The organism is Rossellomorea oryzaecorticis (genome assembly GCF_045897515.1).
Taxonomy (GTDB): domain Bacteria; phylum Bacillota; class Bacilli; order Bacillales; family Bacillaceae_B; genus Rossellomorea; species Rossellomorea enclensis.
In genome coordinates this window covers 1-57377 of sequence record NZ_JBJOSA010000001.1, presented here as the reverse complement: position 1 = coordinate 57377, position 57377 = coordinate 1, and the positions used below count along the sequence as shown (strand labels likewise).

The window sequence follows — 57377 nt, the reverse complement described above, 5'->3', positions numbered from 1 at the left end:
TTTTCAGTGCATCGTAATCGAGCTTCGAAAATTCTTCACGGTAGTTGAAATCTTCCCCCATGGGGTTTGCTTTCCGGTCATGCTGGCGCAGGATGCCAAGGTTCAGCATGTTCGGCCACCAATCTTTATTCGTGGTCCCCCGCGGATCCGTCGTTGTCGTGATCGCCGTGTCCTTGTGGTGGGTAACAGGGCATTGCCCCGAAGCTGCCGAGTGTTCTTTCTGATCTGGCCTGTGATTGTTTTCCATTCCCATTCCCCTTTCTTTTTTGAAAAAATGACAATTCGTACAAGAAGTAGAATAATTATGAAAATTCTTACTTTCTATTATATTGGACAGCACTCCGTATGAAAAGTGTGAAGCTTTCGGACGTGCACTTTATTATATACACGGCTGTTTTAATGAATTCGTATTTTTTTAGTAGGAGAGTCTTTGGTCGTTAGCGAAATGTTTAAGGAGGCAAATTTCTTGTAATCAAATCTGAAAGTGAGCTGAGGTAAGTGAACAATACGACGAAAATGAACATCCGGAAACCGGCACAAGAAATCTTCGAGGCTTTTGTCGATCCTGAAAAAATCGGACACTTCTGGTTTTCTTCGAGTTCAGAAAGATGGGCAGAAGGGAAGATGATTACCCTCAGGTATGAAGAATACAATGCCGAGGGCGAGATAGAGATCAAAGAGATTTTTGAGAATGAAAAAATTGTGTTCGAATGGGCAGGCGGCCGTATGGTCACCATCAACTTCCTTCCTTCAGAGCAAGACAGCACCATCGTGGAAGTCAGTGAAGAGGGTTTTGATGAGCATGAGGAAAACTTCATCGCGCAGCTGGTGGATAACAAAGAAGGATGGGTGTATATGTTGAGCTGCTTGAAGGGATATATGGAGTTTGGGGTTAATCTGAGGGCTGGTTTGGTTAAGTGACCCTGAGGAATGACTGAAATTCGATCGTTTTTTGTAAAAGGGGAGAAGCTTATGAACTTTGAACTGAATGAGGCAATCGAGATTCTGGAGAGGACGCCGAAGACGTTGGAGGGATTGCTTTCAGGTTTGTCGGCAGGGTGGCTTGAATGTGATGAAGGGGAGGGCACCTGGAATGCGGACGGGGTCGTCGGACATTTAATTGAAGGTGAGAAATATAATTGGATACCGAGACTGAAGATGATTCTGAATGAGGGGGAGAGCAGGGTGTTTCCGGTATTTGACCGGTTTTCACATTTGGAAGCGGGCACCCCGAGGAGTCTAGAAGAGAAGCTGGCGGAATTTGCTTCGCTCAGATCAGCAAGTGTGGCTGAGTTAAAACGGCTGATCGCTGAACAGGGTCACTCCCTTGATTCCACAGGGCTTCATCCTGCTTTCGGGAAAGTGAGCGCGAGCGAACTGATTTCGACCTGGGTTGTGCATGATTTGACTCATATCTCCCAGATCGTCAGGGTGTTTTCGAACCGGTATCGGGAGGATGTTGGGCCCTGGATGGATTATTTGGGCGTGTTGAAGTAGAAATTTGTTGGAATTCAGGGAAAGAGAAGTTGGAGGAATGGACATGGGGACAGTCAGGCTGATACAGTACAACGAAAACTATAAGGAGCAGCTGTCGGGGTTTCATCTGCCGAAGGAGCAGCTGGAATTCACGAGTATGCCGTTGGAGAAGATACATAATCCGCATATTTCTGATAACACAGCACATGTGCTGATAGTGGAAGATGAAGAGCCGGTCGGTTATTTTGCATTGGAAGACGGGGAGAAACTGCATAAGTATAGTGAAAATGAGCAGGCAAGGCTTCTGACGTCGTTCTCGATCGATTCAGGCCACCAGGGCAAGGGCCTAGCTAAAAAAGGACTGAGATTGCTTCCGGCATTCGTCAGGGATCATCTTCCGGGAGTCGATGAAGTGGTGCTTGGGGTGAATAAACGGAATACAGCCGCGATCAGTTTGTATTTGAAGACAGGGTTTGAGGATGAAGGGGAAGAATATGTGGGGCCAAAGGGGCCGCAGCACGTGCTGCATTTGAAGGTTTGAGTTGTGCCGAGGCCGCAGGGGCCTCTTTTTTTTATGAAAATAACAATTGGATTATTATGGAATTACCTGTAAGATGGATGGGAGGAATGACGCAAAGGGGGAGATCACTTGAGTGCGAAAAAAACGGCTCAAAGTGTTAACTGGACGGTGTTGGGACTATTGATTTTATGTGGGCTGGTATTTGCCGGAAGTACATTCGGCAGCTTGATGAATGCGACCCCTGACGAACTTGACGGGATGCAATCACGAATCGAAAACCGCTGGAATCAGGATTTGTGGGTATTTGCGGGAATAGTGGGTGCCTGTACACTTTTGCTCATTGTTTTATGGAAGAGGTTGTTTCCGTATAATGTACCGCTTGCCATCATCCTCGGAGGATTCGGATTCGAGCTTCTTTTTCAGGCGACGGTCACGGGATGGGCCGGGCTCGCAGGACTGATCGGACTCGCTGTCGCACTTGTTGTCGGCGTGCTGATGATCCTGGTGTATGCGGTGGGGGAGAAATGGTGGAGAGTGCGGGGGGAATGAACGGGTCGGGGGGACAGGTACCTTGACCCGTTTTTCCGTGAGCTGAGGCTGACGGGATTTTTTATGGCTTTTTTAGAAAAATTTGAGCCAAATCGTTAAACCCACTGTCTAATGTACATAAAAGCTAAACGAAAAGAGGGTGACCCGCCATCAACAAGTTAGTACGAAAAGCTCAAAAGGGTGATGACAAAGCTTTCATCAAACTTTTTCAACTTTATGAGGAAGACCTGTACCGGATGGCCTTCGTGTATGTGAAAAATGAAGTTGACGCGCTGGATGTTGTGCAGGAGACGGCCTATCGGGCTTTCAAGAATATAGAAACTATCAAGAAGCCCAAATATGTGAAGACGTGGCTAATTAGAATCGCCATCACGTGTTCGTTGGATCTGCTCAAAAAGAATAAAAACGTGGTGCCGTTGATACCCGATTATGAGCAGTTCATGGGAGCTGAAGCAGATCCGCTTGCAGCGATCACTCTTAAGGAAATGATTGAAAAGCTGAACGAAGAAGAGAAGAGTACGGTTCTCTTGCGTTTCTATGAAGGATATTCGTTCAAGGAGATTGCAGAGACGCTTTCCGTTCCACTGGGGACAGCCAAATCCATCTTGTACCGGGCAATGGGGAAAATGCGGAAAGAATATGAGGAGGGTGAGAAAGATGAATCCTATCAAGCAGGAGATCAATAAGATTGCGATTCCGTCGCGATTGCACGAACATTCCGTCAGGGGAGTGGAAAGAGCGAAGCGGGAAAGGAAGGGCAGCGGCAGGGGGTGGCTCAAAAAACAGATGCTTGCAGCGATCCTCGCAGCCGCTTTAATCGTCCCAACAACCGCATTTGCCTACCAGACTCTGCTTGCTGATGAACTGTACGGCTCGTTTCAGGAAGTAAAAAAACATTTTCTCGGTGCTACGATGGAAGGATATCTTTTATTCGATGCAAAACTATTACAGGCTCAAGGAGAACTGAGGAAGGAAGATTATAAGGAGTTCAAGGGATTACTGAGTGTGGTGATTAGTGCCAAGGTTGAATACGGGGACAATTACGGGAACATTGATTATTCACAGATACCTCAGCAGCGACTGAAAGAATTGAGATCCGTATATTTTGACATACAGCCCTATTTTGACCAATTGAACGGACAGCGTTCAAGTAAGGAAGTACTCTCCCCGGATGAGTATGAAGAATATATTGACGCATTGATGATGTATGAACAGATCATGGTGCAAACCGGGATTAAGGATCCTGACCAAGTGGAGAAGATTCCTGGTCATCTTCAGGAAGAGTTCGAAAAAGCGAGAAACCTTTTATGGGAAGTAAATGAAAAACAAATGAAATAGCCTGAAGTCCGTCCCTCACTCCGAAATGGTGAGGGACATCTTTGTCAGGTAATCAGGGAATAAATCTTCCCATACACAAAAGGCAGAACTGACGCCACAATCAGTCCGGTCATTGCGGCGGCAGTGACATAAGTGATGAACTTTCTATATGTCAGTTCCTTCCGCTTATAAGCGATCATCAGTACTTTAATCATCGATAAGACTGTAATGGCGATGATCAGGGCTGAAAACGCACTGGCGAGAATGACTTCCATGGGATCATCCCTTTCTATGATTTGTTGTCTAAATTTTACCATATGGGCATAAAAGTTTCTCTGATAAATGAAAAGGGTTTGGAGTTAATTTGCAGAATATTCTAATAGCATGTATGGTAAATGTAAACAACACGAAGCAGCGGCAGGTGTAGATCGTTCAAACTTATCCCAGGGAGGAATGTAAATGAGTACGACGATTGGCAGGATTTTTGACCTGACGGTAATGAAGTCCCCGAACAAGGAAGCCCTTTATGATGTGCGGAAAGATCTTCGCTTTACATACAGGGAATGGAGTGACGAGGTGAACCGGCTGGCGAATGCGCTGATGGCGGAGGGTGTGAAGAAGGGGGACAGGGTGTCGACGTTCATGTTCAATACGGAGGAACTCGGGACCGCATTCTTCGCATGCGCAAAAATCGGTGCGGTGTTCAATCCGATCAATTTCCGGCTGCAGGCAGAAGAGGTGGCGTTCATCCTCACCGATGCTGCTCCGAAAGTCGTCCTGTTTGAAGAGGCAGTCGAGCCTGTCATTGCTTCGATTGAGAACCGGTTCCCGCATACGGCTTTCTGGTTCATTGACAGTGCTGCGCCTGACTATGCCGCAAGCTATCATGAAAAAGTGAAGGCTGCGGAACCGAAAGCCGTCGAAACAGAAGTCGATGAGAACGACCTGTACGCGATCATGTACACAAGCGGGACGACAGGCCGTCCGAAAGGTGTCATGCATAAGCATAGGAGCATGGCGGAGCAGAGCCTTTCCGTCATCGGTGCGACGAAACTGGAGGCAGGCGATGTAGGGCTCGTGACAGCGCCGATGTTCCATTGTGCCGAGCTTCACTGCGCCTTCCTTCCGAGGATTCATGCCGGCGGCAGCAATGTCATCCTCCACCAGTTCCATCCGAAGAAAGTGCTTGAGTTGATTGATTCAGAAAAAATCACCAAGTTCTTCGCCGCGCCGACGATGTGGAATATGATTCTGCAGGAAAATCTGGCAGACTACAATATTGAAAGTCTGAAACTCGGACTCTACGGGGCAGCCCCGATGGCACCGTCACTTGTCCATGCATGCCACGAACGGCTTGGTATCAAGCTTGTACAGGCATATGGGATGACAGAGATGGGGCCGGCAATCACATTTTTACCTGAAGATGACCAGCTCCGGAAAGCAGGGGCAGCCGGGCAGGCATGTCTCAACCATGAAATCAGGGTCGTGAAGCCGAACGAAAACGGACCGAGTGATCCGGATGAACTCGCTGCGCCGGGAGAAAGCGGTGAGATCATCGTTCAGGGGCCGTGTATGATGATGGGTTATTTTAACCGCGAGGAAGCGTCGGAAAAAGCGATGCATGGAGGATGGTACCATTCAGGTGATATCGGGTATCTCGATGAAGACGGCTACCTGTGGATCAAGGACCGCGTAGATGACATGATCATTTCCGGCGGGGAGAACATTTATCCGCGCGAGGTGGAGGATGTGCTGCATGCGCATGAAGGAGTGCTGGACGTCGCGATCGTCGGGATGCCGGACGACCGCTGGGGAGAGAGTGTGACGGCTTTCGTGGTGAAGAAGGATCCGGGCGTGACGGAAGAGGAGCTTGATGAGTGGTGTAAAAATAGCGAAAGTCTGGCTAATTATAAGAGGCCTCGGAAGTATGAATTTGTGGAGGAGCTGCCGAGGAATGCGAGCGGGAAGATCCAGAAGTTTGTGCTGCGGAAGCGGATGGAGGATGTGTTGACGGAGGGACAGGCTCATTAGGGAAGAAAACCGAGAGAGCAATTCTCTTGGTTTTTTTGCTTTAGGGGGCTCTTCCTGTCTGTGTGGTATGTAAATAGAGAAGGGTAGTATCGTTTGATTATATCGGAGTAATTTCGATAATAACGAGACGGGTTTATTAAGAACGCCGCGTAATTGATAAAAAAGCGCAGTGGCTTACAGCCTTTCGATAATAAAATCTCCATTTTCGATAAAATATCTTTCAATCTCGAAAATAAATTTGAGAAAATCGATAATAAAAGCAGGGCATGAGTTAGAGGGACGGCGTAATTTGTTTGATTTAGAAGAGAATGGGTTTAATATTTCCTTAATTGCTTAGAGAGATGGCGATTGTGAGGGGATTTGTTGGTATGAGGAAAGGTTTTTGCTTGTTTTGTGGACTTTTTTTGAATAAAAGTCCATTTCGTGAAAAAGAGTTCTGTCTGAAGGTAAGGGAAGACGTTTTCGAATCGGAGTACCTGTCTTGCTGGTGCGTTTTTAGTAGTTACAATACAAAAAAATTTAAGAGCCCAAGTGTAGATATTTAGGTCTGCGCTGGGCTCTTATTGTTATGTAAGCAGCTTTTTCTTGCGAAGTGGATCTATATAGTTACATTTATTTATCAAAAAACAGTTGTAATTTTCAGAATAGTAAATATAATAAAGTTGAGAGGTGATTCATATGTCAGAAAAAAATATACTAGCTGAAAAATCGTTAACTCCAAGAGGTCTTGAGACGAGGATCAAATTGTTGAAAGCAGCAGAAGAGGTTTTTGGTATCAAAGGTTATTACGAGACTTCGATCGTGAATATTTCTCAGGAGGCGAAAGTGGCACAGGGCACGTTTTATAATTACTTTCCTTCAAAAAAGGATATCTACGATGAACTAATCAGGAATTATAGCCGGGATCTGCGTATCGCCATTAAAGAGGGGATGGCGGGTGCATCTACTTATGAAGAGGCACAGCGAATGGGATTTTACGCCTTCTTTACATGGGTAAAAGAGCATCCCAATCTATACAGCATCGTGCAGCAGGCGGTTGTTGTAGATCGGGAGCTGTACAAATGGTATTACGGAAAGCTTGCCAGTGGATTCCTGAAGAGTCTGTCTCAAGGAATGGAAGCAGGGGAGTTTAAGGCCCTCGATCAAGAAACGGTCGCCTACTGCTTGATGTCGATTGGTCAGTTCCTGGGGATGAGATGGGTGTATTGGGAGAAGAAGAGCGTACCTGAGGAAGCGTTTGAAGCGGCGATGACACTCATTTTTCAAGGGTTGAAAAAGTAGAGGAGGTATGGTGAATGAAGGGCATTGACTACTGGATACATAAATGGGCAAGTACACATCCAGAGCGGGTTGCTGTCATAACCGATAAGGAAACGGTCACGTACAAACAGCTGGAACAGATGATTTCACATGCTGCCGGAAAGCTGAAGGATCAATTGAATGGGAAAAAAGGAGAGAGGATCGCGATCCTTTCTCAAAACAACCTGGAGTATCTGATTCTACTTTTTGCTGCTGCAAGGGTGGAATGCGTGGCGGTTCCACTGAATATCCGCCTAAGTGCAAGGGAGCTTATCTTCCAGCTGAATGACAGCGGGGCTTCTCTTTTATACACGGAGGAAACAAGTGTTGAGTTCGCTAAGGGTCTGCAAAACGAGACATCAATCAAAGAGGTCAAAGTTCTTGACTCATTGCGGGAGACTGCCGGTCATCAAGAATGTCAGTGTCCCGAAAACCAGGATACAAGTGCTCCATATATTATTTGTTATACCTCGGGTACGACCGGAAAGCCGAAGGGCGCGGTTCTGACTCAGGAAAATATGTTTTGGAATGCGGTGAACAATATGATTGCAATCGATCTGACGTCAGAGGATGTGGCGATTGTACTCTTGCCCCTGTTTCATATCGGGGGAATCGGATTGTTCGCCTTCCCTACACTATTCTGCGGAGGAACTATTGTTGTACCAGGTAAATTTGAACCCCATAAAGCAATTTCTATGATGGAACAGCACAGCGTCACGATTGTCATGGGGGTTCCTGCCATTCATCAGGCTCTTGTCAACAGCCCATCCTTTGAAAAGGCTGATCTGCAATCGGTCCGCTGGTTCTATAATGGAGGCGCTCCATGCCCGCAAGAACTGATTGAACTGTTTTACAGGAAGGGCTTCCTGTTTGGCCAGGGGTTTGGTATGACGGAAACGTCCCCTACGCTCTTTATGCTTTCAAAAGAAGATGCTCCAAGAAAGATCGGTTCGATCGGAAAGCCGGTGCTGTTCTGTGAGTATAAAATTGTGGACTCATCAGGTCATGTTTGTCCTGAGGGAGAGGTGGGGGAGATCTTTGTAAAAGGCCCGATGGTGATGAAAGAGTATTGGAACCGGCCAGAAGCAACGAGTGAGGCAATCGGGGACGGGTGGTTGAAAACGGGTGATCTGGCCAAAGTGGACAATGAAGGATTTCTATATATCGCCGGAAGGAAGAAGGAGATGATCATCTCTGGAGGTGAAAATGTTTATCCCCTTGAGGTCGAGCAGGTGATCAGCCAATTGCGGGAAGTGGCAGAAGTTGCCGTTGTCGGCCGGCTTGATTCACTATGGGGGGAAGTTCCCGAAGCTTTTGTTGTGAAAAGAAATGGAAGCGCTTTAACGGAAGTCGATATATTGGAACACTGCAGGAATTCCCTGGCAAAATACAAGATTCCAAAAGCGATCACCTTCCTGGAAGAACTGCCTCGCAACGCGACAGGCAAGATACAAAAAACACAACTGATAAGGAGTTGATGAAGACATGACCACATTTGCCATCGGACAGAAAGCGTCATGCAGCAAAACCATGACGGAGACTGATTTAGTCGTTTTTGCCGGGTTAAGTGGAGATTTCAACCCGATCCATATCGACCGGGAGTATGCAAAAGAGACCCGATTCAAGCAGCGGATCGCCCACGGGATGCTGACATCCAGCCTGCTCTCCCAGTTATTGGGGGTACATCTCCCCGGGAAAGGCTCGATCTATGTGGAGCAGAATATTCGTTTCAAAGCTCCGGTTTTCATCGGGGATACGGTCACAGCCAAAGCGACCATCCAGGAAATTGATGAAGAAAGAAGGATCCTGACGCTACTGACGGAGTGCTTTAATCAGGATAAAAAGCTTGTACTGACAGGCACGGCGAAAATGATGGTGCCGGAAGAAGGGAGATTGATTTAAATATGGGAATCGGAGTGGAAGCAACAGGGGTGTATTTTTCCCCAACAGTAGAAACAGCACATGAACTGGCAGGTAAAACCGGGATTCCTGAGTCGGTCATCATTGAGAAGTTCGGGTTGTATGAAAAACATGTATCGGACGAAACGATGCATGCCTCGGACCTCGCGATTGCAGCGGGTAGAGAAATACTGAAACAACATGACCCGCTGTCCATTGATGTAGTTATTTATTTCGGAAGTCCTCACAAAGATTATTACGTATGGTCCAGTGCACCGAAGATCCAGCACGAATTGGGAACGAAAAATGCCTATGCCTTTGAAATGATGAATGTGAGCTCCTGTTTCCCGATTGCATTAAAGGTAGCCAAGGATATGATCAGGTCAGACTCATCGATTGACCGGATTCTGCTTGTCGGGGGATGCAAGGAATCACAGATCGTTGATTATGCCAATCCACGGTCACGATTCATGTTCAATTTTGCTGATGGAGGAGCAGCGGCCCTGGTTTCAAGAGAGGCAGCCAACAGTGAAATCCTTGAAAGCCACATTGTAACGGACGGATCCTTTCACGACGATGTGATGGTCCCGGCAGGAGGATCCATTCATTTTGCGGGCTCCGAGAACGTTGAACAAGGGATGCATTATATTGATGTGAAAGATCCCGCCTCCATGAAAGAAAGACTAGATCCCGTATCCATCCCCAACTTTGAACTCGTCATAAGAAAAGCACTTGAAAAAAGCGGCTATACACCTCACCAAGTCAAACTATTATTGCCTCTGCACACAAAACGCTCCATGTTGAACGAACTACTCGACTCCTTGGGAATTCCAGAACAAAACGCTATGTACTTAGACCACCACGGCCACATGTCATCTCTTGATCCATGTATCGGACTTCATTTTGCACAGGAAAGAAGACTCTTAAATCCGGGTGATATTGCGGTCACTGTCAGTGCCGGTACTGGATATACCTGGGCTGCTACGGTTTTGCGGTGGGAAGGTTGAGGATGAATACTTCACACTACAGGAATGGGAATGTCATCATCGCATCCGGACTACTAAACAAACTTCAATTCTTTAAAAGAAATTAAACATTCAGGGGGATTACAATGAATAGTGGAAAACTTCAATTGAAAACGTTAGCCATTTTGTTGATTAGTTTCGTTGTTATTTTGACTGCAGGATGTTCGGGGGAACAGGCAAGCTCGGATGAAGACACAATCAAGATCGGGGTGCTGGCTTCTTTGACTGGGGCTCTTGAGGCTTATGGGAAACAAACGGTCGATGGATTTGAATTAGGTCTAGAGTATGCGACAGATGGTACGAATGAAATTGCAGGAAAGAAGATTGAATTCATCGTAGAGGATACGGAAACCAAGCCGGACGTTGCGGTAAAAAAGGCAACAAAGCTTCTGGAAGAGGATGAAGTGGATTTCCTTGTTGGTTCATCGAGCTCAGGGGACACGTTAGCGGTCCTTCCCCTTGCAGAGGAATATGAAAAGATCATGGTCGTCGAACCGGCAGTAGCCGATAGTATAACAGGTGAAAACTGGAACAAATTTATATTCAGGACGGGAAGGAACTCCTCTCAGGATGCTGTAGCGGGTGCGGCTGCGATTGCTGAGAAGGATGTGACAATCGCCACGCTTGCACAGGATAATGCATATGGACGTGAAGGAGTGGCGGCGTTTAAAGAAAAAGCCGAGGAGCTTGGGGCTACGCTCGTCAATGAGCAGTATGCTGATCCGAACTCAACGGATTTCACTGCGAACATCCAAACGATTATTAATGAAAAGCCGGACTATCTGTTCATTGTTTGGGCAGGTTCGAATGCCCCATGGAAGCAGCTGAAGGACATGAAAGTAGAGGATCAGGGCATCAAGATCTCTACGGCAGCCCAGGACATTGCTTCTTTGAAAACAATGGACTCCCTTGTGGGGATGAGCGGTTTCTCTATTTATTATCACACCCTTCCGGATAATGAAGTAAACGACTGGCTGGTAGAGGAACATAAAAAGAAATTTGACGGCCGGATCCCTGATTTATTTACGGCAGGCGGGATGACCTCGGCAATTTCCATCGTGGAAGCCCTTAAGAAAACTGAGGGGGATAACGATGTCGACACCTTGATTTCGACGATGGAAGGAATGGAATTTGACACGCCTAAAGGAACGATGAAATTCCGTCCGGAAGACCATCAAGCGCTTCAATCCCTTTATGCAATTTCGTTAGAGGAACAGAATGGAGTCGATCATCCGGTCCCTGTGTTGATCAGAGAGTTAAAGATGGACGAAACAGAACCGCCGGTCCGAAATAAACAATGATTTTTCACCTTCAGGAAGCGCTTCATGCTTCCTGAAGGCTTTTACCTTAGGAGGTGCCGAAAATGCCAGCAATTTTGACAACCAACCAGCTATGTGTGTCGTTCGGTGAACACCAAGTGATTAACGATGTTAATTTATGCATTGAACGAGGGAAGCTTGTTTCTATTATCGGACCCAATGGGGCAGGGAAAACGACGTTATTTAATCTCATAAGCGGTCAAATTAAGCCTACCAGAGGGGACATTTCATTTAACGGGGAGACAGTGACGAAATTGCCCGTTCCGATGAGGGTGAGAAGAGGGATTGGTCGTTCCTTTCAGCTGACCAATATCTTTCCTGAACTCACGGTTCTTGAAAACATCCGGCTTAGCCTACAAGCGGCCGGTAAAGACTATTATTCTATTTTTCCAAAGCTTTCTTTACGAAGAAGACAGCTAACGGCAGCGGATGAACTGGCGGAGAAATGCATGCTGTCCGATAAAAAGGAGGTTTTTGCCCAGCATTTGGCCCATGGTGATAAGAGAAAGCTGGAAATTGCGATGCTTCTTGCATTGAAGACCGAGCTGCTCCTTCTTGATGAGCCGACTGCTGGGATCTCTGTTGATGATATCCCGGCAATTCTCGAAGTGATAGAACGGATTAAAAGTGAGGGGCGCCATACGATTGTGTTAATCGAGCACAAAATGGAAATGGTCCTTCATCTCTCCGATGAACTGATCGTTTTGTTTAATGGGGAACTGCTGGCAAAGGGGGACCCGAAAGAAATCATTAAAGACGAACGGGTCCAAACGGCATATTTAGGAGGGATGCACAGTGAGTCTATTAAAAGTGGATAACCTTGAAACCTATTTGGGGCAATATCATATTCTTCATGGTGTTTCGTTTGAGGTGAAGAGGGGTAGCATCACCGTATTATTAGGGCGGAACGGAGCGGGGAAGACGACGACACTGCGTTCCATCATGGGGTTCAATTCTGCAAGCAAAGGAACGATCCAGTATGGAGATGAACCCATTCATGGTATCTCTCCTCATCTGATTTCGAGAAAAGGGATAGGCTATGTACCAGAAAATCAGGGTATCTTTAAAACGTTGACCGTCCAGGAAACTTTCAGCCTGGCAAAAATGAAAGGTGATTCCCAGGCGGAGGAAAAAGTAGAGTGGATGCTGGACCTATTTCCGGATCTTAAAAAATACTGGACGAAAAAAAGCGGCGTTCTGTCTGGCGGACAGAAACAAATGCTTGCGATTTCAAGAGCTTATATCAACGGAAATGGTCTTCTATTAATAGACGAACCCAGTAAAGGGCTGTCGCCGATCATGGTGGAGAAGCTGATGGAATCGATTCTAAAAATGAAAGAGAAAACAACGATTCTGCTTGTCGAACAGAACTTCATGATGGCAAGCCGTATCGGGGATGATTTTTATATTATGGATGATGGAAAGATTGTTCTGAACGGAGAGATGGCTTCCTTAGTTCAGGACCGGGAAACCTGTCAAAAATACTTAGGCATTGCGTAATCGATAGAGGGAGGTGAGTTTAGTTGGAAGTGATGGTTAATCTGCTTGTGAATGGGGTATCAACAGGACTTTTAATTTTTTTATTGGCAGCAGGACTTACCCTTATTTTTGGACTGATGGATGTCTTGAACTTTGCCCACGGAGGTTTGTTTGTCTGGGGAGCATTTATGGGAGCATGGATTTTTAATGAGACAGGGAATTTCTTATTGTCGACTATAGGAGCGATTGCTGCAGGGATGTTGATCGGGTGGCTATTGGAACGTTTCCTCATTCGTCCCGTGTATGGGAATCATGTCCGGCAATTATTGATTACATTGGGCGGAATGCTCGTCTTGACAGAAAGCATCAAGGTGTTCTGGGGACCGAATCCAATCAGGGTGAATCTGCCGGAGTGGTTGCAGGGAAGTTACCAATTCGGAGACATCATCTTGATTAAATACCGGTTATTCGTCATCCTTGTCGGGATTATTCTCTATATTGGGTTGTGGCAGCTTCTCAGTCGGACGAAGATCGGATTGATGATCCGGGCGGGTGTACTGGATAAAGAAATGGTGCAGGCACTTGGGATCAATGTGAAGGCGATGTTCACTTTTGTTTTCCTGCTTGGGTCTGCATTGGCAGCATTGGGGGGATCACTCTTGGCTCCCTATTCAGGGATTGTTTTTGCCGAGATGGGGATGCAGTACGCTATCCTAGCGTTCATTGTGGTCATCATTGGAGGTATGGGAAGCCTGCAGGGCTCCATGTATGCATCGTTAATCGTTGGTGTAGCAGGAGCATTCATGGCCTACTATGTTCCTGATCTTTCCCTTGCTCTGAATATGCTGCTGCTGGCACTTGTCCTACTGGTGAAACCAACCGGACTGATGGGGGAAAAGGAGGGGGCGATCTAATGGGTGTGACCAATCGGATTTCACTTTATATGGGAGGTGCTGTATTTCTCAGCCTTCTGTTGTTCCCATTTATCAACGATTCACGGAGCATGCTTATCCTTTTCACCCAGATTTTTATTTTCGCCATCTTTGCCATGAGCTTTGACCTTTTGCTCGGTTATACCGGGATTGTTTCCTTTGGACATTGTATGTTTTTTGGTATCGGGGCTTATAGCGTTGCGATTCTATTTAACAGACAAGAACCCACGCTGCTTAACTTCTTATTAGGGATATTGATAGGGGTGGTGCTCTCGGCTGTTGTCAGCTATATCATCGGACTATTAAGCCTGAGGTTGAAAAGCCATTTCTATGCCATGCTAACGTTGGCCGTATCCCAACTGTTTTTGGTACTGGCAGAGAAATGGAGGGCACTCACCCTTGGCGGTGACGGATTTACCTTCACTGTCCCTGATGTGTTCAAGGACCGGATGTCTTTTTACTTCATTGCTCTATGCTCAGTGATGGTCATTTTCATCCTGCTTAAGCTTTTCACCGAATCATCGACGGGAAAAGTATTGAAGGCCATTTCCCAGAATGAGTATCGTGCGGAAGCCTTGGGTTTCAAGACTTTGCACTATAAATTGATGGCGAGTGTTGCAGCGGGGATGGTGGCAGCGTTCAGCGGAGCGTTATATGCGATCTCGCTGCGATTCATCAATACAAACGTCTTCTCCATCGAAGTCACACTCGACGCACTTTTGATGACGATGATCGGAGGAGTCGGAACCTTAGTAGGTGCAATTGCGGGAGCAGGAATCATCGAGTTCTTGCGTCACTACCTGTCGGAGTTAGCGATGCAGTATCCGATTTTTGAACGATGGACAATTATTTTAGGGTTTTTATATGTTGTTGTACTCCTGGCTTTTCCGAGTGGGTTGGCAGGGGTGTTCAAGAGAGTTAGAAATCGCCGTTTGCCGAAGAAAGAGGCAAGGGATGTGGAAGGGAAACGGGTTGCTTGAAGATGGGTCCTCGGCTTTGTAAGCCGGGGCCTTTTTATGGTTTTATTGCATTTCTCGATAGGTTATGAAATGAAAAACGTTCACAAAATGTTCACTTATGAAGGCAGTCCCGCTATCGCTATAATGACAAGGTGCTAAAGAGAAGGGATGTTGAACATGACAAATACTATGTACACAGAGACAAGGCTGCCGAGGAACGGAAAAGAAGGGATCCTTTTTTTGTTGATCATATCCATTATTTCAGTGAACACGATTGCCCCGATCATCGTCGGATTGGAACGCGGGTTCAGCATGGACGTATACACGGATACCTTGAAGATCATTCCGATCATGTGGGTGGTCGTAATTTTTTGTGTCACCCTGATTGCAGGACCGATTGTCGGGAAGCTGATGCCTAAATTTGTGGAGAAGGCGGATGGATTCAATGCCAGGGTTTTATTTGAAACGCTATTTACTGTTACGGTTTTATCCATCCTGTTGTCCATCATCGGGAATTGGATCGGAACGAAACAAATCAGCATGGCCCCGATTGAGAATTTCCTTCATATCTGGCCGCGGAATTTCGGGATTGCTTTGTGGATTGAGCTACTGGTTGCGCAGCCGATTGCGAGGTGTGTGATGAAGCAGATGCATATGAGTCAGGAGCGTAAGGGGGGAGTTTGAATGTATAAGAGTTTAAGAGGGGAATAAAAGAAGTTTTTCTTGTTTTCCAAAATTATCTAGTTTATTATTATAGTAACTTTAATCGGAAGGGGTGAGGTGTATGTCTGTTAATTCAATAAGTTCGTCCGCCTTCCCCGTTGTGAAAAGATCATAATGGATGGGCCGGACGCAGGGCTTCCATCTTAAGAACGTTACACCAGCATCTTTAAAATTGACAGGAGAGCCGGAGATTTTTGATTTGGCTCTCCTTTTTTATGTAGAAAAAGCCCCGTGCTTATTGAGTTTTTTCAATAATCATAAGAGGGGAAGTCGGTAACATGATGAAATTAAGTACGATGAAAAAAGTGATGAACAGATTGTACAGTGAAGAGGGTGATTCATTCATTGAGCAAATTCTTGACCCGTGGGGGTTTGACGAAGACTCTGTGGCGATTGTGAGGGCGAGTGCGAATGTTGTTTTAACATTCACTTTAGACGGAAAGCAGTATTTTCTAAGATTCAATGATTCTTCAGAAAGGGACTATCTGTCGATTGAAGCAGAACTTGCCATCGTTAGGTATCTCGGGGAGAAGTCGCTGAATGTGGCTAAACCGGTACCATCAATAAAGGGAAATGATATCGAAGTGGCGGAAACTGATATAGGGACGTTTTATGCTGTCGTATTCGAAGCGATGGAAGGTGACCATCTTGATTTGGAAGAGATGACAGAACGGCAGGTATATCTGTGGGGGAAGGCCCTCGGAAATCTTCATGAACATCTTAAACAGCTGCCTGAAGGATTCAGGGTGAATCGCCCAAGCTGGAAAGAACGTTTGATAGCAGTAAAAGATATCCTTCCGAAGCAAGAACTGTCCGCGCATAGAGAGTGTGACAGGCTGCTTGAATGGGCAGACGGGTTGAGCTTATCAAAAGAACATTACGGGCTCATCCATTATGATTTTGAGCTGGACAATGTGATGTTTGATCATGAAACAATCGGAATGCTTGATTTTGATGACTCATCGGTACATTGGTATGCCGCGGATATTGTGTATGCATTAAGGGATGCAGGGGATTTTGATGGGGAAAATCCGGTGACCAAAATATTTATAGAAGGTTATGAGAGTGAAACGGATCTCGATCTGGATATACTTAAGTCGGCATCTGGTTTCGAGAGGATGCACAATTTGATTTCCCTTGCCAGGTTGATCAGGGCTGTTGATATTGAGGAAGGCGGCGGTCATCCTGGATGGTTGGAGGATTTACGGGTGAAGCTCGTTGGGGTGATGGAAAAATACAGCTCAAATATTGAGAAGTTAGATTGATAGGACAAGAGTCGTAAAAGAAGCTGGGTATGATCACCGAACATTCGGTATCATTGCCCAGCTTTTTTTTACCCCCGCATCACATGCAAACAAAACTCCAAATCCGCTTGTATATGCTCCTTCATCAACCTCTCAGCTTCATCCCCATTATGAGCGACAATCGCATCATAAATCTCCTGATGTTCATCAATCAGGAATGGCCGGTTATGATAAACAACGGTTTTCCTGAATAAATAGATGATTGACTGCATGCGTTCGATGGTGTCGACCATGACGGGATTGTTGGTGGCGTTGACGATGATGTCGTGGAATTGTTTGTTGGCTTCCATGATTTCTTCGTTTGTGCCGTTCCTGCCGATGTCGATGCATTCTTTCAGCTGGTTAAGGTCTGCTTCGTTCATATAGGTAGCGGCCGACCGGGCTGCGAATCCTTCGAGGAGGATTCGGACCTGGAAGTAGTGGCGGAGGTCCATGTCGGTCGGATTGACGACTCGCTTTTGTTTCACAAGCCCTTCCTGTTCAAGTTTCCGCATGGATTCGCGGATCGGTGTCCGGCTCACTCCGAGTTGTTCCGCAAGTTTTTCCTCGATCAGCTTTGTGCCCCGTTCGAGTTCTCCATTCAAGATTTGGTCACGTATATATTCATAAGATTGTAAATAAGCATGCTGCTGTGTTTTCTTTTTCAACTAAATCGACTCCAATGAAAGACTTCCTGTTTGTCTTTTTTACATATTCGGCTATTAAAAAATAATGCCCTTCCTAAAAGTATAGAACGAGTTGGGACGATTTGAAAGTTCTAACGGAAAATAATTTTGTATACATTTCATATATTTTTGTATGCAAAATATAAATTATTGTGTACAATTGGTGACAACAAATGAAAACGCTTTATTTCATCAGGAGGGAATAAATATGAGACTTGGATTTATTGGTCTTGGCATCATGGGAAAACCGATGTCACTGAATCTGGTTAAGAGTGGCTACGATGTAACCGTGTTTGATATTAATGAGTCAGCAGTGGAAGAGTTAGTGGGCTCAGGAGCACGGGGAGCCGGTTCTGCAAAAGAAGTAGGGGAGATGAGTGACATCATTTTCACGATGCTTCCTAAGGGTGAGCATGTGGAAAGTGTTGTCCTTGGTGAAAGCGGTGTCATATACGGTGCGAATGATGGAGCAATCGTCGTCGATATGAGCTCGATCTCTCCCGTTCAATCGAAAGGGATTGCCGAAGCACTTGAAGCCAGGGGGATGGAAATGCTCGATGCCCCGGTGAGCGGCGGGGAGCCGAAGGCGATCGACGGGACGCTTGCCATCATGGTCGGAGGAAAAGAAGATATCTATGAAAAGGTGAAACCTTACTTTGACGTGATGGGTCAGGATATCACTCTTGTTGGGGACAATGGGTGCGGTACGACAGCGAAGCTCGCCAACCAGATCCTGGTGAATGTGCATATTGCCGCGATGTCAGAGGCACTGACGTTAGCATCGAAAGCAGGGATCGACATCAAGAAGATGTATGAAGCAATCCGAGGAGGACTGGCCGGAAGTGCGGTGCTTGATGCGAAGGTTCCGTTGATTCTGGAGCGGAACTTCGTTGCCGGCGGACGCATTGACATCAACGCGAAGGATTTGACCAATGTAATGGATACAGCCCACTCAATCGGAGTGCCGCTTCCGCTTTCCAGCCAGGTGCTCGAGATGTATCACTCTTTGATGGCTGACGGAAAAGCAGCCGATGATCACGGCGGACTCATCCAACACTACGAGAAGCTTGCGAATTTTGAAGTAAAGGGTGTCAGCCAGTGATGAAAACAAGGAATGTCGATGAAATCCTATCATCCTATCAGCCTGTTGATGAAGGAACAGTAAATGAGCTATGGGAAAAAGTCAGGCCTGGATTCAAGCATAAAATCATCGTCCTTGATGACGATCCGACTGGTGTCCAGACTGTCCACGACGTTTCGGTATACACCGATTGGGAGGAAGACACCATTGAACTTGGGTTCCTGGAAGAGGGGCAGATGTTCTTCATCCTGACAAATTCGAGAGCTTTCACGGCAAAAGAAACCGAGCAGGTTCACCGGGATATTGCGGAACGAACAGAGCTCATCTCAAAGAAATTGGGTATTCCATATTTGATAATCAGCCGAGGGGATTCGACGCTGAGAGGACATTATCCGCTTGAGACGGATGTTCTGAGACGGTCGATGGAAGCTGAAAGCGGCGGGCGTGTGGACGGGGAGGTCATACTTCCGTTTTTCAAAGAAGGCGGCCGCTTGACGGTCGAGAACACTCACTTCGTTCAACAGGAAACCGAACTTGTACCTGCCGGGGTAACCGAATTCGCAAAGGACCGGACATTCGGCTACAAGTCGAGTCACTTAGGGGAATGGGTCGAAGAAAAGACAAAAGGTGTTTTTCCAAAAGAAGGCGTCACGTACATTTCTCTGGAATCCATCCGAAGCCTGGATATTGATGGGATTAAAGCACAATTACTCGGGGTGAATGACTTCGGCAAGGTCGTTGTCAATGCTGTTGAAGAATCGGATGTCAGGGTATTTGCGACGGCACTGATCCTCGCCATCGAAGAAGGAAAACGTTTCATCTTGCGGACGGCTGCTGCTTTTACCAAGGTGATCGGGGATATTTCTTCTCGGCCGTTGTTAACGAGGGCAGAGCTGATCAATGAGGAGAGGGAGAACGGCGGTCTGGTCATTGTCGGTTCCCATGTCAAAAAGACGACCGATCAATTGAACGCCCTGAAGGAATTGTCCTCTCTGCACTTCATTGAGTTCGACGCTCATCTCGTCCTGGATAAAAAAGCGTTCAGGAAGGAAATCGCGCGGGTGCGGAATGAAGCGGAAACAAAGGTAGCCGGTGGAATCAGTACGGTCATCTATACGAAGAGAAAGCGGCTTGATCTCGGCGACGGGATGGAAGAGCAGGAGCTACAGCTGTCCGTCGAGATTTCAAATGCTGTGACGAGCATCGTCCGTGACTTCTCTGTAAGACCGAACTACCTGATTGCTAAAGGAGGAATTACCTCCAGCGATGTCGGAACAAACGGGTTGTGTGTGAAACGAGCGACCGTCGCGGGTCAAATCGCACCGGGGATCCCGGTCTGGGAGACAGGCGAAGAGAGTACGTTCCCATTCATCCCGTACGTCATTTTTCCGGGGAATGTCGGAGCAGTCACCACGTTAAGAGATGTTGTCTCGACACTTGAAAGCAAGTAACTGCTTTAGGGTTCAAAGCAGGGCCGTCTTTTTCTGAGGGGAATCCAGGCGGCCCGGCTTATCATAAATGGAGCTTCATAAAAACAAAGGGGGTAATCAGAATATGGTTACAGGAAATATGTTGATTGTGATTTTCTTACTGTCGTTAGCTGCACTTTTTTTCTTGATTTTAAAATTGAAGGTTGAACCATTTTTATCACTGATCGGTGTTGCTTTTGCAACGGCCGTCGTGATCGGCATGCCGCTGAATGAAGTGGCAGCCACCGTGACCCAGGGGTTCGGGAATACATTGACCGGCGTCGGGATCCTGATCGGACTCGGTGTCATCTTTGGACAGTTCCTCGGCGCGTCCGGTGCGATTGAAAAAATCGCTGCCGCAGTATTAAAAGCATTTGGGGTAAAAAAATCACCGGCCGGTCTTGCCTTGACGGGTACGGCTGTTTCAATACCGGTATTCTTCGATGCCGCATTCGTCATCTTAAGCGGATTGATCAAAAGTTTATCAAAGAAAACAGGAATCTCAGTGATTTCTTTTGTAACGGCATTAGGTGTAGGATTGATCGTCTCCCACAACATGATCGCGCCGACTCCAGGCCCGCTTGTTGTGGCGGAAAACACGGGCTCAGATCTTGGATTATTCATCCTTTATGGAATTCTTGTAGCCATTCCGGCAACACTTGCCGGAGGATATTTCTACGGATTATTCATCGGGAAGCGCATGAACCATTCGGGCGCCGTTGAGGAAGTTGCTGTGAGTCTTGAAGATGCACCGAAAAAAGAAATCAGCACTGGCCTGAGTTTCTTCATGCTGGCATTGCCAATTGCACTCATCCTGCTCAACACTATATCGCAGCTGTTATTCCCGGACACCGGACTTTCAAGTGTATTAGGCTTCATCGGTGATAAGAACATTGCCCTGTTCATAAGTGTCATCGCCGCGATCATCATGCTCAGACCATATATCTCTGTTCCAAACAGCAGATTGTATTCTGAAGCGATCAACTCAGCGGGGATCATCATCCTTGTAACTGGTGCCGGTGGAGCGTTCGGTGCCGTCATCAATAAAAGCGGAATTGGTGATCATCTCATCGCGACGATGCAAAGCTGGAGCATCCCGGTTCTATTGCTTGCCTTCATTTTCTCGCAAATCCTGCGTGCGTCACTCGGTTCGGCAACCGTTGCCCTTGTGACGACATCCAGCATCATGGGGCCGATGGCGGTGGAACTTGGTGTCTCACCAATCTTACTCGGGCTTGCCATCTGTGCCGGCGGAATCGGTCTTTCCCTTCCGAATGACTCAGGCTTCTGGGTTGTGAACAGATTCGGTAAACTGACTGTACCGCAGACGCTCAAAGCGTGGACACTCGGCGGATTCATTGCCGGATTAACGGCGATTACGACGGTTTTGATTTTGAGTTTATTCTCGGGGATTCTTCCGGGGTTGTAAAATATATAAAAGATCCCTTTCTCAGGCAGTGTGCTGGGGGAGGGGTTTTTAAAATTAGGGGAGTAGATAAGCAATATCTGAAAAGCTCTCCAATCCTTTGAAGGTTTTACACCAAATTCTCCCCAAGTTGATATAATCAAGTTTAGATAGTTTTGACTATAAAGGTTTTGGGGAGAGAAATATATGAATGAAGCATCGCAGATTTATTGGGATGAATTTTGGAAGTCACAAGATCAAGACAAACCTATAAGAGTAAGTGCATGGCAATTCGGGGCTGACCCGGATCATTTAGCTCAATTGGTCATAGATGGTGTGAAATCAGCCACATGTTCGGGACTGGTTTTTTATGAAATGGAAAAAGAGCCGCTGCCAACCGATGAAGATTACAGCATTATCTTAAACAGTAAAGATGAACCTTTAGCGATCATTAAAACAGTGGATGTGAAAATTTTGCCGATGAATGAGGTTCCGGAGGATTTTGCCATTGCAGAGGGTGAAGGGGACAGAACCTATCAATATTGGAAAGAGGCTCATGAAAGATTCTTCACTAGAGAGCTGAATGATGCGGGGATGGAATTCTCGGAAGATATGATGTTGGTCTGTGAGCGTTTCGAGTTAGTGAATGTCAGAAAGAAAGAGTAGGATACCATGTAAACCCTGCTATTAAAGTAGACTGCTAATGGCTTAGAAGGATATCTTCTAAGCTTTTTTCGCTGCGTGTTTATCCTCTCCGACTGATTTTAAAAAGGGTTTTCGACATTCATGTCGAATAGATATAGAGTAAACCAAATTTTCCAAGGGGGATGACAAATGGCTGCAACGACAGGTATTTTGGAATGGACGCTGCTATCTGAATGTCCGGTACCGGATGATGTGACGGCTCTTCTTGTCAATGGGGAAGAAGCGGTTGCTGCGTATAAGACGTTCAGGGACAGTGCCATTTTTACAAATAAGAGATTGATTGTCAGGGATTCTCAGGGACTTACCGGAAAGAAGGTGGAGGTGTATTCCCTGCCGTATTCTTCTATTCTGATGTGGTCGACGGAGAATGCCGGGAGCTTCCTTGATGTGAATGCGGAGGTCGAGCTTTGGACGAAGGCAGGGCATATCAAGGTGAAGCTCAAGAAGGGGATCGATGTCAGGAAGTTTGATAAGTTGATAGCAGAGGCGCTCTTGTAGGGGACATCTTTTTTTATGAAAAGAAAAGATGACAGGAGTGTTCTTATGGTAAAACGTTTTTTTCTCGGCATAAAAATCATATTGATAGCCGCTGGCTTTTTTCTTGCTGCGACCGAGCATCTTAGTGAGTCGTGGCTGATCATCGGACTTTTCTGGTTGATCACCGGTGTTGAAACGGCAATCCGTTCTTATCGGGAAAAAGGTAAGATCCCGGTGGGTTTCGGCGTCGTGTTCGCAGTTGCCACAGTTGTCTTGTTGACACTGGGGGTCATTCGTTTTTGGTCGTGACTTTTGAAGGCCCGTCCCTTGTTACGGTAGTGGTTTACCGTGGTGAGGGACGGGCTTTTGACGTATTTTGAAAGGGGTTTTCCGATGGACTGGGATAAGGTTGTGATGGTTCCCTATCAGCCGGAGTATGCTGAAAGGACCGTAAAAATGTGGCGCGACAGCAAGTATAAAGCGATCGGGCAGAAAGAGATTCATAGTTTTGACAACCATGTACACTTTCTGAATCATATACTGCCTGAGGGATTTCAGGTTGAACTGGTGCTTGTGGATGATAAGGTGGTTGGAATGATGGCCTGCAATGAGTCTGAAATAAATCAGCTTTACATTCATACGGGTTATCAACGGATCGGGATTGGAGAAAAGCTTCTCAATCGAGCGAAAGAAAAATCGGCGGGAGTGTTGAGGCTGTATACATTTGAAATCAATAATAAAGCCCGGCGGTTCTATGAGAAGCAGGGATTTAAGATGATAGGCAGAGGACATGAAAATGAAGAGAATCTGCCGGATATTCTTTATGAATGGAAAAAAGAATGAGCTGTGATTATATGCGGGAGGCCCATCCTCTTTGCGGTGCCGACAGGAGGGATGAACCGGAAGTTCGCTCCTGAAAATGGGTCAAGGTACCTGTCCCCCCGATCCACCCCGGACCCATTAAATGGGCCGCGGTACCTGTCCCCGCGGCTCATTTTCCCGGACCGCCCATGACCTGGATGAAGTCTTTGAGGAAGGCTTCGTAGTCGAGTTCGAGGAAGATGTTGATGTTTTTTTCGGCGTTTTTGGAGCTGACTCTGAAGTCGGCGCTGGAGGTGCCCATTCCGCTGACTCCGGTGAAGACTTCGACTTCCCTGCGGATGGTTTTGCCCATTGAAGGGTTGACCATGAGGGAGAGGGTGACGGCGTCGTGAAGGGGAGCGCCGCCGATACCAGGGATGAGTTTTTTGTACGCTTCAATATAGTATTCCATGACATCGTCGAGGATCTGGACGAGCGGGTGATCGGTCATGTCGAGTATCGTATTTACGTGTTCCATCGTGATGATTGCTTTGTTTGTGACGTTAAGCGGTGCAATGTAGAGGTTGTCAAAGTTCTGCATGACCAGGTTTGAAGCGGTCGGATCACCGTAGAAATTGGCCTCGGCTAAAGGAGTCACGTTCCCTGGTACTAAAAAAGCGCCTCCCATAATATAAAATTCGCTGACATCTTTGGTCAGATTTTCCCCTAAAAGGAAGAGGGCAGCAAGAGACGTATTCCTGCCGACATCAACAATTGTCAAGCCAGGGTTATTTTTGATGATCGTGTACAGTTCCGAGAAATTGGTCAGTTCTACTTGAAGGTCTTCGGGCGGACGGATGGGGCCGAGTCCTTCTTTGCCGTGGATTTCCGGATAGTATGTCGGCGGTTTTCCTGTTGACGGGGCGTTGGTGCCGCCAATGATGGGGACATCTTCCCTTCCGGCAAGCTTCAACAAGTAGGCGATATTGTCCGTAGCCTGCTCCTTGGTGACATTGCCGTAGCTTGAAACGATGGCAAGCACTTTGATTTCAGGATTGAGCAGGGCATACATGATCGCAACTGAATCATCGATGCCGGGATCGGCAAACAAAATGATCTTTTTCATGATACATTCTCCTCGCGTTGGAATTTAGAACGATTACTCTAAGGTATCGGCTGCGCGAGGGGATTATGCCTTTATCGGGGCTTCTGAATCATAAAAAAGCCAGTCCCTTTAAGAGGGTCGGAAGGACAGGTACTATGTCCTGCTTGCCCCGCGAGCATGAGAAAGCCCGTCCCTCACTGCGGTGATGCTTTACCGGGGTGCGGGACGGGCCTTTGTTAGTTGGACTTTAGATACTCTTCGTTCTTCCAATCCGTCACAAACATATGCCCCGGGGAGTGCGTGATCATATAAGGGATTCCCGCCTGCAGTGCGGCAGCCTGCGGGGTGACGCCGCATGCCCAGAACATCGGGGTCTCGCCTTCCTTGATTCCGACAAAGTCACCGAAGTCGGGCTTGGTCACATCCCCGATGCCAATCTCGCGAGGGTCGCCGATATGAAGCGGGGAGCCGTGCATTTCAGGGAACAGGGACGTGATGTCCGCTGCTTTTTGAACAAGAGAATCGGGAACCGGCCTCATTGAGACAACGGTCGGGCCTTCGAACACCCCCGCTTTTTCGGTTGGGATTGACGTCTTATACATGGCCACATTTTTATTTTCTTCAATATGCCGAAGGGGGATGCCGCCTTTGATCAGCTGGCTTTCGAACGTGAAGCTGCAGCCGATCAGGAAACTGACGAAATCCTTTTTCCAGCAGTCGTCGATCCGCTGCTTCTTATCTGTTAATCTGCCATTCTCATAGACGTGATAGAGGGGGATGTCGGTTCGGATATCCGATCCCTTGGCATAGTTGGATTCGAATCGGCCGTCCTCGAGCACTTCGATGATCGGACAGGATTTCGGGTTCCTCATGGTGAAGAGAAGGAAATCGAAGGCGTATTCTTTTGGAAGGACGACCAGGTTTGCCTGGACATAATCCTGCGAGACGCCTGATGTGTGGGTAGTATGGGTACCGTTTCTGATTCTGGCTCTTAATACTGACGGGTGCATGGGTGATGGCTCCTTCCATTTTGTATGAATTGTCTGATTATTGGTATTGTAACATGTTTGGCGGCAGGGCATTTATTTTAAAAGTGGGGATGGAATAATATGTTAGTATGGAGAGAGTCATAGATTTGAGGAGTGGAGAGATTCATGGAGAAGGGGAAACTCATCACGAAGGATCAGCTGAAGAAGGATCTGGAGGCATTGGGTGTAAAAAAAGGAATGACGGTCATGGTGCATTCTTCATTGAAGTCGGTCGGGAGGGTGATCGGGGGTCCGGTTTCTGTCATCATGGCCCTCGAGGAAGCCGTCGGTGCGGGAGGGAACATCGTGATGCCCACCCAGACCGAGCAGCTGTGCGACCCCTCTGAATATGAGGGGGATTTAAGCGAGGAAGAGATGCGGGTCATCCGGGACCATCTGCCGGTGTATCATCCCGACTTGACGCCGACCTGCTATATGGGCTTCATCCCGGAAACGTTCAGGAAGCAGGACGGTGTATTCAGGAGCGCCCACCCCCATACTTCGTTTGCGGCATGGGGGAAGGATGCAGCATACATAACGGAAAACCATGGGGTGGACTTTGCGCTGGGTGAGAAGTCACCGCTTGGGAAAGTGTATGAACTTGACGGCAGGATCTTGCTGCTCGGTGCGCCGGCGGATTCGAATTCGTCTCTGCATCTTGCCGAATACAGGCAGGAGAACAGTTTTGTGAAGGAAAAGATATGGGATGTAAAAGTGAAGCAAGGTGAGGAAGAAGTGTGGACAACCTATCGGGACATCAACAATGACTCGGATGATTTCAATCGGATTTTTGATGATTACAGGCGGGATACGAGTGGAGTGATGGAAGGGAAGGTCGGGGAGGCAAAAAGTTATTTGATGCCGATGAGAGAAATGGTGGAGTATGCGGTTGGGTGGATGAACGGGAACAGGGAGTGAGCGGTTGAGCGGGCTGTTATGGCAGGCGGCTCTTTTTTTATAGAGGAAAAAAAGAACGGGAAGAGAATACTACTACTAAATGGATAATGAATGAGGAGGACATGAATATGACCAATGAAGCAGCACCGAAAAGTGATTTGCCGAAGTTGAGCAAGCCTGCGGAACGGGGACTTCACAATGCCGGGTTTTACCGGTTGGAGCAGTTTACCGGAGTGACAGAGGAGGAGATCCTGAAGCTTCACGGGGTAGGGCCAAAAGCGGTGAGGATGTTGAAGGAAGTTCTTGGAGAGAAGGGACTTTCTTTTGCGGGGGATAAGAGAGATGATACAGGCGGGAAAGCCGGAGGAGGAGTCGAGAATCTGGATGCCGGGACCGTGATGAGGGAGCTTGAAGCGCTCGGTAAGGAACGGATAAAGAAGATGTACATATCGAACGGGGCGAAGGAGCCGGTGTTCGGCGTGGCGACGGGAGCGATGAAGCCGCTGGCGAAGAAAATCAAGGTGAATCAGGAGCTGGCGGAGCAGTTGTATGCAACGGGGAACTATGATGCGATGTACTTTGCGGGCATCATCGCCGATCCGAAGGCGATGACCGAGGCGGATTTTGACCGCTGGATGGACGGGGCTTATTTTTACATGCTGTCTGATAATGTGGTGTCGGTGACGCTTGCAGAGGCGGATATTGCACAGGAAGTCGCCGATAAATGGATTGCTAGCGGGGAAGAACTGAGGATGTCGGCAGGCTGGAGCTGCTACTGCTGGCTGCTCGGGAACCGGAAAGACGAAGAGTTTTCAACGGAAAAGCTTGAAGGAATGCTTGAAACGGTGAAAGAGACCATCCATGATGCGCCGGAACGTGCGAAATCCGCAATGAATAATTTCGTGTATACGGTCGCGGTTTCCTATGTGGCGCTTCATGAGAAGGCGGTTGAGATTGCAGAGGAAATGGGGCCGGTTGAGATGAAGCGGGATGGGAAGAAGCCGAGTATCCTGAATGCTTTTGAGGAGATTCAGAAGCAGGTTGACCGGGGGAGGATTGGGTTTAAGCGGAAGTATGTGAGGTGTTGATGATATGAAATTTTGGAGTATGTTCACGTTTACCTTTATCGTATGCGTTTCCCTCCTTTCACTGCTCGGCTTCCTCTTTGATATCGTTTGGCTGAAGACGTCGTTCATCTTAGATGGAGAGAATGGGTTCACCGGGATCCAGGGATCGATTACGACGGTGATGGTGTCCCTGGCCGCGGGGGTTGTGCTTGCGCGGATGGCGGTTTTGAAGGAAGGAAATTGATTGAACCGGGGGAGAGCCCCTGGTTCTTTTTTTGACTGGAAATCGATATATTTTCCCCGGCTTTATAGTTGAAATAGACAAATTAATTTTTTGAGTACGTGGTGGGGCAGTTTTTATTATGCGAGGCGGACGATTGAGACGTGAAGGGGTATAAATGCAGGCCGCTATTCAGGTTTATGGGACACTGTTTTAAAAATACGAGCCAGATTCCAGATTTACGGGCCACATTCCAAGTTTATGAGCCACTTAGAATGATTCTAATTAGAACCCGTCTGGATTCCCGGTCCGCTAAACCCTGTCCTACCTCGAACCGGGTCACGGTACCTGTCCCCGCGACCCATTCCCGTGGTAAGATATGGGTAACTTTTATTTGAGGCTGGGGTGTGTTTGGTGTGAGGATTTTGCTTGTGGAGGATGATCGGACGATAGCGGCGGGGCTTGAGTATTCGCTGCGGCAGGAAGGCTTTGAAACGGTTCTTTGTTATGATGCCGGGACGGCGAAGTCAGTGATACGGGACCGCCTGGATGGGATTGATCTGTGTTTATTTGATTTGTCACTTCCGGATGGGAGCGGGTATGAGCTGTGTGAGCTGGTGAAGAAGCAGGGGGATAAGCCTGTGATCTTTTTGACGGCGCTGGATGATGAAGTGAATGTGGTGATGGGGCTTGATATGGGGGCGGACGATTATATTACGAAGCCGTTCCGTATCCGTGAGCTCTTGTCGAGGATCCGTTCGGTGCTCAGGCGTTATCAGAAGCAGCCGGCCCAGACGAATGTGTGGTTGGAAATCGGAGACATCCGCATACATACGCTTGAGGGAAAGGTCTATAAGCATGGAGAGGAAGTCGTGCTGACCGCCCTTGAATACAGGCTGCTGCTCATCTTTGCCAATCATGTCGGCCAGGTGCTGACGAGGGCGCAGCTTTTGGACCGGATCTGGGATGTCGCCGGGGATTTTGTGAATGACAATACGCTGACCGTGTATATCAAGCGCCTTCGTGAGAAGCTTGAAGACGATCCACAGCGGCCGGAGATCATCAAGACGATCCGCGGCATGGGCTATAAGGCGGGTGATTGAGATGTGGAGGAACCGGGAGATCAAGCTGTTTTTCATCGTCATCGGGATTGTCACCATGGCCGGAACCGCGGCTGCAGGATTTCTGCTGTCCATCCAGGCGGCAGGCATGGTGTTCATGACGTCCCTGCTGCTCGCTCTCTGCAGTGTGTTTTTCACAAGGTGGCGTTACCGGGAGATTGAGAAGCTGTCGGGATATCTCAGAAAGATCAGCAGCGGGGATGTCAGTCTCGATCTTCGCGACAATCATGAAGGCGAGCTGAGCATTTTGAAAAATGACATCTACAAGGTGACGCTGATGTTATCCGAGAGCCGTTCTCAGCTGGAGCGTGACAAGCTGACATTGACGGATGCCCTGTCGGATATCTCGCACCAGCTGAAGACACCGCTGACGTCGATGACGGTGATGGCGGACCTCCTGAGCGACAGTTCGCTTGAGGAATCGAAGCGCGCGGAGTTCACCGGGAATATCCGCGTGCAGCTTGAACGGATCGAGTGGCTCGTCTCGTCGCTCCTGAAATTATCGAAGATCGATGCGGGGACCATTGCGTTTAAAAAAGACCGGGTCCCTCTGCGCGACTTGATCGACAGGGCCGTCCAGCCGGTGCTGATCCCGATGGATATCAAGGAGCAGACCCTCATCGTGAACGGAGCGGAAGATGCAGCATTTACCGGTGACCTGCGCTGGACGGCAGAAGCACTGATCAATATCCTGAAAAATTGTGTGGAACATACAGGGGACGGCGGGACGATTTCCATTTCATATGAGGAAAACCCCCTTTTCACGGAAATATCGATTGCCGACGACGGGCCGGGGATATCGAAAGAAGACCTGCCTTACATATTCAGAAGGTTTTATAAAGGAAAGAATGCGGGGGATGACAGCGTCGGGATCGGCCTGGCGATGGCGCACAGCATCATCACCGGTCAGCACGGGGATCTCGAGGTCAGGAGTGAAAAAGGGGACGGCACAGCGTTCTCCATCAAATTTTATAAAAGGAACGGGCAAAGTGAATAGATTGTCACTTTCCGAGTCACTTTACAGTCATATTAGGCAGATATACTGAGGGCATCACCTGAAATGTTGGAGGAGAATTATGAGTATCGTACAAATTGAAAATCTGTCTAAAATCTACGGAAAAGGGGAAACGGCGGTCAAGGCACTGGATGACGTGTCGTTTTCCGTGAATAAGGGCGAGTTCGTGGCCATCATCGGTCCATCGGGGTCTGGGAAATCGACGCTTCTTCATTTACTCGGTGGCGTCGACCGGCCGACGAGCGGGAAGGTCATGATCGACAACACGGATATCTATCAGCTGGATGAAACGCAGCTCGCGATCTTCAGGAGGCGTCAGATCGGTCTGATCTATCAGTTCTATAACCTGATCCCGATCTTGACGGTAGAGGAAAACATCACGCTGCCGATGCTGCTGGATCAGCATAAGGTAGACAGCGGTCAGCTTGAATCGATCGTGTCGACACTGGGGCTTGATCAACGTCTAGATCACCTGCCGAACCAGCTGTCGGGCGGACAGCAGCAGCGCGTCTCGATCGGACGGGCGCTGATCAGCAATCCTGCGATCATACTGGCGGATGAGCCGACCGGAAACCTCGACAGCAAGAACAGCAAGGAGATCATCGAACTGTTGAAGATGTTCAACAAGACGTACAACCAGACGCTGATCGTCATCACGCATGATGAGCGGATCGCTCTGCAGGCGGACCGGGTGATCGAAATTGCAGATGGAAGGGTCGCAAAGGATGAGGTGATCCGTCCATGAACATCATCAATAAACTGACCCTGCGATCCCTTAAGGAAAATAAAAAAAGGACGCTCGTGACCATCATCGGTGTCATCATTTCCGTCTCGATGATCATGGCCGTTTCGACGCTCGGGGTTTCATTCCTCGACATCATGAAACGGCAGTCGATCGCGGATAACGGAGAATGGCATGTTCAGTACAGCAACGTCAATGCCGGTCAGATCGATGCGATTACAGGTGACGGGGCAACAGAGAAGCTGATACTGTCAAGCAATGGCGGTTATGCAAAACTTGAAGGGGCCAAGGTTGATGAAAGGCCCTATCTTTTTTTGAAAAAATATAATGAAGAGGGCTTGAAGGAGTTCCCGATTGAATTGGTGGAAGGAAAGCTTCCTTCTTCGAAAAACGAAGTGGCCATCTCCGAGCAGGTCGCGAAAGATGCGGGTGTACAGTTTGAGATTGGAGAGGAAATCACCCTGGATATCGGGAAACGTGAAATCGAGGGGGAAGAAATCGAACTCGGCCAGAATGATCCTCTGCAGCGCGGTGAGAACGGCGTCACGGAAGAGCTCAAGGTTGACTCGACTGAAACATTCACCGTGACTGGTGTCATCAAGCGCCCGTCCTGGGAACCGTCATGGTCTCCCGGCTACACGATGATCGGTTATATCGATAAGGGTTCCATGAAGGATTCCGAACAGGTGAATGCAGTAGTCATCCTTGATAAAGTGAAGGCTTCGTTATTCGATCATGCCAAGCAATTGGCAGAGGAGAACGACATCGAGAAGGTGGGTTTCAATAACGAATTGCTCCGCTACTACGGTGTGACGGATGATGACAATCTGCGTTTTACGCTGTTTTCCCTGCTCGGCATCATCATGGGTGTCATCATTGTCGGTTCGGTTTCCCTCATTTATAACGCATTTGCCATCAGTGTCTCAGAGCGCGCCAGACATCTCGGCATGCTGTCGAGTGTCGGGGCGACGAAGAAACAGAAGAGGGACTCTGTCTTTTTCGAGGGTGCTGTCATCGGCGCCGTCAGCATCCCGGCCGGTCTTCTGGCCGGAATCGGGGGCATCTCGGCAACCTTTTGGTTCATCAATTCGTATCTTGACGGGGCAATGGGGATATCAGAGAAACTTCAGACCGTCGTCACGCCATCTTCTGTTCTGCTTTCCTGTCTGATTTCGGTCGTGACCATCTTCATTTCGACCTATATGCCTGCCCGGAAGGCATCGAAGATCTCAGCCATCGATGCGATCAGGCAGACCCAGGACGTCAAGTTGTCCGGGAAGACGGTCAAAACGTCCAAACTCGTCCGCAAGGTGTTCGGACTGGAAGCTGAGATCGGCCTGAAAAATCTGAAACGAAATAAAAAGAGATATTATGCGACGGTCATTTCCCTTGTCGTCAGCATCGTCCTTTTCTTATCGGTGTCTTTTTTTACGGATAACCTGAAGAAATCAGTGATGATGTCGCAGGATGGGGTCGATTACGACATCCAGGTTTACGGGAAAGGCGGGGATTCCGCTGAGCTTGAGGACCTTGCCCGTGTGGAGGGTGTGACGGATCAAAGTCTGCATAAAACCATGCAGCTTTCATCATTGATCGATAAAAAACAATTCCCTGAAGAATTGGAGAATATGATCGAACAGGAAAACATACCGCTGGAAAACGGACGATATCAATATTATGTGAATTTCTACGGGCTGGATGAACAGAGCTTCAAGGAGTATGCGGCGAAGGCGGGAGCCGATCTTGAGGCGTTCTCTGATCCAGAACAACGGGCGGCGATCGTCATCGGTGAGATTTCCTACCGTGATCCGGCAACTGGTAAATTCGTCGAAACCTCATCCATCAAGGCGGTCCGGGGGGATGAACTCGAGTTGACCTTCACGGATTTTGATACAAATAAAAGCGAGCCGTTCGGGAAGGTGACCATAGGGGCACTGACCGATCAGGTACCGATGGGAATCGGGACGGCCATGGCCGGAGGATTGGATATCATCGTGCCGATGGATACACTGGAGGCGATGGCGGGGAGCCTGATGGAAAGCGGGGTTCAGAGCCAGCTTTTCCTGGAAAGCTCCGATCCGATGAAGACCCAAAAAGCCCTTGAAGAAGCGGCACCGTCGAATCTGTACATTTATAACGTCTATGAAAGGCGCCAGCAGGAAGAGCAGATGATCCTGTTCCTGTCCGTCTTCACATACGGGTTCATTACCTTGATTTCACTCGTTTCGATCGCGAACATCTTCAACACGATCTCAACCGGCATCTCACTCCGGAAACGTGAATTCGCGATGCTGAAATCGATGGGGATGACTCCTAAAGGATTCAACAAAATGATCAACTACGAAAGCATCTTTTACGGCGTCAACGCCCTCTTGTTCGGGCTCCCGATCAGCATCGGGGTCATGTACCTCATCCACAGAGCGGTCGGAGGGACCTTCGAATACGGATTCGAACTGCCTTGGTTCGACCTCCTCTTCGTCATCATCGCCATCTTCATCATCGTCAGCTCGGCCATGCTGTATTCGATCGGGAAGATCAAGAATGAGAACATCATTGAGGGCTTGAAGCAGGAGAATATGTAGGAACACGATAATCAGGACCGGTCCCGAGCCTAGCGGGGGCCGGTTTTTTCGTGGGTTGGTGATGTTTTGGGGAATTGGGGCGGCTGGGTTCCGGTACGCTATGAAAAAAGCGGGGGCAAGATCCAGTCAGGTTTCTTTAACGGTGCTTCTATTCCTCTGCATATAAAGCATACAGGTTCGAGCGGTTGCCCTTGCTTCCGGTTAGGCCCTCCAATCCCGGTAGCGGGAGGCAATTCGGAGATCAGATAAGAGTACGTCCAGATCTAAGTTGTTTTTTACCCCGGTAGAATTCATACATTTTTGAAAGGTTCCCCTCGATTCCGCCCACGCCCATCCAATTTTTATAGGGAAGAGGTGCTTCGAAGCGGGTAACAAGTGATTCCAGAGGGACGTGCTTGTTGATAGCATCAGTCACAGTATCTTTTAAAAATGTGACATATCCTTCTAGTTCATTCAACAGTTCTTTATTTCCGACCTTCCCATGACCGGGGACATAGGTGAAGATGTTCAACTCTCTTACTCTTTCTAATATGTGAAGAAAATCTTCGGGTTCAATGATTGGAACATGCAGATTTTCCGTGAGGAGATCCCCCATGAAAGCAATCTTGTCTTCCGGTAAATACATGAAGGTGTCGCTGGGTGTGTGTCCCCCTCCCAGGCAGTGCAATTCCACTTTTCTTTTCGAACCTTTTAGGAGCAGTTTCTCTTCGAAAAGGACGGATGGAAGGACCATTTCTAGAAGGGGTATGTCGTTCAGGACCTTATTCATTTCGTTGTACTGGTTCTCAAGGCTGGCTTTGAGGATCGGATCCCGGGTGAGTTTAATTTGTTGTTTTACATTTTGCAGATACTCTTTTGTATCTTCTATTTCTTTTTCTACGTCTCCCAGTTTGTTTTTTTCTTTGGACAGCTCTTTTGTTTCAACGGTGGAGATGATGGAAGCATCGCGGAATGCTTGATTGCCGAAGACGTGGTCGCCGTGGTAATGGCTGTTGATCAGGTGCTTTACCTTTTTACCAGTAAGGAGCTCTGCCTGCTTGCGTAATTCTTGTCCGGCAGAGGGAGTGGAGAATGAGTCAAAGATGAGTACTTCATCCCCGAGATCCACGATCCCAGCATTGCTCCAGGCGCCTTTTCCGGGTATGGCGATCGCGGCATAGACCCCGTCAGTTAATGAATACAGTTTGAAGAAGTCAGTCTTTTTAATGAAGGTTGGCATGATGGATCCCTCTTTTTCGTCGGATTGGTATTTATTAGTATTTAACATGAGGATGGTGAATTCCTGCTTGGGGTTGCAAGGGGGACAGGTACCGCGGATCATCTTCGTCTGATTTTTGATGGAGGAAGGATTCGGCCAGCCAGTTTAGAATGATTCTCATAAGATCATATATTTCGATTTAGGATCGTATATTTAAAAATAGGATCATAAAATTGGAATGAGGATCATATATTTCCATTCGGGATCATAAATCTCTGAAATGGATCATATATCTTGTCTGGAAGGTTTCATTGGATGAAATTAAAGGGGAGATTGTGGCTTTTGAAGGATTTTTGCACAAAATTTGAAAAAACCTTCTGAAACGAAGCTGAAATAAGTGGATTTTCTAATAAAATCGAGCAGGACCAAGCTTCGTCAGCATGGTCCTGCTCTTTAGTTTGCTTGTTTTTTCGTCTTGCCGGTCTGCCTGTTCCCCATGAGATACCAGATCATTGCCGGAATGAGGATCAGGGAGATGATTCCGCCCCCGATGGAAAGGGCCGGGTAGCTGGAGAACGCGACGATGATGCCTGAGAGCACACCGCCGGAAGCTCCGGCGAGGGCGATGAAGACGTCGATGCTGCCCTGGGTTTTGGCCCGGGTGGCGGTATCCGTCGAGTCGACAAGGATGGCCGTGCCGCTGATCAGACCGAAGTTCCAGCCGAGTCCGAGTAGCGCGAGTGCAATGGCGAGAATCACAATCGAGTCGGCCGGCGCCGCTGCAGCCAGGATCCCGGCTGCAAGAAGAGTAAGCGCGGCCGCTGCAACCATCGGCATCCGGCCGATTTTATCGACAAGCACACCGGTGATGAGCGACGGCAGGTACATCGCACCGATATGGATTCCGATGATTAGGCCGATGGCCGTCAGCCCGTGGCCATGATGCCCCATATGGACGGGGGTCATCGTCATGATGGCGACCATGACGATCTGTGTCAGGATCATCACGGCGCCGCCGAGGACAACCCCCCGATTGTTTTTTGAAGAAGACGTGACTGATTCCTTGACCCTGACTGTTTCTTGAGCCTTTGAAAGTGCCATTGCCAATACATAGGGGTCCGGACGCATAAAAATGAAGATGACGATGCCGGCAAGGGAGTAGGCGGCAAAAGCCAGGATAAATGGTCCTCCCAGTGGGGGTATCCCGATGGAGACAGCGAATCGACCCATCACATCAACGAGGTTGGGTCCGGCGACCGCACCGAATGTCGTTGCCACCATGGCAAAGCTGACTGCCGTAGCCCGCTGTGCCGGTTTTGCCAGGTCGGTCCCGGCATAGCGCGTCTGGAGGTTTGTGGCAGTCCCGGCTCCGTATATTAAAAGCGAAATAAAAAGCAGGATCACGGAATGGGTGACAGCCGCAGCGACGGCCCCGGCAGCACCGATCCCGCCGATCAGGAAGCCGATGGAAAGACCCGTCCGTCTTCCGTAACGCTGGGAGAGCCTTCCGACAAACATGGCCGCGCCTGCTGAACCCAGCGTGAAGAGGGCGACGGGGACGCCGGAAAAGCTGTCAGTCCCGAGCATATCCTGGGCGAGAAGCGCGCCCACTGTAATGCCGGCAGCGAGCCCCGCCCCTCCAAAGACCTGGGCGATCATGATGATGATCAACGTTTTTTTATAAATAGCCTGCTGGTGTTCAGGGGAATCCAGGCAGTCTTTTATCGCGAGTTCATTATGTGCATTCATGGTATCCTTCCAATCTGTACGTGGGAATGTATGTTCACTTTATCATTCTACTAGTCTCTTGATTATCTTATAAACGTTTAGTTGATTATATACCTTAATGGGTATGTATGAAAAGCGTTCAGTATGAAAAGTCTCCCTTATTATTTTTGAGGCAATGAGGAAAGGGCTTTTTTTATAGTGGGAATGAATGGTAAAATAAAGGCTTATATTGGATGTATCGGAGTTAAATAGAAAAAGAGAGGAAAAGGGATTATGTTTAATTTGGACTTTACAGGGGATGCCGTATCAGTGGCGCTGGATGTACTGGCATGGCTGGTGATCGGATTGCTGGCTGTCAGGCTGTACCGGAAACAGCAGGCGAAACCGCGGGTGTGGAAGGTTGTCGTTGCCATATTGGCAGGAGTATTCGCGTTCTCGATTGACTGGGAGATGGAAGGGACGATGATGAGGTTCCCTGTGCTGCCGCTAGGCGTGTGGATACTGTATGCGGTTTTGAACCGGGTGGAGGACCGGTGGGACAATTACAGGCGATTTGCCTGGCTGGGGTTTGCCGGGAATTTTATTTTCCTGGCAGCATCGTTGCTTTCATTCCTGCTGTATTCGGCGGTGTATCCAGAGGGGGATCTCTCGACGCATATCGCGGATACGGATGAGGCTTCGATTATCGCCACTCATCCTTCTGGGGCCGGGGATGCGGCCCTGGATCGCGGGAAGTTCGCGGATCAACTGGCTTCTGCTGAACAAGAAAGAGTGGATAGCGATGGCTGGTACGAGGAAATGTTCCAGGAATCAGACGGCGAGAGGAATCGGAATGAGCGTTTTCCTTATCAGATGACCGGTGTTTCTTCGAAGTGGGGAAGCGGAATGAAGCCGATCATCTATGTGGAGGAAGACGGGAAGGGGATCCTGGTCTCCACCTCTCGGAATCAATATTATTATAGATTGGATGATTCGGTATTGAAGGGAGGAGCAGCCAGATGACGATGAAAATGAAAGCCATTCTATCAGGGGCTGTACTCTTTCTGGTGGCCGGATCTCTAGCAGTTTACTGGTTTTATTTTTCAGAGCCGGATGCACTGCCTGGTGAAAAACAGATGGTAAAAGCAATCAACGGGCTGCTGCCTGAAGCGCAGGCCGGGGAGATCCAGGAAGTGATCAAGATTGACGGTAAACACGCAGCGGCCCCTTTCATCTCAAAAGAGGGGATATATGGAGTAAGTACCTGGGTGTGGGACCGTCATAAATGGAAGCTTGGGACCGTGCGCACGAAAGGGGAACCGAAGATTTGGAAGGTTGACCCCGAAGATCCGTCAACGTACCGGATCGTATGGAATATCAATCCGTCAGAAAAGAACGTCGATACGCTGAAATTTTATTATAAAAGGGACCGGAACTATTCCGTTTCAGGCACACGTCATGAATACACCCCGAGCATCCGGATGAAAAAGGAAGTTTCGTTTGGTGAGAACCCATACGGAGTCCTAAAGCTGCCGGATGATTGGGTCGCAGTGATGGAAGAGATGGCCGATGGGGCATCTGACAACGGCGTTTTCCCCTTGGAAGGAATCATGCGCCAGGTGGCTTCCGGCATCGGGTGGCTCCCGCTGGATGAAAACGGAAAGGAAACCTTCCCTGAAAGTGCAGTGAATGGATCGAGCTATCATACTGGGCTAGTGGAAGAAGAGCATATGATGATTGTGAATTTGGATGAAGTTGTTGAATAAATAGATTGTGGGTCGCGGGGACAGGTACCGCGGCTCTTTTTTGGACCGCTACGGTATTCTGCCGGGGCGGCTTTTTTTTGAGTAGTTTGGCGAATAAACTTATTAAAAATATATACTTGATTCCGATATATAATTATGTTAAATTTTTCCTATGAATAGAACCAGTTTAATTAAAGGTCATTTGGAAATGTGTGTGTTGTCGATATTGTCGACAAAAAAGAGCTATGGGTATGAAATCATGAAGGAGCTGGAGAATCACCGCCTGCAGTTGAAGGGTGTGGGGAGCATTTATCCCATCCTTACGAAATTGAAGGAGTCAGAGCTTGTTGAAGACAGCCGGGAGCTGACGGAAAGCGGGAAAATGAGAGTTTATTATGAAATCAATGACAGGGGAAGGAAGGTGCTTCGCCAGAAGATAGACGAATGGATGGAGCTGCAGAAAGATATTCGTTCATTGCTGGAGAGCGGTTCAGAAGGAGAGGGGGCAGAGTGAAGATGGATTGGATGACGGAGGAGGAGAAACAATTCGTTAATGAAGTATTGGCTGCGTTGAAGGAGTATGGAGTCCGTTCGAAGGAGCGGGAAAAGGTGAAATTTCAGATTGTGGAACATATACAAGAATCACATGAGCATGGAACCGACGCCTTGAAAGAGCTCGGGGGTCCTGAAGCTTTTGTAAAAGATTATGTGGAGATCAACGAAATTGATGTTCACTCCCGCATTAAGAAGACTCATCTAACAAAAAAAGAATCGGGCCGTTCCATTTTGCCAGCCCTTCTCGCATCACTAGCTGTTTATTTTATGTCGCAAATTCTTTTCTCTTTATTTTTAACGGAAGCATTCAATCCACTAAAATTGAACGATTTCGAGTACAATCTCCTCTACCGTATTTCAGGTAATTCGTGGTGGAACAGTCTTCTTGTACTGGTGAGTCTTGGGATTGCCGTGCTTGCGGGGGTGCTTATTCAAACGATGAATAAGCGAAAGATGGGTGCGTGATATGAAAATAAAGAAGCGCATGCTTATGGTTATGGGGTGCTCTCTGATCTGGAGTTTGCTGGTGACAGGCTGGCCGGTTTCCGCTCAAGGAGATGTGGAGACTGAACTGGATCATTATATTGATGGGTATGTGGATGAGTACCGGGTTCCGGGGGCATCGGTCATCCTCTTGAAGGACGGGGATGTTTTTTATTCGAAATCGTGGGGTGTGACGGGTGAAGAGGAAGGGAAGGTGACCGCTGACACGCCGTTTACGATTGGTTCAATCAGTAAATCATTGACGGGCCTTGGTGTGATGAAGCTGGTCGATGAGGATCTGATTGAATTGGATGATCCGGTCCGGAAACACCTCCCCTGGTTTACACTGAGTGATGAAGAGGCGGCGGGGCGAATAACAGTCAAGCAGCTGCTAACCCAGACGAGCGGGGTGGGTACGTACACCGGGCTTATTATGTCAGATCAGGAAGCAAACGATCTAAGTGCAATCCGCGAGAATGTAAAGAGCCTTGCAGATGTTGAATTGAGTGCACCTGTCGGGCAAAAACACCTCTACAGCAATTCGAATTTTATGATTCTGGGTGCCCTCATCGAAGAGGTGACAGGTGTTGGTTTTTCCGAGTATATGGATCAAAGCGTGCTGAAGCCGCTAGGGATGGAGCATGCTGCTGGTAACCGTGAGGCTGCTTATAAGAACGGATACGCTCGAGGCTATCAGTCATGGTTCGGGATGCCGGTGAAAAGTAGCGTTGCTTATGACAATGGCGGTGCTCCTTATGGATACATGACGGCAAGCGCGAATGATATGGTGAAGTTTCTTTCGTTTTTGAACGGGGAAGATACGGATGGGCTTTTAAGTGAAGAAAGCAAGTCGCTTTATCTTACACCTCATGTCCAAACGGGGGAAGACCGTTATTATGGGCTGGGAATCCGCGTGTCAAATCCGGGCTCGCCTGAAGAAATGATCTGGCACTCCGGCTCGACCCCCGATTCGCATTCGGAGTTTTTTACGATGCCTGAAACCGGGTGGGGCGGTGTGCTTCTCACCAATAAAAATAATGTCTTGGAAGAAGAAGGCCTCTATTATTTGAAGATGGGAATCATTGATATTCTTAACGGGAATGAACCTGGTGAGATTCCGGGGAATACACCTGTGATTCAGTTGATCCTTCTTCTGGTAGCGGTTTTGCTTGCGGGGATGCTGGTGTTTTTTATAAGGAAGCCGGTTTTGAAAAGGGGAAGAGGTTTCGTAACGGGTAGTGTGTTAATTGCTTTATCGTTTGGCCTCATTCCGGCGCTGAGTTATGTTTCGCAGTCGCCGTGGCATGCAGTGTGGATGTTTTCCCCTGACCTGGCTTTTTTGGTGATGGTCATTGCCGGGTTGTTGGGGTTGAATGGGATTTGGGTGTTTGCCGGTGCTTTTAGAAAAATGGAACGTACCGAACATTTTATGTGATTGTTAAGGGAGGCTGTTTCTGAATTTTGGAGGGGACGGTTCTTTTCTTGAGTGGGTCGCGGGGACAGGTACCACGGCCCGTTTTTTGTGCCGTTTGGCGGGTGTAGTGCGGAAACAGGCTTCGGCTTTGCTGCGGGAATTCAAGAAGGCCGGTAAATTAGAATGATTCTTAAAAGAGGATATAATTCGAAAATGGATCATTAATTTTCAGAATGGATCATAAAAATGGAAAATGGATCATATAATTTCAGTTTGGATCATAAATCTCTGGAATGGATCATAAATGACTGCGGACGGTCCTGCTTGAATCATTGTAGACCTGGAATCGATTGGAACCTTGATTATTCCCTCAAGGTTGAAAGAAATTCTATAAAAAATGAGTCATTTTGACTCTATATTTCTATGAAAATAAAGGGACAGGGCCATCATACGTCACCATTGCCCTGCCCCTGTTAATTCTTTTATAAAGTTTTCAACCATTCCGCCAAATCCGCAACCATCTCATCCGTAAAAACATGATTGACCCCAGCATAAATCCTAAACTCCACATTGGTTCGTTCCCCTGTCTCCGTGAGATATCTGTAATAGTCTTTCTGTCCTTCAATCGAAACAAATTCATCGGAGTCGCCATGGATGAGGAGGACGGGGGATGGGCTGTTCATTCTTTTGACGGGATCGTATTCGGTTAATTCCTTCTCGATCGCATCTGGTATCTCGCCCCGTCCATCTGCCTCCCTGAATACCTTCTCAGATAGAAGAAAGGAGCCAGAACCGTTGATGTTAGCGAGACCGGAAAGCTTGTGTTCACGGGCGAAGATGCCGGTGGCTATGAAGCCGCCCATGGAACTGCCTGCAACGACGATATCCTCTTTTCGGATACCCAGCTCAGTGACAAATGAATCAAACTCTTCAATTGACTCAACGATTGTTTTCCAAAAATAGTGCTGTGTTGTTTTTTGGACGAAATGATAGGCGAGCGGTTCCCGAGTATCGTGGTAGATGATTTCAGGGACGATGACACGATATCCTGTTTTGGCTATTTCGTTTGCTGCATCATGGTAACCTGCAGCGGAACCGCCCCAGCCGTGGTAGAGGATGAGAGTTTTCTGGCGGATCTCCGGGCTGGCCGGGGTGGTGGAATGGTATTTAAATTTGCCTGTTTGGTGTGTTTGCATGATAGACCTTCCTTTGGGGCATGCCCAGGATTCTTTTCCCTATGATTGCGGCTTCAGCATTTTTCTGATCATTCGAATCTGACCTCTATGATTAATTTCATCTTCAAATACATGAAACCAGATGAAGTAATTATTGGAAGGGTGATTATCCCATGATCTATTTTCATATAACCAATCATCGTTAAGGTTAGCCAGTTCTATCAAGGTTCTGCTTCTCACTTCTTCCAGTTTGTCTGTATAAAATTCTAGAGGATGTCCTTTGATATGCGCTCTCCCTTTATCTCCTAGACTGTATGGGGGACCCCATTCTTCCATTTCTCGTTCATTCGGTCTCCTGCCATCAAAAATCTCTATTTGAAATCCTTTTTCCACAGCTGCCATATGCAGTAAAAGGGCACCGATACTGTTACCGTCCTTGCTCGATAAATAATCCAAATCGGAAGCCGATAAACCATCTACAGCTTCTATCGTTGTTTTCCTTGCATAATTCATTTGTGAGACAAGATGACCAATTTGGGGGCTGAATCCCTTTATTTTTTCGATTTTAAATTCCATCTAACTTGCACCTCGTTTATTCATTTAAAAGTTTGTCTTCGCTGCTTAATAAGTTCCTATAATGATAGACTCAATAGTTAATAATTAATAAAACTGTCCCCCAACATAAATAAAACCGGAATCAATGCCAGCAAGAGAACCCCGATCACGACCGTGGAGAGGAAGATTTCTTTTCTGGATATACATTTTTCTCTATGTAATCTGTATAAGATGACCGTATTGACCGGGATGTTCAGCAGGAGGGCTGTGCCGACTCCAGGGGCGTATGTTTTCGTTAGGATGGATGCCAGCAGATGCGGGAAAACGGCATTGACGATCATGGAACCGAGGAATCCGGTGAAGGCCCATTTCATCCATTTTGATTCTGGGAAGCTTACATATAAAAAAGATGCCAGATAGGCAAGTGCGGTGATGATAATGACCGCAAAATGAAATTCATTAGGGGTCACGGGTTTCTGGATGGCCATTCCCATTTGCGACCACTGTGGGAGCCACAGGGCTTCTTCAAGATTATGAAGGCTGATGGCCAGGCAGAAGAAAAGGGCGTAATGGGTTTTTATGGTGATGACCTCCTTTGGGCTGGGTCTCCGTTCAGATGGAGCTGGATGTAGTATATTTTACCATATAGAAGATTTAGAGGGTTATAGGGTTTATCCAAAATATAGTAAACTATACTAAAACATGAAGGGTGGAACCTTTTTTGATAGCAAAAAAGCGGTTGATACCGGGCTTCTTTGCGGCTGTGTGCCTCTTGGGTATTTCAGTTTATTGGATTTACCGTGCTCCGATTGTCGAGGGGGATTTTGATGAGTTGAGGGTTTCGACGCAGGGGCAGGAAGTTAAAGTCATAGTCGATAAGGAACAGATCCGTGAGATAATGGAACAAATCAATACGAGCAGCCGCAGCTGGCATCCGCAGAACGGGTTCCGCTATGATTATCTGCCTCATGGGATGCTGACTTTCAAGAAGGGGTCTGAGAAGGTAGAGCTGGGAGTGGTGCTGCCGAAAGGGAATGTGGTGACGAAGTATTGGGAGGTTGAGACGGGGTTTGGATTTGGCGGGGGACCCCGGTGACTGGGTATTGTCCCGGGTCCCAACAATCACGGTTCCCTCATGAACCATTGGGATACGTTTAAAAAAAGGGAAACAACAAATAATAAGTTCTGTATTTTACATAATCAAATAAATCTGATTCGACAAAGGATGATAGCGATGAAAGCGGTGCGAGTAACTGGATATGGGGATGTCGATAAGCTGGAATTGGTGGATATCCCGGTCCCGGAACCTGAAGCAAATGAAGTACTTGTGAAAGTGAAGGCCTGCGCAATCAATAATACAGAAATCTGGATGAGGGAAGGGGCTTACGGGAGCGGCACAAAATCGGGATGGCGGCCGGAAGGTGTACAATTCCCGCGGATTCCCGGCTCGGATATTACGGGGCAGGTTGTGAAGGTTGGAAGTGCTGTCCCCCAATCGATGGCGGGCAGGGATGTGGTGCTTTTTCCTTTTACATCGAGCGGGGAAAGTGGATTGGAACATATTTCGGAGGATATGTCATTCATCGGATCTGAGTATGACGGCGGGTATGCTGAATATGTCGTGTGGCCGGCTGAACTCTGCTTTGATATGCCTCTTCCAGGCTATCAGGAAAGCGCCGTTTTTTCGGTGAGCGGGCTGACAGCGTGGCATATGGTGAACCAGCTTCAGGTTCAAGCCGGAGAAACGGTGGTGGTCACCGGGGCGAACGGCGGGGTGGGCTCGTTGAATGTGCAGATTGCATCAAAGGTGTTTGGAGCCAAGGTCATTGCGGTCATTGGTGACTTGGCCGGGGAAGAAAAGCTGAAGGAATTAGGCGCAGCCCATGTCGTATCCTATCACTCCGAACACCTGGCAGAAGACATTCTTAATGTGAATGGGGGTCCGGTCGACTCCGTGCTGGATGTCGTGGGGGATGCTTTATTCGACACGTCTCTTCAGGTTTTGAAAAAAGGCGGGAAGTTCTGTATCTCAGGATATGCCGGGGGCCAGCAGACGAATCTGGATTTTCGGACATTGTATTTAAAACACATCACCATGTACGGTTCGGTGCTGGGGACAAGGGCAGAGTTCAAAGAGATGCTGGGAGCCATTTCTGAAGGAAGACTAGTGCCTGTCATCGATAAAACCTTTCCATTGGTACAGGCGAAAGAAGCACAGGTGTATTTTAAGGAAAAAGGGAAGCTGGGGAAGATTGTATTGCTGCCTTGAGCGGGTCAGGGGGACAGGTACCGTGGCTCATTTTTGTGTGATCTTTGATTTGATGGAGAGGAGAATATTCGGGATTCTAGTTTAGAATGATTCTTGTAAGATCATATAATTTGAATTAGGCTCATATTTTTGAAATTAGGATCATATATTTCCAATTGGGCTCATAAAATCAGATTTAGGATCATATTTGATGCCTGAGCCTTCTCTCTACTGAAATAGCGGGCTGGAATCCGGTTGAAAACTGGATTTCTACAAAACACTGCAGAGAATTTTTTAAAAATAAGTCATTTTGACTCACTTTTCTTTGAAAACAAGGGGGCATGGCCATGATTCGCGATGATGGCCATGTCCCTGATTTAATTATTTCACTTGATCTTCAAACAAATGCGCCTTCACGTTACTCATACTCCAACCCGTTCATCTCACACCATTCAATCATGATGTCCTTGTAGCATTCTCTTTTAAAAGAGTACCAGTCTTCGATCACTCCGAGTGAAATGGCCTGGTCCTTGAATCGGCGGAAGGCGCCGCGGCCGATGATGGCGTTGGAGAGCTGCTGTTTTACCTTTTTATCTTTGTGGTGATAGCAGAAACTTTCCATCATGCGGTATTCATTGATTTCATCTTCATCTGGAAGTTCGAGGTACTGTTCGGGATGGTTGAGTATTTCCACAGCAAATTCATATTCGGTCTGTTCCCAGCCTTCGAACTCGTCGATTGGCTCTTCGTCTTCTGCTGCCACAAAAACACGATCCGACAAGCTGAGGACTTCGCCGGTGGCCAGGTTCAGGTAGGAACTCACCCCATCAAAAGGAACTTCCAGGCCATCAACTAAGGATGAGAGTTTTACTTTTTTGGCCATATTGCAGCCTCCTTATCAAATGAACTTTCACTGTTATTTTAACCGTTAACGCTCTGCCTTCACTTCAGACTTCTCCTCATCCACTCCGCAATCTCCCTTTCATCCTCCCTGGGAATCTGTTCGAGCTGACGGATCACCCGTTCACGGCGCTCGGGCGGATGGTTTTGGCTTAGTTTTGCTTTGCCTTCGATTTTCGTGATATGCAGCTTGAATGCCTGGATGCCTTTGCTCAGTCCGGCGAGATATCCGGCATCTACGTTTTCCAGGCTGTACGGGCTGTCGGGAGCTTCGTATGCTGCGACCAGCTCTTCTAAAGATTTCATGCTCTCATCGGTATCATGGACGAGCTCCATTTTTCCGTACACATGGACGGTTACGTAGTTCCAGGTGGGCACGGTTTGATCCGTCTCATACCAGGACGGGGAGATGTAGCAGTGCGGACCGTGGAAAATGGCGAGCACAGTTTGGGATTCGATGTCCTTCCACTGCGGGTTCGGTCTGGCGAAATGGCCGTGTAAACAGGTTTTATCCTCATTAAGCTGCAGCGGCAGATGGGTGGCGATGGGCATGCCGTCGCCCTGGGAGATCAGGGTGGCAAAGCCGTTTTCGCTGATAATGCTATGGGCGGTCGTTTCGTCTGTGATTTTAAAATATGGCGGGATATACATAGCGGCACTCCTTTTTAAGTCTATGAAGGATAGATTCTGTAAAAAGAGACGAATCCCTCTTTATTTTGCCATGCGGCGGCTTAATCCGGAACAAGGGATTTCCCGCAGGACGTCGAACTTTACATGTAATGGAACAGAAAAGGTGACGGTGAAATGAAATTTCTATGCGTGGGCTATTTTAATCGGGAAAAGATGGATGCAAGGCCGGAGGAAGAGATCAATGCCGTCATGGGAGAGTGCGAGCCGCATCTTCAGGAGTTGTACGAAACTGGGCAGGTCCTGATGGATGCAGGTACGGGTCTTGAAGCGAAACATATAAGGCGGGGTGGCGGGAAAGTGATCGTGAGTGATGGGGAAGAAACCGGGGAGATGATCGGAAGCGTGTTCCTCATTTAAGCAGAGAATCTGGATGCCGCAGTCGGTGCGGCGAGGCTGCATCCGGCTGTGCAGGTGGAGGGCGGGGAAGAGTTTGGCTGGCGTATTGAAGTCAGGCCCGTCCACTATTTCAAAGAGTAAAAAAAGACCGGCCGGCGCCGGTCTTTTTCCTTCTTATTTCGAAGCGTTCATCGCTTCCCATTCTTCTTTGCTCGGGCCGTACACGCCGGGAACTTTCAGGTCTGCCTGGCGCATGAGGACGGTCAGCTGCCCGCGGTGGTGGGCCTGGTGCTGGATCAGCAGGCGCAGGACGGCCTGGACGGGCATGTCCATACCGAATAGGTTGACCATTTCGTTCATTTTTTCATCAGAAACCTGTTCGGAGACGGCTTCAGCCAGACGGTCGCTTACGAGTTTGTAAGTTTCGCTGATTTCGGATGCAGAAGCAGGGGCTTCTTTTTGAAGATCCGGGGCCTCGAAGCGGATGCTGACTTGAGACGGAAAGTAGAATGCGGCTCCGGTTATGTGCCACGCGACACTCCCGATGCTGTACAGGCCGGGTGCGACCTCTTGTTTCAATGACTCATCCGTGAGGGCGTCGAGCACTTTCTGGGTGACTGCCGCTTCCTGTTTCCATTCCTGCAGAAAATCGTTTACCGTTGTGAACATTGTGAATCCCTCCCATTTCCTTTAGAAGACTTTCGGTCTCATTTTATCATGGCCCGTGACCATTTTGCTTCTTTGAAGTCTCAATTTACATAAACTTGAGAATAATTTCACACGTTGTTCGTTGTATCATATGAAAAAGCTTTTTCAAAAACAAAAGGAGCGGAAAAGATGAAAAGTACGCCGGCAAATTTTATCCCGAGGCTGAAAAAAAGGAAAGAAGATGCGCTTGTGTATGTGATTGATACGTATATGCCGCTTGTCAAAACGATTGCGGCGAAGATTCTGAACAGTATGCACGACCAGGATATCGATGAATGCGTCAACGATGTGTTCCTGACTGTCTGGGAGAATGCCCGTCAGTTTCAGGGAGAAGCAGCTGATTTTAAAAAGTGGATTGGCATGATCGCGAAGTATAAGGCCATCGACCGGTACCGTCATGCAAAAAAGCGCAGGGAGCGTGAGAAGTCCGATGTCCTGTTAAAAGAGAAAGCGGGTGCCGCAGCAACGGAAGAATCGGTCATGATGAGTGAAGGTAGAAATGAATTATTGGCTGCTATCAATCGATTGAAGGACGATGACCGGGACATTTTCATGATGAAATATTACTTGGAGCTCTCCAATCGTGAAATTGCGGATCACCTGGGACTCTCGAAAGCAGCGGTCGATAACCGTTTGTACCGGGGGAAGAAGATCCTGGCGACTAATTTGAAATTGAAGGAGCTATTGATATGAGCATGAAGGAATGGATGGAACTCGATGTGGAGCAGCTGGAGTTATCGGACGTGACGGATGCGGAGAAAGAACGGGTGAAACAGCATGTTTTGAAAAAAAGGAAAAAGGCACCGGTATGGCGGCCGGCTGCAGCTGCAGCGGTCATCTTGATCGGGGCGTCTGCTGCGGCGGGCTTTGCGGTGCCGTCAATTGCTTCGCAGATCCCGTTTATGGATGATGTCATCGCGTATTTTCAAAACGAAGACCATGGCGCCTTTGATGAATTCTCCACCGATATCGGTCTTGCCGAGACGGACAATGGAACGACGGTCATGATCGATGATGCGGTCTATGACGGTACGAATATCACGGTGTCGTTCGCGATTGAAACGGATCGGGATCTGGGTGAATCGGTGCAGATGAGCGGGGCGGACTGGTTCGAGGTCGCAGGCTCTAACGGCAGTGCCGGCACCGGCGAAATCACGAAGATCAGTGACACACGCTACGTCGGCCTATCCACGTTCACCCCTCACTTCAAAGACGGCGAAACTCCGGATAAGGTGGACATTTCATGGTCACCTCAAGGGTTCAGCGGAGTTGAAAAGGATGCTGTGATCAAGGGGGATTGGTCGTTCGATTTTTCATTGGAGCGACTGGAAGGGAAGCAGCAGCTCGTAAATGAAACGGTGAAGAATGAAGAGGTGACGTTCACCCTGAAATCGGTGGAGTTCACGGATGTGTCGACGATCATTTCCTACAGTCAGCTCGTGAAAGAGAATTTCCTTGAAAAATGGCCGAGTGTGACGCCGGTGTTCAGGGTGACGGATGATCTCGGGGATGTCTATGCAGACGGTACGAGCGGACCGGGTGTCTCAATGGATGACGGCAAAACGTTTGAAGGGACGACGGACTTCGGTGCGATTCGGGATGGGGCCGGACAGCTCATAATCCAGCCGGTGATCATCGCGAGCCTGACCTCCGGGAAAGGACATGAGAAAATCGAGCTTGATCCGATTGTAATTGAGCTGGGGGAATAGATTTTTTAATGGAAGCGAAAACCGGATCCGGTCGGGGATTCCGGTTTTTTTTAGCTTGGCGCACGCCACCGCCGCTTGTTCCGGAAAGTTCAATCCGTTCCCCTGTGGAATGCAATGAGGTATAATTAAATAAGAAGAAATGCGGAGGGAGGTTATCGAGTGAGGAATGTGTCGATCTGGATTTTACTTGTTTGTCTTGCCGGTCTGCAGCAGATCCATGTACTAAAATACGAGGATGCTGCCATGAATGAAGCCGATTTAAAAGTTGATACTTCGCACCTTTCAAATATCGAGATGATTTTTTCTCCAACCTCTTCGTCCCCTCACCACGATGACAGTGCGGCTCCTCTTACCTTCCATTCAGCCCGGAAAATAAAGTCATATGCACCCGCTGATCAGACATGTTATTCCGCAGCGGACATCTCTCCAGACACACATGGGTTCATAGAAGTCATGATGTATCAGTCCAACTATCTCTCCTGATCTATACATATATTCGACCGTAAACAGATACTTTAATATGAGTACATAGAAACAGGGGGAAGCGACATTGAGTGATGAATCAATCGAACAACAGATAAAAGCTGAATTGCAGCATCCTAAATTAACGAAATTGAAAGTTTTGAAACGGGGAGTCTTCATCCTGCTGGGAGCCATCATGATGGCGCTTGGAATCGAAGTGTTCCTCGTACCGAATTTGATCATGGACGGCGGGATCGTTGGAATCTCGATCATTCTTTATAACCTGACCGGTATCGGCATCGGATTATTTATCTTCTTACTGAACATCCCGTTTTTCTTCATTGGTTACAAGCAAATCGGAAAAACGTTCGCGATATCCACATTATTCGGAATTACGATTTTATCGCTTGCGACGAGTTATCTGCATCATGTCGCCGCGTTTACGCAGGATGTGCTGCTGGCGACGGTCTTCGGCGGGATCGTGCTCGGCGCCGGGGTGGGATTGGTCATCCGGTACGGAGGTGCGCTTGACGGCAGTGAGATCCTGGCCATTCTTTTAAATAAAAAATTCCCTTTCTCAGTCGGGGAATTCATCATGCTTTTCAACGTGTTCATCTTTGCATGGGGCGGTTTCGTCCTCGGATGGGACCGGGCGATGTATTCGGTCCTCGCGTACGTGATCGCCTTCAAGACGATCGATATCGTCATCGACGGCTTCGACGAATCGAAATCCGCCTGGATCATCAGTGACAAACACGAGGACATCGGGGACGCGATCATGGCCCGCCTCGGGCGCGGGGTCACCTACCTGAAAGGGGAAGGCGCCTACTCAGGTGATGACAAAAAAGTGATCTTCACCATCGTGACCAGGCTGGAAGAAGCCAAGCTGAAGTCGATCGTCGAAGAACTGGATCCTTCGGCGTTCCTTGCCGTAGCGGATATCAACGAAGTCCGCGGCGGGCGGTTTAAGAAGAGGGATATACATTAATAGCGGCTTTAATTTAACGGGTCGATCTGGTGGAGGGCTCCTTGCTTGTGGAAGCAGGGGGGCCTTTTTGTGTGTTGGGGCGCTTGGGGTGTCCGGTTGGATTGAGTGTGAGCCGGGGGGACAGGTACGGTGGCCCATATCATGGGTGGAGTGAGCCGGAGGACAGGTCCCGTGACCATATTATGGGCAGATTTTCGATTTGATAATAAAATCTTATTTTTGATAATAAATGGACCGTTTTTGATAATATATTTGGATTTTTGATAATAAAACCATCGTTTTTGATAATATATCTATTTCCGGCGGGTTTGCAGCTCTAAAGGGTGCCGTTTTTTAAATGGAAAAGGTGGGAGGGATCCACTAAATTACATAGATTGGCTTGAAAACACTGGATTTGGACATTATTTAAGCCGTTTTTGAGAGTTTTTTATAAAAAAAGCTTTTGACAAATCATGGTTTTGCCAGGGAGAAGGCTGGTATGCTGAAACGGCGGAAAACAGACAGGGAGCCGCGTTAGGCTGGACCGCGGGGACAGGAACTGCTTAGTGGGTCAAGGTACCTATCCCCCTGACCCGCCCCCGATCCGCCACACAGCAACCGCCCGGGCCGAACCTCGGCCACGCCTCCACACCCCCGATGTGAAAGCGTTTGATAGCATGTTGACATATCAATTGAAAATGATTATCATTAACGTTGATATTATACGATGATAGGAGTTATATATAAATATGAAAAAATTAGTTGGTTTTGCGAGTATGGTAGTTTTATCGGGAAGTCTTCTGGCTGGCTGCGGGGATGAGGCATCCAGTACGAAGAAGGAAGATACAAAGGCTTCAGAGCAGACGCAGCAGGCGGCTACGCTTGACAGTGAAGTGGCTGCATACAAAGACTTCGCGACGGAGCAGCTCGATCAGTTCGTCCTCGAGACAGAGGCGTTCGTTGAAGCGGTGAAAGCCGGGGATGTTGAGAAGGCGAAGGAATTGTATGCTCCGGCGCGTATGTATTTCGAGCGTTCCGAACCGATCGCCGAGAGCTTCGGGGATCTGGATCCGCGCATCGATGCGCGCCTTGCTGATATCCAGGATGAAGGGAAAGGCGAAGAAGAGTGGTCCGGATACCACAAGCTTGAGTATGCGCTTTGGGAAGAAGGCACGACTGAAGGGTATGAAGAAACGGCAGACCAGCTGTTGAAAGATGTGAAGGAACTTCGTGCGAAAGTGGAGACGGTGGAAGTGACGCCTGACCTGATGATCACGGGAGCGGTCGACCTTCTGAACGAGGTATCGACCTCCAAGATTTCAGGGGAAGAGGAAATCTACTCTCATACGGACTTATATGATTTCAAAGCAAACGTAGAGGGTGCAGAAAAGATTTTTGCTATTTTCAAAGATGAACTCGAGAAGAAAGACAAGGATCTTGTCAGCACATTGGAAAAGAATTTCGCCACGCTTGATGAGCTTCTTGCAAAATATGAAGATGGTAACGGCGGATATGTATCGTATGAAAAATTGACTTCAGAAGATACGAAGGCCTTATCCCGTGCGGTTGATAATTTAGGGGAGCCTCTAAGTCAAATTGCCATTGTAGTGGAGTGATCTGAATGAGCAGCGAAGAGAAATCAATGTTACAGACTCAAATATCAAGGCGAGATATTTTAAAAATAGCGGGCGTCGGCGGAGCCGGGGTGCTCCTCGGAGCATCGGGGCTCACCGGTGTCCTAACGGCATTCGGTGCCAATCCGTTTGTTGATGATGACGAATCCGTTGACAACAAGGTCAATTTTTACGGAAAGCATCAGTCGGGCATCCTGACGAAGAATCCGAAGCATGTGTACTTCGCATCGCTGAATTGCACGGCGGGATCAAAAGCCGAATTGAAGGAACTGTTCAGATTATGGACGACCTACAGCGTCAGCCTGATGAACGGGCAGCTGGTCGGACCGAATTCGGCCAATGCGCTGCTGCCGCCTCCTGATACAGGGGAAGCGGCCGGGCTCGACCCGGCACATTTGACGCTGACGTTCGGGGTGGGACCGAGCCTTTTTGAAAAAAAAGAACTTGGCCTCGCCCACAAGAAACCGGCTGAGCTCAAGGATCTGCCGCACATCCCGAAGGATCAGCTGGACCCTCGCTATGTCGGAGGGGACATCTGTGTCCAGGCGTGTGCGGATGATCCGCAGGTCGCGTTCCACGCGGTCCGCAACCTGATCAGGGCTGCCCGAGGGAAAGTGACGCTGAAATGGTCGCAGACCGGATTCAATTCCTACAAGCAAAAAGGGAAGAAGGTGGAAACGCCGCGGAACCTTTTTGCCTTTAAGGACGGGACAGGCAATCCGGACACGGATGATGCGAAAGAAATGGATAAGGTGGTATGGGTGCAGCCCGGCCAGTCGAAAAGCTGGCTGACGGGCGGGACGTATCTTGCCGTCAGAAGGATCCAGATGCATGTGGAAACGTGGGACCGTACGTCACTCAGCGGACAGGAAGCAACGTTCGGAAGGCATCGTGACACTGGTGCCCCGCTTGGGAAGAAAGGCGAGTTTGATGAAGTGGATCTTGAACTCAAGGAGAACGGCAAACCGGTCGTCCCGGAAAATTCCCACGTGGCACTCGCGCGTAAGGTGAAGGACAGGATCCTGCGCCGCTCCTTCTCGTATTCGGATGGAATCAACCCGGATACAGGGGCGTTTGATACCGGGCTCTTGTTCATGTCATTCCAGCAGAACCCGAGTCAGTTCATCAACATCCAGAAAAGCATGGGACGTGCAGATAAATTGAATGAATACATCACCCACCGAGGCAGTGCCCTTTTCGCTTGTTTCCCGGGCGTGAAAAAAGGAAGCTTCCTTGGTGCTGAGTTGTTTAACTAGGAGATGGGCGCATTGAAGAAAGTGACAATACTGATCAGCCTGATCGTGCTGATGATGCTTTCGCCTTTGCAGTTTGCATCGGCGGAGGAAAACTACAGTGATTTATATATTTCTGTCGGCGACGCCATCATGAAGGTCAAGGCAGATGACTGGGACAGCGCTGAAAAGCTTGTCGCACAGTTGAGCAGTGACTGGGAAAAGGCGGATGTTCCCGAAAACGAGACATCGAAGAAGGTCGGAGACTCCATTTCCACTCTCGATGACCTTGTGAAGGAACGTGAAAAAGAACCTGTACTGGACGCGTTATCAGACGTTTCCCACAGTCTGGTCGCCCTCGAGAAGGAACAGAACCCTGTCGATCAGGAGGAACAGCGCGGCCAGGTCAAGGCAGCCCTGACTCCGATCCTTGACGAGATGGGACAGTCAATCGAGGCGAAGGACGCTGACCGTGCGTATGAGAGCTACCAATCATTCCTGTCTGCCTGGACGAAGAATGAAAAGATCGTCCGCTCACAGAGCATCCCTTTTTACGGGAAAATCGAAACGCAGATGGGTTTCCTGCGGATCGCCCTGACACAGGATGAGAAGGATTTTTCAAAAATCGAAGGAATCTACGGTGAGCTGAATTCGGCAGTCGAGGATTTTGCAGCAGGAAAGAACCTTAAGTCGGATAACCAGAACTATTCCCTTGATACGCTTGTGAGCCTGCTCGAGAAAGCGAATCAGTCGATCGATGATGGGAATCCGGAGGGGGCAGTGCCTCACCTAGAGAAATTCCTGAGTGTCTGGCCTTCTGTCGAAGGGGATGTCAGGACGAAAAACGGCAGCCTCTATACGGAGCTTGAAAACAATATCCCGGTCCTTGCCGGAAAGCTTTCTTCTGAAAACGCAGATGTAGACGCGATTCAGAGTGATCTGACAAACTATCAAAAATCGATTGTCCTCCTGCAGGACAAAACGAATTACAGCGTCTGGGATGCAGCGCTGATCATGCTTCGCGAGGGACTGGAAGCACTTCTTGTCGTGACCGCCCTCCTCGCCTTTTTACGAAAAGCGAATGCCGCTTCACAGCAGAAGTGGATCTGGGCCGGCGTCATTGCCGGTGTAGGGATGAGCGTTGTGGCAGCCTTCATTTTGAGCACGGTCTTTTCGACGGCTACTGCAGGCGCCAACCGCGAAATCTTTGAAGGCATCACCGGAATCGCGGCCGTATTGATGATGGTCGGAGTCGGTATGTGGCTTCACCAGAAATCAACGATGAAAGCCTGGAACCAGTACATCCAGAAGCAGATGGGGACAGCCCTTTCGACAGGAAGCGTCCTGTCGCTCGCGTTAGTCAGCTTCCTGTCAATCTTCAGGGAAGGTGCCGAAACGATCATCTTCTATATGGGGATCGCACCGTCCATCAGCACTGGGAAAATGCTTGCCGGCATCTTGATCGCCGTCGGAATCTTGGCGGTCTGTGCATTCGTACTCATCCGCTACAGCACGAAGATCCCGGTGCGCCCGTTCTTCAAGATCGCCACATTCCTGATTTATTTCGTGGCATTCAAAATACTCGGCGTCAGTATCCACGCGCTGCAATTGACCGACAAGATCCAGTCGACTCAATTGAACAGCCTGCCAATCGTGGACTGGGCCGGATTCTATCCTACGCTTGAAACGATGATCCCGCAGATCGTCCTTCTATTGGTCTTTGCCGTTACAGCGGTGAAGATCGAGAAGGGGGACCGGAAAGAGGAGAACCGGGCGGCTTAATTCGGCTGCACGGTTCGGCCTGCTCGTTTCGGGTCCGATTCGGTCTCATCCGGCTCTGCGGTTTTAATCGGACCGGCCAGCGGGCCTGCCTGCCCGTTCGCCTGGTCGATCGCGGGTCGGAAGTGGGTCGGGGGGACAGGTACCCTGACCCATTTTGACGGAATGAATGATATGGGGCCCGGTCCCTGGTACGCTTTTTTGAAGTGTGCCGGGGGCCGGGTTTTTGTTTTGTCTTTTTGGGATTTGAAGGCGGGGGGTTGTGGCCGGGGCGGGTGTGCCAGCGTTGGCTGATGCGGCCGGTGCAGACGCAGCTAGATTAGAATGATTCTCGAAGGATCATATATTTCGAATCAGGATCATATTTTTCTGAAATGGATCATAAATTCCGAGTTAGGCGCGTATTTTTTGTCGAATGGATCATAAATCCTGAAAATGGATCATAAATGCTGACGCCCCCCGATATTCCATCATACAGACAGCTATCTATACAGAAGAATCGCTTCAAATTACCCGGATCCAGTTAAAATAACAATCTTTTCAACTCACTTTGGCCAAAACGGCACTATAACCAGTGCCCCGCGCACCAATTTCCCCTTGCTGTAAATTCCCAACCATCTTATAATAAAAGAGAATCTTAAACAAAAAAGGAGGGAAACTCATGCAATCGTTCACTGTAGACATCAGGGCCAGGAAGAAATACCTTGTTTTCATGATGTCGATTTTTGGATTTTCAGCTGCCAACGGGACAGGTCTGTCCATTTTTAGCTGAATATCCATGAACGATGTATGATTTCCTGAAAATAGCGAAAAGCCGCAGGGGATGATGCCCTGCGGCTTTTTTATGATTTGAGAAATGCGCTGCACCAGTGACCCTATCCTCATGACGATTCGGTCAGTCCAGGCTTCAGGGTCCGGACGCCTTTGTGGGAGCTGAACGGGCGCAGCCGCATTTCTCAAGATTTTTGTTTAAGAGAGGACGACAACCAATGAAAACGAAAAACAACATATATTTGCTCTATTTTTATTTATTCTTTGCGCAGTTATTTTTTGACCGGGCGCTTTGGGTCATTTATCTCGGAGACAAGGGCATGACCTTCGGTGAAATCGGGGTGCTGGAGGCATTGCTCCACCTGGCAATCGTATTATTCGAGGTGCCGACGGGGATGATCGCAGACTTATATGGAAGGAAGATCAGCCTGATCATCGGGAATCTGTTCAGCCTCCTATATGCGCTCTTGATGCTGGTTAGCGGGACGTTTACGGTATTTACGCTCGCGTTCCTGTCGATGGGGCTGATGGTCACTTTCCATTCGGGGGCCGAGCAGTCTTTTGCCTATGACACATTGAAGAATGCGAAGCGGGAAGGCGAGTATACGCGGATCATCGGGAGCATGACGGCGATCTCACTGCTTTCACTGAGTTTGGCAAAATTCCTCGGCGGCTTCATGGCCGAAATCAGCTGGGAATGGGTGTACGGTTCGACGATCGTCACCCACGTGCTGGCCGTGTTTCCGCTTCTGTTCATGAAGGAACCTGAACGCGAGAAGACGGAGGATATCGGCGGGCGCTGGTATAACCAGTGGGTGCATCAATTCAAGCTCGGGGTGAGGGTCTGGAAAAACAACAGGGTCATCCACCGGCCGGTCGTGCTGTTCATCCTGGCGAGTGCGGTGATGGTCATCATCGTATTCTACGGGCAGGAATATTTCATCCAGCTCGGATTTTCGTCCGTCGTCGTCGGGGCCATCTTCACGATTGAAGGACTGCTCGGCGTCGTGATGGCGAAGATCGCATACAAGGTGGAAGAGAGGTTCAAGTTTTTCAACATCCTTCATTATGGGCTGGGGCTGTTCCTCTTGTTCTTCATCCTGTTCATCTTCGCGAGCGACTGGGCGATCCTGCTGTCATTCCTGTTCCTCGCGCAGCTGTTGAGTCTGTTCGAACCGATCTTCAGCTCATTCGTGCAGGGATTCCTGGAAAGCAACGTCCGCTCGACGTTCCTGTCGCTGATCGGGCTGATGGAAAGCTTCGTGATCATGATTAGCTTCCCATTGTTCGGCTATGCGATCGAGCGCAGCGGGTTTACGGATGGCTTTGCGGGCTTGCTGCTGATCTTTTTTGTTCTGGCCGGCGGGTATTTGGCTGCCGGCCGGCTGCGGATGAGGAAGAGATGATTTGTTAAACCCTTTTTTTGTAAAATAGCTGCTTTCGTGCTTTGGTGCGGGGGCGGCTTTTCTTTTTGGAGTTCTACTGGGGAAGGGGGGAGGCAAACACGGCAAAGATGAAAATGAGTTAATTGAAGGGTGAAAATTCACGGCATGGGTCGGTTTTTTTAAAAAAACTAACTAAACTTACTAGAGTATGTCTGTTTACATGGGATTTGAGGGCGAAACTCGCGTTGGGAGGGGTCTGCGGATATATTATCAAAAACGGGCAGGATATTATCAAAAATCCAATTATATTATAAAAACAACTCTTTTATTATCAAAAACCTCAATATATTATCAAAACCGGTTTTTAGCCGTTATGGGGGCCACCGGAAGCGAGCTGGATCGATATAAAGGCAGAAGGGGAAAGTGGGTCAAGGTACCTGTCCGGGACCACTGAAAAACGACTCCTAAATAATGTAAAATACAAATAAAAAAAGAAAACCTTCCTAATTTGG

The 57377-nt window shown here is 48.3% G+C and carries 62 protein-coding genes (1 of these 62 running past the window's edge); 48 read left to right on the top strand and 14 right to left on the bottom strand.

All coding sequences use genetic code 11. From position 1 onward, the window contains the following. Positions 1–247 carry the beginning of a catalase/peroxidase HPI gene (gene katG / locus ACKA06_RS00310; protein WP_411158794.1) on the bottom strand. It extends 1976 nt beyond the left edge of the window, so 247 of the gene's 2223 nt are visible here — the first part of the coding sequence; the start codon lies at positions 245–247; the stop codon falls past the left edge of the window. Positions 248–498: 251 nt separating this feature from the next. Here katG and ACKA06_RS00305 point away from each other — a divergent pair, with 251 nt between their 5' ends. The 6 genes from ACKA06_RS00305 (at position 499) to ACKA06_RS00280 (ending at position 3883) form a co-directional block, all read left to right on the top strand. After that, positions 499–921, top strand: a complete 423-nt coding sequence (locus ACKA06_RS00305; protein ID WP_411158793.1) for an SRPBCC family protein — start codon at positions 499–501, stop codon at positions 919–921. A gap of 51 nt (positions 922–972) precedes the next feature. Then, positions 973–1497 (top strand): DinB family protein, encoded by a 525-nt coding sequence (locus ACKA06_RS00300; protein WP_411158792.1) that lies wholly within the window; start codon positions 973–975, stop codon positions 1495–1497. A gap of 43 nt (positions 1498–1540) precedes the next feature. Continuing rightward, positions 1541–2017 carry a GNAT family N-acetyltransferase gene (locus ACKA06_RS00295; RefSeq protein WP_411158791.1) on the top strand — a complete coding sequence of 159 codons (477 nt, stop codon included), beginning with the start codon at positions 1541–1543 and terminating at the stop codon, positions 2015–2017. 108 nt (positions 2018–2125) lie between these two features. Beyond that, a complete protein-coding gene (locus tag ACKA06_RS00290) occupies positions 2126–2545 on the top strand; it encodes a hypothetical protein (protein ID WP_198258034.1) in 420 nt (139 codons plus the stop codon). 149 nt (positions 2546–2694) lie between these two features. Next, a complete protein-coding gene (locus ACKA06_RS00285; RefSeq protein ID WP_032085737.1) occupies positions 2695–3231 on the top strand; it encodes an RNA polymerase sigma factor in 537 nt (178 codons plus the stop codon). Continuing rightward, positions 3203–3883, top strand: coding sequence for a DUF3600 domain-containing protein (locus ACKA06_RS00280; protein ID WP_411158790.1), 681 nt, complete (start codon positions 3203–3205; stop codon positions 3881–3883). Before ACKA06_RS00285 ends, ACKA06_RS00280 begins: the two co-directional genes overlap by 29 nt. A gap of 44 nt (positions 3884–3927) precedes the next feature. Here the strand turns inward: ACKA06_RS00280 and ACKA06_RS00275 are convergent, their stop codons facing one another. Then, complete coding sequence (locus tag ACKA06_RS00275; RefSeq protein WP_032085739.1) at positions 3928–4137, bottom strand: hypothetical protein; 210 nt, start codon at positions 4135–4137, stop codon at positions 3928–3930. 184 nt (positions 4138–4321) lie between these two features. On the opposite strand from ACKA06_RS00275, the gene ACKA06_RS00270 reads away from it, so the two are divergent. The 12 genes from ACKA06_RS00270 to ACKA06_RS00215 all read left to right on the top strand — a co-directional run bounded on the left by ACKA06_RS00270 (position 4322) and on the right by ACKA06_RS00215 (position 16793). Continuing rightward, complete coding sequence (locus ACKA06_RS00270) at positions 4322–5893, top strand: fatty acid--CoA ligase (RefSeq protein ID WP_411158789.1); 1572 nt, start codon at positions 4322–4324, stop codon at positions 5891–5893. Positions 5894–6571: 678 nt separating this feature from the next. Then, positions 6572–7174 carry a TetR/AcrR family transcriptional regulator gene (locus ACKA06_RS00265; RefSeq protein WP_411158788.1) on the top strand — a complete coding sequence of 201 codons (603 nt, stop codon included), beginning with the start codon at positions 6572–6574 and terminating at the stop codon, positions 7172–7174. A 14-nt stretch (positions 7175–7188) separates the two neighbouring features. Continuing rightward, positions 7189–8670 (top strand): o-succinylbenzoate--CoA ligase, encoded by a 1482-nt coding sequence (locus ACKA06_RS00260; protein WP_411158787.1) that lies wholly within the window; start codon positions 7189–7191, stop codon positions 8668–8670. Positions 8671–8677: 7 nt separating this feature from the next. Further along, entirely contained in the window at positions 8678–9094 is a 417-nt protein-coding gene (locus ACKA06_RS00255; RefSeq protein ID WP_411158786.1) for a MaoC family dehydratase, read from the top strand. A gap of 2 nt (positions 9095–9096) precedes the next feature. Further along, complete coding sequence (locus ACKA06_RS00250) at positions 9097–10098, top strand: 3-oxoacyl-ACP synthase (RefSeq protein WP_411158785.1); 1002 nt, start codon at positions 9097–9099, stop codon at positions 10096–10098. A 104-nt stretch (positions 10099–10202) separates the two neighbouring features. Next, entirely contained in the window at positions 10203–11417 is a 1215-nt protein-coding gene (locus tag ACKA06_RS00245) for a substrate-binding domain-containing protein (protein WP_411158784.1), read from the top strand. Positions 11418–11479: 62 nt separating this feature from the next. Next, positions 11480–12253, top strand: coding sequence for an ABC transporter ATP-binding protein (locus tag ACKA06_RS00240; RefSeq protein WP_411158783.1), 774 nt, complete (start codon positions 11480–11482; stop codon positions 12251–12253). Then, the gene (locus ACKA06_RS00235; protein WP_411158782.1) at positions 12231–12935 is read left to right on the top strand and encodes an ABC transporter ATP-binding protein; all 705 of its coding nucleotides are present in this window, start codon (positions 12231–12233) and stop codon (positions 12933–12935) included. The genes ACKA06_RS00240 and ACKA06_RS00235 overlap by 23 nt, the downstream gene beginning before the upstream one ends. Before the next feature lie 23 nt (positions 12936–12958). Next, complete coding sequence (locus ACKA06_RS00230) at positions 12959–13828, top strand: branched-chain amino acid ABC transporter permease (RefSeq protein WP_411158781.1); 870 nt, start codon at positions 12959–12961, stop codon at positions 13826–13828. Beyond that, positions 13828–14826 (top strand): branched-chain amino acid ABC transporter permease, encoded by a 999-nt coding sequence (locus ACKA06_RS00225; RefSeq protein WP_411158780.1) that lies wholly within the window; start codon positions 13828–13830, stop codon positions 14824–14826. The genes ACKA06_RS00230 and ACKA06_RS00225 overlap by 1 nt, the downstream gene beginning before the upstream one ends. A 156-nt stretch (positions 14827–14982) precedes the next feature. Beyond that, positions 14983–15489, top strand: a complete 507-nt coding sequence (locus ACKA06_RS00220; protein ID WP_411158779.1) for a hypothetical protein — start codon at positions 14983–14985, stop codon at positions 15487–15489. A 317-nt stretch (positions 15490–15806) separates the two neighbouring features. Continuing rightward, positions 15807–16793 (top strand): phosphotransferase enzyme family protein, encoded by a 987-nt coding sequence (locus ACKA06_RS00215; protein ID WP_411158778.1) that lies wholly within the window; start codon positions 15807–15809, stop codon positions 16791–16793. Positions 16794–16861: 68 nt separating this feature from the next. On the opposite strand, the gene ACKA06_RS00210 is transcribed toward ACKA06_RS00215, so the two are convergent. Further along, positions 16862–17479, bottom strand: a complete 618-nt coding sequence (locus ACKA06_RS00210; protein WP_411158777.1) for a GntR family transcriptional regulator — start codon at positions 17477–17479, stop codon at positions 16862–16864. A 220-nt stretch (positions 17480–17699) separates the two neighbouring features. On the opposite strand from ACKA06_RS00210, the gene garR reads away from it, so the two are divergent. The 7 genes from garR (at position 17700) to ACKA06_RS00175 (ending at position 23477) form a co-directional block, all read left to right on the top strand. Beyond that, positions 17700–18599 carry a 2-hydroxy-3-oxopropionate reductase gene (garR, locus tag ACKA06_RS00205; RefSeq protein ID WP_411158950.1) on the top strand — a complete coding sequence of 300 codons (900 nt, stop codon included), beginning with the start codon at positions 17700–17702 and terminating at the stop codon, positions 18597–18599. After that, positions 18599–20029 (top strand): four-carbon acid sugar kinase family protein, encoded by a 1431-nt coding sequence (locus ACKA06_RS00200; protein WP_411158949.1) that lies wholly within the window; start codon positions 18599–18601, stop codon positions 20027–20029. Before garR ends, ACKA06_RS00200 begins: the two co-directional genes overlap by 1 nt. 103 nt (positions 20030–20132) lie before the next feature. Further along, entirely contained in the window at positions 20133–21476 is a 1344-nt protein-coding gene (locus ACKA06_RS00195; protein ID WP_197670166.1) for a GntP family permease, read from the top strand. A 183-nt stretch (positions 21477–21659) separates the two neighbouring features. Next, positions 21660–22118, top strand: a complete 459-nt coding sequence (locus ACKA06_RS00190; RefSeq protein WP_411158776.1) for an ASCH domain-containing protein — start codon at positions 21660–21662, stop codon at positions 22116–22118. A 168-nt stretch (positions 22119–22286) separates the two neighbouring features. Continuing rightward, the gene (locus tag ACKA06_RS00185) at positions 22287–22655 is read left to right on the top strand and encodes a PH domain-containing protein (protein ID WP_032085743.1); all 369 of its coding nucleotides are present in this window, start codon (positions 22287–22289) and stop codon (positions 22653–22655) included. 45 nt (positions 22656–22700) lie between these two features. After that, the gene (locus tag ACKA06_RS00180; RefSeq protein WP_411158775.1) at positions 22701–22943 is read left to right on the top strand and encodes a hypothetical protein; all 243 of its coding nucleotides are present in this window, start codon (positions 22701–22703) and stop codon (positions 22941–22943) included. Between the two features lie 84 nt (positions 22944–23027). Next, positions 23028–23477 (top strand): GNAT family N-acetyltransferase, encoded by a 450-nt coding sequence (locus tag ACKA06_RS00175; RefSeq protein ID WP_411158774.1) that lies wholly within the window; start codon positions 23028–23030, stop codon positions 23475–23477. Between the two features lie 148 nt (positions 23478–23625). Here the strand turns inward: ACKA06_RS00175 and ACKA06_RS00170 are convergent, their stop codons facing one another. After that, on the bottom strand, positions 23626–24561 hold the full coding sequence (locus ACKA06_RS00170) for a nucleoside hydrolase (protein ID WP_411158773.1): 936 nt from the start codon (positions 24559–24561) through the stop codon (positions 23626–23628). 215 nt (positions 24562–24776) lie between these two features. After that, the gene (locus ACKA06_RS00165) at positions 24777–25550 is read right to left on the bottom strand and encodes a putative hydro-lyase (protein ID WP_214873165.1); all 774 of its coding nucleotides are present in this window, start codon (positions 25548–25550) and stop codon (positions 24777–24779) included. Positions 25551–25694: 144 nt separating this feature from the next. Between ACKA06_RS00165 and ACKA06_RS00160 the strand changes: the two genes are divergently transcribed. From ACKA06_RS00160 to ACKA06_RS00130, 7 genes are all read left to right on the top strand, one after another. After that, on the top strand, positions 25695–26486 hold the full coding sequence (locus ACKA06_RS00160) for an aminoglycoside N(3)-acetyltransferase (protein WP_411158772.1): 792 nt from the start codon (positions 25695–25697) through the stop codon (positions 26484–26486). A gap of 359 nt (positions 26487–26845) precedes the next feature. Next, complete coding sequence (locus ACKA06_RS00155; RefSeq protein WP_411158948.1) at positions 26846–27553, top strand: DNA alkylation repair protein; 708 nt, start codon at positions 26846–26848, stop codon at positions 27551–27553. Positions 27554–27557: 4 nt separating this feature from the next. After that, on the top strand, positions 27558–27776 hold the full coding sequence (locus tag ACKA06_RS00150; protein WP_411158771.1) for a hypothetical protein: 219 nt from the start codon (positions 27558–27560) through the stop codon (positions 27774–27776). A gap of 392 nt (positions 27777–28168) precedes the next feature. After that, the gene (locus ACKA06_RS00145; protein WP_411158770.1) at positions 28169–28855 is read left to right on the top strand and encodes a response regulator transcription factor; all 687 of its coding nucleotides are present in this window, start codon (positions 28169–28171) and stop codon (positions 28853–28855) included. A 1-nt stretch (position 28856) separates the two neighbouring features. Then, complete coding sequence (locus tag ACKA06_RS00140; RefSeq protein ID WP_411158769.1) at positions 28857–29870, top strand: sensor histidine kinase; 1014 nt, start codon at positions 28857–28859, stop codon at positions 29868–29870. A gap of 79 nt (positions 29871–29949) precedes the next feature. Further along, positions 29950–30633, top strand: coding sequence for an ABC transporter ATP-binding protein (locus tag ACKA06_RS00135; RefSeq protein ID WP_032085751.1), 684 nt, complete (start codon positions 29950–29952; stop codon positions 30631–30633). Further along, positions 30630–33212 carry an FtsX-like permease family protein gene (locus tag ACKA06_RS00130; protein WP_411158768.1) on the top strand — a complete coding sequence of 861 codons (2583 nt, stop codon included), beginning with the start codon at positions 30630–30632 and terminating at the stop codon, positions 33210–33212. Before ACKA06_RS00135 ends, ACKA06_RS00130 begins: the two co-directional genes overlap by 4 nt. A gap of 241 nt (positions 33213–33453) precedes the next feature. Here the strand turns inward: ACKA06_RS00130 and ACKA06_RS00125 are convergent, their stop codons facing one another. Both ACKA06_RS00125 and ACKA06_RS00120 read right to left on the bottom strand, forming a co-directional pair. After that, positions 33454–34431, bottom strand: coding sequence for an MBL fold metallo-hydrolase (locus ACKA06_RS00125; RefSeq protein ID WP_411158767.1), 978 nt, complete (start codon positions 34429–34431; stop codon positions 33454–33456). 432 nt (positions 34432–34863) lie between these two features. Beyond that, entirely contained in the window at positions 34864–36159 is a 1296-nt protein-coding gene (locus tag ACKA06_RS00120) for an MFS transporter (protein WP_411158766.1), read from the bottom strand. Positions 36160–36411: 252 nt separating this feature from the next. On the opposite strand from ACKA06_RS00120, the gene ACKA06_RS00115 reads away from it, so the two are divergent. From ACKA06_RS00115 to ACKA06_RS00095, 5 genes are all read left to right on the top strand, one after another. Beyond that, positions 36412–37140: a hypothetical protein gene (locus ACKA06_RS00115; protein WP_411158765.1), complete on the top strand. Its 729-nt coding sequence runs from the start codon at positions 36412–36414 to the stop codon at positions 37138–37140. Then, positions 37137–37883 carry a hypothetical protein gene (locus tag ACKA06_RS00110; RefSeq protein ID WP_411158764.1) on the top strand — a complete coding sequence of 249 codons (747 nt, stop codon included), beginning with the start codon at positions 37137–37139 and terminating at the stop codon, positions 37881–37883. Before ACKA06_RS00115 ends, ACKA06_RS00110 begins: the two co-directional genes overlap by 4 nt. A gap of 151 nt (positions 37884–38034) precedes the next feature. Next, complete coding sequence (locus ACKA06_RS00105; RefSeq protein WP_411158763.1) at positions 38035–38376, top strand: PadR family transcriptional regulator; 342 nt, start codon at positions 38035–38037, stop codon at positions 38374–38376. Positions 38377–38378: 2 nt separating this feature from the next. Continuing rightward, positions 38379–38882: a hypothetical protein gene (locus ACKA06_RS00100; RefSeq protein WP_411158762.1), complete on the top strand. Its 504-nt coding sequence runs from the start codon at positions 38379–38381 to the stop codon at positions 38880–38882. Between the two features lies 1 nt (position 38883). Beyond that, positions 38884–40335 carry a serine hydrolase domain-containing protein gene (locus tag ACKA06_RS00095; RefSeq protein ID WP_411158761.1) on the top strand — a complete coding sequence of 484 codons (1452 nt, stop codon included), beginning with the start codon at positions 38884–38886 and terminating at the stop codon, positions 40333–40335. Between the two features lie 461 nt (positions 40336–40796). Here ACKA06_RS00095 and ACKA06_RS00090 read toward each other — a convergent pair whose 3' ends face one another. The 3 genes from ACKA06_RS00090 to ACKA06_RS00080 form a co-directional block, all read right to left on the bottom strand. Continuing rightward, complete coding sequence (locus ACKA06_RS00090) at positions 40797–41510, bottom strand: alpha/beta fold hydrolase (protein ID WP_411158760.1); 714 nt, start codon at positions 41508–41510, stop codon at positions 40797–40799. Between the two features lie 39 nt (positions 41511–41549). Next, complete coding sequence (locus ACKA06_RS00085; RefSeq protein ID WP_071616932.1) at positions 41550–42065, bottom strand: DinB family protein; 516 nt, start codon at positions 42063–42065, stop codon at positions 41550–41552. A gap of 77 nt (positions 42066–42142) precedes the next feature. Next, a complete protein-coding gene (locus ACKA06_RS00080) occupies positions 42143–42625 on the bottom strand; it encodes an HXXEE domain-containing protein (RefSeq protein WP_198258252.1) in 483 nt (160 codons plus the stop codon). Positions 42626–42765: 140 nt separating this feature from the next. On the opposite strand from ACKA06_RS00080, the gene ACKA06_RS00075 reads away from it, so the two are divergent. Both ACKA06_RS00075 and ACKA06_RS00070 read left to right on the top strand, forming a co-directional pair. Further along, the gene (locus ACKA06_RS00075) at positions 42766–43140 is read left to right on the top strand and encodes a hypothetical protein (protein WP_411158759.1); all 375 of its coding nucleotides are present in this window, start codon (positions 42766–42768) and stop codon (positions 43138–43140) included. A 138-nt stretch (positions 43141–43278) separates the two neighbouring features. Beyond that, entirely contained in the window at positions 43279–44313 is a 1035-nt protein-coding gene (locus ACKA06_RS00070; RefSeq protein ID WP_411158758.1) for a zinc-binding dehydrogenase, read from the top strand. Positions 44314–44710: 397 nt separating this feature from the next. Here ACKA06_RS00070 and ACKA06_RS00065 read toward each other — a convergent pair whose 3' ends face one another. Continuing rightward, the gene (locus ACKA06_RS00065) at positions 44711–45175 is read right to left on the bottom strand and encodes a UPF0158 family protein (protein WP_197670186.1); all 465 of its coding nucleotides are present in this window, start codon (positions 45173–45175) and stop codon (positions 44711–44713) included. Positions 45176–45234: 59 nt separating this feature from the next. Next, the gene (locus tag ACKA06_RS00060) at positions 45235–45843 is read right to left on the bottom strand and encodes an FMN-binding negative transcriptional regulator (protein WP_411158757.1); all 609 of its coding nucleotides are present in this window, start codon (positions 45841–45843) and stop codon (positions 45235–45237) included. 153 nt (positions 45844–45996) lie between these two features. Between ACKA06_RS00060 and ACKA06_RS00055 the strand changes: the two genes are divergently transcribed. Beyond that, complete coding sequence (locus tag ACKA06_RS00055) at positions 45997–46239, top strand: YciI family protein (RefSeq protein ID WP_411158756.1); 243 nt, start codon at positions 45997–45999, stop codon at positions 46237–46239. Positions 46240–46392: 153 nt separating this feature from the next. Here ACKA06_RS00055 and ACKA06_RS00050 read toward each other — a convergent pair whose 3' ends face one another. Continuing rightward, the gene (locus ACKA06_RS00050) at positions 46393–46887 is read right to left on the bottom strand and encodes a DinB family protein (protein WP_058298821.1); all 495 of its coding nucleotides are present in this window, start codon (positions 46885–46887) and stop codon (positions 46393–46395) included. A gap of 168 nt (positions 46888–47055) precedes the next feature. Here ACKA06_RS00050 and ACKA06_RS00045 point away from each other — a divergent pair, with 168 nt between their 5' ends. The 7 genes from ACKA06_RS00045 to ACKA06_RS00015 all read left to right on the top strand — a co-directional run bounded on the left by ACKA06_RS00045 (position 47056) and on the right by ACKA06_RS00015 (position 54712). Further along, entirely contained in the window at positions 47056–47619 is a 564-nt protein-coding gene (locus tag ACKA06_RS00045; RefSeq protein ID WP_411158755.1) for a sigma-70 family RNA polymerase sigma factor, read from the top strand. Next, entirely contained in the window at positions 47616–48635 is a 1020-nt protein-coding gene (locus ACKA06_RS00040) for a DUF4179 domain-containing protein (protein ID WP_411158754.1), read from the top strand. Before ACKA06_RS00045 ends, ACKA06_RS00040 begins: the two co-directional genes overlap by 4 nt. A gap of 159 nt (positions 48636–48794) precedes the next feature. Beyond that, complete coding sequence (locus ACKA06_RS00035) at positions 48795–49118, top strand: hypothetical protein (protein ID WP_411158753.1); 324 nt, start codon at positions 48795–48797, stop codon at positions 49116–49118. Positions 49119–49185: 67 nt separating this feature from the next. Beyond that, positions 49186–50085 carry a YitT family protein gene (locus ACKA06_RS00030; protein ID WP_411158752.1) on the top strand — a complete coding sequence of 300 codons (900 nt, stop codon included), beginning with the start codon at positions 49186–49188 and terminating at the stop codon, positions 50083–50085. A gap of 728 nt (positions 50086–50813) precedes the next feature. Then, on the top strand, positions 50814–51680 hold the full coding sequence (gene efeO / locus ACKA06_RS00025; protein WP_197670191.1) for an iron uptake system protein EfeO: 867 nt from the start codon (positions 50814–50816) through the stop codon (positions 51678–51680). A gap of 5 nt (positions 51681–51685) precedes the next feature. Beyond that, complete coding sequence (efeB, locus tag ACKA06_RS00020) at positions 51686–52954, top strand: iron uptake transporter deferrochelatase/peroxidase subunit (RefSeq protein WP_411158751.1); 1269 nt, start codon at positions 51686–51688, stop codon at positions 52952–52954. Positions 52955–52975: 21 nt separating this feature from the next. Continuing rightward, on the top strand, positions 52976–54712 hold the full coding sequence (locus ACKA06_RS00015; protein ID WP_411158947.1) for an FTR1 family iron permease: 1737 nt from the start codon (positions 52976–52978) through the stop codon (positions 54710–54712). 537 nt (positions 54713–55249) lie between these two features. Here the strand turns inward: ACKA06_RS00015 and ACKA06_RS00010 are convergent. Further along, entirely contained in the window at positions 55250–55576 is a 327-nt protein-coding gene (locus ACKA06_RS00010; protein WP_411158750.1) for a hypothetical protein, read from the bottom strand. A gap of 122 nt (positions 55577–55698) precedes the next feature. On the opposite strand from ACKA06_RS00010, the gene ACKA06_RS00005 reads away from it, so the two are divergent. Next, positions 55699–56886, top strand: coding sequence for an MFS transporter (locus ACKA06_RS00005; RefSeq protein WP_411158749.1), 1188 nt, complete (start codon positions 55699–55701; stop codon positions 56884–56886). Positions 56887–57377 lie beyond the last annotated feature (491 nt).

Bases quoted from the DNA above. Each gene is read 5' to 3' on its own strand.
- ACKA06_RS00300 (WP_411158792.1), top strand. From the start codon at position 973: ATGAACTTTGAACTGAATGAGGCAATCGAGATTCTGGAGAGGACGCCG.
- ACKA06_RS00295 (WP_411158791.1), top strand. From the start codon at position 1,541: ATGGGGACAGTCAGGCTGATACAGTACAACGAAAACTATAAGGAGCAG.
- ACKA06_RS00280 (WP_411158790.1), top strand. From the start codon at position 3,203: ATGAATCCTATCAAGCAGGAGATCAATAAGATTGCGATTCCGTCGCGA.
- ACKA06_RS00275 (WP_032085739.1), bottom strand. From the start codon at position 4,137: ATGGAAGTCATTCTCGCCAGTGCGTTTTCAGCCCTGATCATCGCCATT.
- ACKA06_RS00270 (WP_411158789.1), top strand. From the start codon at position 4,322: ATGAGTACGACGATTGGCAGGATTTTTGACCTGACGGTAATGAAGTCC.
- ACKA06_RS00265 (WP_411158788.1), top strand. From the start codon at position 6,572: ATGTCAGAAAAAAATATACTAGCTGAAAAATCGTTAACTCCAAGAGGT.
- ACKA06_RS00260 (WP_411158787.1), top strand. From the start codon at position 7,189: ATGAAGGGCATTGACTACTGGATACATAAATGGGCAAGTACACATCCA.
- ACKA06_RS00255 (WP_411158786.1), top strand. From the start codon at position 8,678: ATGACCACATTTGCCATCGGACAGAAAGCGTCATGCAGCAAAACCATG.
- ACKA06_RS00250 (WP_411158785.1), top strand. From the start codon at position 9,097: ATGGGAATCGGAGTGGAAGCAACAGGGGTGTATTTTTCCCCAACAGTA.
- ACKA06_RS00245 (WP_411158784.1), top strand. From the start codon at position 10,203: ATGAATAGTGGAAAACTTCAATTGAAAACGTTAGCCATTTTGTTGATT.
- ACKA06_RS00240 (WP_411158783.1), top strand. From the start codon at position 11,480: ATGCCAGCAATTTTGACAACCAACCAGCTATGTGTGTCGTTCGGTGAA.
- ACKA06_RS00225 (WP_411158780.1), top strand. From the start codon at position 13,828: ATGGGTGTGACCAATCGGATTTCACTTTATATGGGAGGTGCTGTATTT.
- ACKA06_RS00220 (WP_411158779.1), top strand. From the start codon at position 14,983: ATGACAAATACTATGTACACAGAGACAAGGCTGCCGAGGAACGGAAAA.
- ACKA06_RS00215 (WP_411158778.1), top strand. From the start codon at position 15,807: ATGATGAAATTAAGTACGATGAAAAAAGTGATGAACAGATTGTACAGT.
- ACKA06_RS00200 (WP_411158949.1), top strand. From the start codon at position 18,599: ATGAAAACAAGGAATGTCGATGAAATCCTATCATCCTATCAGCCTGTT.
- ACKA06_RS00195 (WP_197670166.1), top strand. From the start codon at position 20,133: ATGGTTACAGGAAATATGTTGATTGTGATTTTCTTACTGTCGTTAGCT.
- ACKA06_RS00190 (WP_411158776.1), top strand. From the start codon at position 21,660: ATGAATGAAGCATCGCAGATTTATTGGGATGAATTTTGGAAGTCACAA.
- ACKA06_RS00185 (WP_032085743.1), top strand. From the start codon at position 22,287: ATGGCTGCAACGACAGGTATTTTGGAATGGACGCTGCTATCTGAATGT.
- ACKA06_RS00180 (WP_411158775.1), top strand. From the start codon at position 22,701: ATGGTAAAACGTTTTTTTCTCGGCATAAAAATCATATTGATAGCCGCT.
- ACKA06_RS00175 (WP_411158774.1), top strand. From the start codon at position 23,028: ATGGACTGGGATAAGGTTGTGATGGTTCCCTATCAGCCGGAGTATGCT.
- ACKA06_RS00170 (WP_411158773.1), bottom strand. From the start codon at position 24,561: ATGAAAAAGATCATTTTGTTTGCCGATCCCGGCATCGATGATTCAGTT.
- ACKA06_RS00165 (WP_214873165.1), bottom strand. From the start codon at position 25,550: ATGCACCCGTCAGTATTAAGAGCCAGAATCAGAAACGGTACCCATACT.
- ACKA06_RS00160 (WP_411158772.1), top strand. From the start codon at position 25,695: ATGGAGAAGGGGAAACTCATCACGAAGGATCAGCTGAAGAAGGATCTG.
- ACKA06_RS00150 (WP_411158771.1), top strand. From the start codon at position 27,558: ATGAAATTTTGGAGTATGTTCACGTTTACCTTTATCGTATGCGTTTCC.
- ACKA06_RS00140 (WP_411158769.1), top strand. From the start codon at position 28,857: ATGTGGAGGAACCGGGAGATCAAGCTGTTTTTCATCGTCATCGGGATT.
- ACKA06_RS00135 (WP_032085751.1), top strand. From the start codon at position 29,950: ATGAGTATCGTACAAATTGAAAATCTGTCTAAAATCTACGGAAAAGGG.
- ACKA06_RS00130 (WP_411158768.1), top strand. From the start codon at position 30,630: ATGAACATCATCAATAAACTGACCCTGCGATCCCTTAAGGAAAATAAA.
- ACKA06_RS00125 (WP_411158767.1), bottom strand. From the start codon at position 34,431: ATGCCAACCTTCATTAAAAAGACTGACTTCTTCAAACTGTATTCATTA.
- ACKA06_RS00120 (WP_411158766.1), bottom strand. From the start codon at position 36,159: ATGAATGCACATAATGAACTCGCGATAAAAGACTGCCTGGATTCCCCT.
- ACKA06_RS00115 (WP_411158765.1), top strand. From the start codon at position 36,412: ATGTTTAATTTGGACTTTACAGGGGATGCCGTATCAGTGGCGCTGGAT.
- ACKA06_RS00110 (WP_411158764.1), top strand. From the start codon at position 37,137: ATGACGATGAAAATGAAAGCCATTCTATCAGGGGCTGTACTCTTTCTG.
- ACKA06_RS00105 (WP_411158763.1), top strand. From the start codon at position 38,035: ATGAATAGAACCAGTTTAATTAAAGGTCATTTGGAAATGTGTGTGTTG.
- ACKA06_RS00100 (WP_411158762.1), top strand. From the start codon at position 38,379: ATGGATTGGATGACGGAGGAGGAGAAACAATTCGTTAATGAAGTATTG.
- ACKA06_RS00095 (WP_411158761.1), top strand. From the start codon at position 38,884: ATGAAAATAAAGAAGCGCATGCTTATGGTTATGGGGTGCTCTCTGATC.
- ACKA06_RS00090 (WP_411158760.1), bottom strand. From the start codon at position 41,510: ATGCAAACACACCAAACAGGCAAATTTAAATACCATTCCACCACCCCG.
- ACKA06_RS00085 (WP_071616932.1), bottom strand. From the start codon at position 42,065: ATGGAATTTAAAATCGAAAAAATAAAGGGATTCAGCCCCCAAATTGGT.
- ACKA06_RS00070 (WP_411158758.1), top strand. From the start codon at position 43,279: ATGAAAGCGGTGCGAGTAACTGGATATGGGGATGTCGATAAGCTGGAA.
- ACKA06_RS00065 (WP_197670186.1), bottom strand. From the start codon at position 45,175: ATGGCCAAAAAAGTAAAACTCTCATCCTTAGTTGATGGCCTGGAAGTT.
- ACKA06_RS00060 (WP_411158757.1), bottom strand. From the start codon at position 45,843: ATGTATATCCCGCCATATTTTAAAATCACAGACGAAACGACCGCCCAT.
- ACKA06_RS00055 (WP_411158756.1), top strand. From the start codon at position 45,997: ATGAAATTTCTATGCGTGGGCTATTTTAATCGGGAAAAGATGGATGCA.
- ACKA06_RS00050 (WP_058298821.1), bottom strand. From the start codon at position 46,887: ATGTTCACAACGGTAAACGATTTTCTGCAGGAATGGAAACAGGAAGCG.
- ACKA06_RS00045 (WP_411158755.1), top strand. From the start codon at position 47,056: ATGAAAAGTACGCCGGCAAATTTTATCCCGAGGCTGAAAAAAAGGAAA.
- ACKA06_RS00040 (WP_411158754.1), top strand. From the start codon at position 47,616: ATGAGCATGAAGGAATGGATGGAACTCGATGTGGAGCAGCTGGAGTTA.
- efeO (WP_197670191.1), top strand. From the start codon at position 50,814: ATGAAAAAATTAGTTGGTTTTGCGAGTATGGTAGTTTTATCGGGAAGT.
- efeB (WP_411158751.1), top strand. From the start codon at position 51,686: ATGAGCAGCGAAGAGAAATCAATGTTACAGACTCAAATATCAAGGCGA.
- ACKA06_RS00005 (WP_411158749.1), top strand. From the start codon at position 55,699: ATGAAAACGAAAAACAACATATATTTGCTCTATTTTTATTTATTCTTT.